Source organism: Bradyrhizobium erythrophlei, assembly GCF_900129505.1.
Taxonomy (GTDB): Bacteria; Pseudomonadota; Alphaproteobacteria; order Rhizobiales; family Xanthobacteraceae; genus Bradyrhizobium; species Bradyrhizobium erythrophlei_D.
The window spans coordinates 6,805,211-6,861,637 of sequence record NZ_LT670818.1; the positions used below are offsets into that span (position 1 = coordinate 6,805,211).

Consider the following 56,427-nt stretch of genomic DNA (forward strand, 5'->3'; position numbering starts at 1 on the left):
TTGGTGTTGATGCCGCGCACTTCATCCTCGCTGGTTTCGATCACGACCGCCTCCAATCCCAGGTCCCGCACGACGGCAACGGCGTCGGTCAGATAATACTCGCCCTTGCTGTTGCCATTGCCGATTTTTTCGATGATTTCCAGCGCCCGACGGCCGTCGAATGCCATCACCCCGGCGTTGCAGAGTTTGATGGCGCGCTCGGCGGAGCTGGCGTCGGCCTGCTCGTGGATCGCCACCAGCCGGCCGCCCTCGACCAATAGCCGGCCGTAGCCGGTGGGATCCTCCGCCTGGAAGCCGAGCACGGCCAGCGCCGCGCCGTTTTTCAGCGGCGCCCGCATACGCTCGAATGTCGCGGCCGAAATCAGCGGCGTATCGCCGAATGCGACGAGCAGATCGTCGGCGCCGCGGGCGATGGCCTCGCGGGCGGCCAGCACCGCGTGAGCGGTGCCCAGGCGCTCGCACTGAACGTAGGTCAAAGCATCCGGACGCAGACGCCGGGTTTCATCCTCGACCGCCCGGCGCTCCGGTCCGACGACCACGGCGAGAGCGGCACCGGCGCCGTTGGGGGCGGCGCCCAGCACATGCGCCAGCAGCGACTGGCCCGCCACCGGATGCAGGACTTTCGGCAGCGAGGAGCGCATGCGCGTGCCCTCGCCGGCCGCGAGCACGATGGTGAGACTGGATCGAGCGGTCATCCGAATCCTTCAAACAGCGGCGCATCTTGCGCCGCTGCCGTCATAAAGCGTTTTCAGTGGAAGTGGAAACCGGCAAGATGCCTCGGATTCCAGCGGAACCCGCATTTCCTGTTAATGTTTCCGCATGATTCGGGTGGCCGCAGGGGGGCCGAAGACGTCGCATGGCAAAGGATCGCGACAAGCTGACCGCCAACTTCGAGAGCGAAAACACCGGCGGCTTGCTGTCCGGGTTTTTGGCTGAAGAGGATGTTTTCGACCGCCGGGCGCTATGGCGGCTCGGTTCTTGGGGCGCGGCCTCGGTGGGCGCGGTCGTGCTCGCCGTCTATGCCAATCAGTCGTCGATCGCCGTGCACCGCGAGCAGGCCGCGGTGGCGGTCGATCTGTTGCGGCAGGCGCAGCAGATCGAGCTCGTGGCCAGGGAAAGCAGGAACGAGGCGCGCCAGCTCGCTTCCGCCATCGAGACGCTCAATAACGATCGCGACCGGCTGTTTTCCCGCGTCACCGGTCTGGAACAAGGTCTGGAGTCCGTAACCGGCGCGATTGCCAAGCAACAGGCGGCCTCCGCCACTTCGCCCCCCGCCGCGCCGGCATCGGCGCAGGCGTCCACGACGACCGAGCCGCTGCCGCCGGCGCAGAACCCGCCTTCTGCTCCTGCTCCGGTGCCGTCCCCCGTGGCGACGACCGCGCCGAAGGGAACGGAAAAGACCCCTGCCGCCGCCTCTCCGGTGGCGGCCGTGGCGCCCAAGGTAGCGGACAAGCCCTCTTCGGCCGCCGCAGTCCCGGATGGGCCCCCGACCACCGTCGCATCGCTTGCGCAGAAACCGTCAAATCCTCCGGCAGCGACGGCAACGCCGGCCATCACGCCCGCTGCCCCGCTGGTCGCCGAAAAATCAATGATGGCACCGCCCGATGCCTCAGCCTCCAAGCTGATCGAGCCCGACAAGCCCGAGACGTCGGAAAAGTCCGGCAAGGCGGACAGACCGGAGAAGCCCGCGAAGATATTCACCGCGGCGCCGATGCCGGAAGTCGTGGCGGCGGCTACGCCGGCGGATGACGCCGAACCGGAGGCGTCCGCGGCGACGCTGCCCAAGCTCGCCGTGCAGCGTACCGAATTCGGAGTCGATGTCGGCGGCGCCAATTCGGTGGGCGGCTTGCGCGCGCTGTGGCGCGGGCTGTTGAAATCGAGGTCCAACGCGGCATTGACGACGTTGCGCCCGATCATCGTGATCAAGGAGGGCAGCAATGGCCTGGGCATGCAGCTGCGGCTGGTCGCCGGGCCGCTTGGCGACGCGGCGGCGGCGGCGAAGATCTGCGCCGGCCTGATGGAGAACGACCGCTCCTGCGAGACGGCCGTATTCGACGGTCAGCGGCTGGCGATGACCGCCGACGAGCCGGCCGCCACCGACAAGCCCGTCGGCGCCAAGCCCGCGGTCCCGAAACCGTCCTTGCACCGGCGGGGCTCTTCGCGGCGGGTGGCGGTCGAGGAGCCCGCGAAAAAGCCCGACCCGCCGCCGCCCTCCACCCTGTCGTCTTTCTTCAGGCGTTCGAATTAGAAAAAAAGCGATTCCAACGGTTTGGTGTCAATCCTTCATTCTTTTTAGCGGCAATTTCCTGGCCCCACGCGGTCCCAGCCTTGTCCCGCCTGCCATTCCCGATCATATTCGCGCTATGAAAAAAACTCCGTTCCGGCTCACGCCCTATCAGGTGCAATGGCTGCTGGTGGTCGGCTTCCTGACCGTCGGCTACGCGCTCTATCTGCGCTATCTCGCGATCGAATTCTCGACTGTGGCGCTGGCCTGCGACGCCGGTTTGCAGACCATGCTGTGCAAGACCCGGATTCTCGCCACCTACCTGTTCAAGAATTCGGTGTTCGGCGTGGTCGCGCTCATCATCGCGGCACTTCACGTCGTCCGACCGTCGATCGTGCTGCTCACTGGCGGGCTCATCGCCGCCGGCTTCGGCATCGTGCTTTACAATATCGCGCTGTCGGGCCTTGCGATCGGCCTGCTCATTTTGGGATTTGCACGGCCCGCGCCTGCCACAGCGTGATCGCGAGCAGCAGATAGACCGCGCACGTCCATAGCGACTGCCAATTGTCCGAGCCTTCATTGAAGACCGTGTAGAGCGCCGATACCGCCAACAGGCCGGCAAACACCGCTTCCGCGATCGGGCGCACGCCGGCTTGCGGCCGGTTGAGCAGCATCAGGGTCGCGAACGGCACCACCGCCATGGTCAGCGAAGCAAACGGAAAGTCGCGGTAGCGGGGATCGAACGCAAAGCCGAGCGCGGTCTCGGCGCCGATCAAGGTGGTCACGGCGAGCACCAGGCCCAGGACCACCGTCAGCACCGATCGGGTGCGCATCTCGCGCGGGCCCAAGAGTTCCAGGAAGGTCGGCAGCGCCCGTCCCGACATCAAGGCGTTGGCGGCAAGCAACGGCGAGGCCAGGGCGGCCGCCAGCAGCGCGCCCCAACCAAGCCAGCCCCCGAAACCGTAGCTTTCGTAGAACATCTTGTCGGCGGCAACGCCGAACAGAATGCCGGACGTGGTCGCCGATAGCGCGACCGCGATCCAGGACGCCAGCCGCGGCGTCCAGGGCCGGCGGCGCAGCGTCTGCCAGGCGACGCCGAACACCAGGATCGCCAACGCCATGCCGCAGCCCATCTGCAGCTTCCAGTACGGATAATTGCTGATGGCTATTCCGGGCGGGTATTTCACCGCGCGCTGCACGGAATCGAACAGGCCCCAATTACCGCCGACCGTGCCCTCGAGCTGGCGCTTCCACGGCTGGTCGTAGGCCTCGATCAGGTTGACGCGAAAATTCTCCCGCTTCGCCAGATCCAGGATTTCCGAGACGACGCGGGCCTGGTTGGTGCGCGAGGGCAGCGCACCCTCCCGCATCCGTCCCGCGCTCGGCCAGCCGGTTTCCCCGATCAGGATCTCCTTGCCCGGAAACGCCACCGCCATCCGACGGCGGATGGAGTCCACATGGGCCGAGGCGAACTTGGCGCGGATCGGAAAGTCTTCCCAGTACGGCAGGATATGGATGGTGACGAAGTCGACGGCGTCATAGACCTCGCGGTTGCGCAGCCAGTATTCCCAGACGTCGGCATAGGTGACGGGAACGGCGACCTGCGCCTTGACCGAACGGATGGTCGCGGCGAGATCGGCCGTGGTCATTTCTCCCCGCAACAGCACTTCGTTGCCGACCACCAGGGAGGTGATGGTGCCGGGGAATTCCTTGGTCAGCCGCACGGCGACGGCGATCTGCGCGAGATTCTTCAGCCGGTTGCCGCCAAGCCATATCCCCTGGATGACTTTCAGCCCGACCTTGGCGGCGATTCCCGGAACCTGATCGAGGCCGTTTTCGATCGAATAGGTGCGCACGCAATCGCTGATCTTGGCGAGTTGCTCCAGATCCTGGGCGATCTGATCGGCTGCGACATGAGTGGTCGGCGACAGCGGGGTCTGGGCGCCGCGGAACGGCGCATAGGACACGCACATCAATTTGGCGTTGGGATCGATCGGGGCGCGCGGCAGCGAGACGGGAGTGGCCAGCCACCACCACGCCGCGGCAATCGCACCAAGAGATATCAGGAGAAGCGCCAGCGGCGTACGAAGTGAAATCGGGTCCATCCTTAAGGGCGGGGATCGTCGATTAGCCGGTCACCGCTGATCTGCCAAGAGCAGGTTGCGCGCAATCGACCGCGGCGGGGTGCTCCAGGCTTTACCACGGCACGATAAAGTTGTGACTTTACTGGACAAAATCCGAAATGTCCGTCATGGGAATCCACTGGGCATCCCCGCCGTATTGGGGACCTATTTGGACGGCATCAACGCGAGCCGCGCCCGAGCCGGGCGCGATCAGTAACTTAGTCGGGGAATCTATGCGTCGAGGTGTGCTTCAGCTTTTTCGTGCGGTTTTGCGCCACCTCGCCGTCCCCGGGATTGCACTACTGATCGGTATCGGAAGCGCCACCGCCCAGAGCGGCGATTCCAAGGCCCAGGACCAGTCCGGCAAGCCGGCGGCCAACCCGGCCCCGGCCGACGTGGCCAAGGAAAACCAGCGCAAGACCGACGAATTCGCCGAAGCCGCCCAGGCCATCAACGGCCCGGCAGGTAATCCCGAATGCGTCTGGTTCGGCCGCCGGGTGGTGCGCCTGATGTGGCTCGACGATATCGACACCGCGCTGCGGCACCTCGACCTCTACGACCGCTTCGGTTGTCCCGGCGGGCACGTCCAGGCCACCTTCCGCTGCCTGACCCGGTTTGGCGCCCAGATCGATCCCAAGGTGGCGGAGACCCTCAACAGCAGGGTCCATGCCTGCTGGATCAATCCCGCTGCGCAGCCGCAGCAGGCCGCTGCAGCAACCCCTCCTGCGGCACCGGCGACCGCCGGAAACGGCGCCGCGGCCCCCGCAGCGGCGGCGCCGCCGGCGGCAGCACCCGCCCCCGCGCCCACCAAATAATCCGAAGCTCGGGCGGAACGATCCCATATTTTCGCGGTTTGAAGTTTTCGCGCCCTCAAAACGCCACGGCGTCATAAGAGTTGTTAAATCACGTGGCAAAGATATGCTTGAAGTGCCGCTGACTCGGTCGGATCTCGGGGACGGGTCCGCTTTTTCACCCTATTGGCCCCAGATGGTTTAGTCGCGATGCGCGCCGTCGTTGGTGTTCTGCTGCTTGTGACCGCGGTCCATGCTGCGATGTGGGGCGTCTTCCGCGAGAAGCAGCAGGCCCCCGACTTCACGGGCATCCTGCCCAGCCTGTCCTACGCGCCGTTCGAGGGAACCGGTCACCCCGACGTCGACAATATTCCGAGCGTCGAGAAGATCCGCGCCGACATGAAAAGGCTGGCGCCGCTGACGCGGGCCATCCGGCTTTACTCCTCGACCGGCGGTGTCGAACTGGTGCCGCCGATCGCGGCCGAGTTCGGACTGAAGGTCACCGTCGGCGCCTGGATCGACAAGAATGCCGACCGCAACGAGCGCGAGATCGATTCCGCGATCAATCTCGCCAAACGCAACAGCAATGTCATTGGCGTCGTCGTCGGCAACGAGACCATCTATCGCGGCGAGCAGAAGGTCGACGACCTGATCGAGTTGATCAAGCGGGTCAAGAAATCGGTCAATGTCCCGGTCACGACGGGCGAGATCTGGAACATCTGGCGCGACAATCCGCAGCTCGGCTACTCCGTCGATTTCATCGCCGCCCACGTCCTGCCCTATTGGGAAAACTTCACCGCCGGCCAGGCCGTCGACCAGGCGGTTTCGATGTACCAGCTCCTGCGCGATCAGTTCCCCGGCAAGCGGATCGTGATCGCCGAGTTCGGCTGGCCGAGCGCAGGCTATAATCTGCGCAGCGCCGTTCCCGGCCCGTTCGAGCAGGCGTCAGTGCTGCGCAACTTCGTCAGCCGCGCCGAAGCCATCGGCATGGAATACAACATCGTCGAGGCGATCGATCAGCCCTGGAAGTTCTTCGAGGGCGGCGTCGGTCCCTATTGGGGCATTCTGAACGCCGCGCGCGAGCCGAAATTTTCGTGGGTAGGGCCGATCGTCAATCCGGATTACTGGAAGCTCGCGACCATCGCAGTGCTGGTCGGGATCCTGATGTCGCTGCCGATCCTCGGGATCGCGCAGCCCACGGTGCTGCAGGCGCTGACGTTGTCGGCGGCCGCGAACGGCGTCGGGGCCTGGGCCGCCACCGTCTTCGCCTATTGGGCCGGCCATTATTTTGTCTTTGGCTCGGCCTTTGCCCTCACCTTGGGATTGTTCCTTTTGGTGCCGCTGGTGCTGATCGCGATGGCGCGGATCGAGGAGATCGCCGCGATTGCCTTCGGCCACAAGCCGCGCCGGCTGATCGTGAAGGGAGCGACGGTGGCGGCCGCCACCATGGGCGAAGGCGTGACGTTTCCAAAAGTCTCGATCCACGTTCCCGCCTATTTCGAGCCGGTCGACATGCTCAAGCAGACCCTCGATGCGGTCTCGCGGCTGGATTACCCGAACTTCGAATGCGTCGTCATCATCAACAACACGCCCGACCCTGCGTTCTGGCAGCCGATCCAGGATCATTGCCGCGCACTCGGCGAGCGCTTCAAGTTCGTCAACGCCGAGAAGGTGAAGGGCTTCAAGGCCGGCGCGCTCCGCATCGCCATGGAGCGGACCGCTGTCGATGCCGAGATCATCGGCATCATCGATGCCGACTACATGGTTGAGCCGGACTGGCTGAAGGACCTGGTGCCGGTGTTCGCCGACCCCCGCGTCGGCCTCGTGCAGGCGCCGCAGGACCATCGCGACGGCAACACCTCGCTGATGCATTACATCATGAACGGCGAATATGCCGGGTTCTTCGACATCGGCATGGTCCAGCGCAACGAAGAGAATGCCATCATCGTTCACGGCACCATGTGCCTGCTCCGGCGCGCGGCGATGGACATGGCCGGCGGCTGGGCCGGCGACACCATCTGCGAGGATACCGACCTTGGGCTCGGCATCATCGAGCACGGCTGGCTGACGCATTACACCAACCACCGCTATGGCTACGGCCTGCTGCCGGACACCTACGAGGCCTTCAAGAAGCAGCGCCACCGCTGGGCCTATGGCGGCTTCCAGATCGTCAAGAAGCACTGGCGGCGGTTCCTGCCCGGCGCCAGCCGCCTGTCGCGGGAGCAGCGGCACGAATTCGCGCTGGGCTGGCTGAACTGGCTCGGCGCCGAAAGCCTCGGCGTGCTGGTCGCGATCCTCAATCTGATCTGGGTGCCGATCGTCGCCTTCGCCGACATCGCCATTCCCGACAAGATCCTGACCCTGCCGATCATCGCCTCCTTCGTGGTTTCGCTGCTGCATTTCACGGTGCTGTACCGGCTGCGCGTGCCGGTGAAATGGGGGCAGATGCTGGGCGCAATGATCGCGGCGATGTCGGTGCAGTGGACGGTGTGCCGCGCGGTCGCCAACGGGCTCATCACCGAGCACCTCGCCTTCGCCCGCACCTCCAAGGGCGGCCTGTCGCGGATGTCGATCGAGTTCCAGGCGTTCTGGGAAGCCGTGATCGGCGTGCTGCTGCTGGTCGGCTCGGCCGTGCTGGTGGTCACCAACAGTTTCAAGGAAGTGCGCGAGATCTATATCTTCGCAGCCGTGCTGGTGCTGGAAAGCCTGCCGTTCCTGTCGGCGGTCGCGATCGCGATCCTGGAGAATTCGCGGCTCAACTCGTTCGAATTCTGGCGCAATACGGGTATCCGGACCGCGGAACTGATCGGCCTGCGTCCGGTGACCCTGCCGACGGTGGTCGGCCCCTCGCAGCCGGTGGCCTCCGAGATTCGCCGCGAAGCCAGATGATGGGGGACGGTTTTCGGGCAGGTGTTCTGCCTGAAGAAGCCGGGCTAACGGGCGGAGCCGGCACGACAAATCCGACTTGTCCCTTCCCCGGTTGGTCCTCGCCGCGCTATTGACCCGCTCATTGCGGGCCCCTACACAGCGCCTCACGTGAGCGCGTAGCTCAGGCGGTAGAGCACGTGACTTTTAATCATGGGGTCGAGGGTTCGAGTCCCTCCGCGCTCACCATAGAAATCAAATACTTAGCTAAAATCTCGAATAACCGTAAATTGCCCGTGTGGGCGCTATGTTGGCAAATGCGTTACGGTTTCGGGAAGCAGATGCGATGCGCGCCTGCTTTGATGCGGCCAGAATTCTCAACCTCCATTGTGTGAATCAGGCAAAAACTGATCGCTCGGTGAAAAAAGCAGAAGGCCGGAGCGCGAACTCCGGCCTTCTTTGCTCACAGAGCTGGCGCACCCAGTGAGGTGGACCCGGGGCTTGGCTCTGGGTCCACCTCCGGGAGTGTGCATCAGCGGCTTGGATCAGGCAACGCCCTGCCCCTGCCCGCGTACATCGTCGGAAGCTCGAACCGGGGCCGCGCTGGCTGTCCTGTTCGGCCTCTGTGGCCTCGTGCTCGATCGTCGGCTGGACGGGTGAAACGATGCGCGTAGCGGCGGCCGGCCTCGGCTCGTCGCTGAGGTCGATCACATAGCCCGCCTTCACCTCGATGTTGACGTTGACGGAAGGCGAAGTGGCCGGCTGGATTCCTGAGAGCGCCAAGACGAAGCTACTGGTACGGTCGCGCACCATGGCGTTGTCGGTGTCGAGCAGTTCCTGCTTCACGGCACCGGCTCTTGCCGATGCCATTGCCAGCGAGCGGATGACCTTCTGCCGCATGAACTCGGCGATATGCGGCTTGTTCAGGGCACGGCTCAAGCTCTCACGCGCCACGCCGACCATCTCCGCGGCCGCGGTGATGTTCTTGCAGTCGCCGGACACCATGGCGTCGATCGCGGCCTTGACCTTGCCGGATATCCTTGGCGGCGCGGCCTGGGTGCTGGGCGGCGTCGGCGGCGAATTGTCCAGCACGGCGAGCGAGCGTTTGGCCGGGGTGCCGGGGGGCGTGATGTTTTCCATGATCGCACTATCGGCGCTGCCCGGGTCGTCGTAACGCACTAAACATCACGCTTTCGGATCTGGGCGGGATGGCCCCGCCATGACTCTAGGAAGGCCGCTGATGCCGGTCCGGGCTTTTGGGCTGTTGTGCCGGTCGATCGCCGCCAGCGCACGGGCGGACTCGCCCAGCCCGGTTAATCAACAATCGATCAGGGTCGAAGCGTGAAACGGCGGCGAGCCCGCGAGCCACAATTGGAAACGGGTGAAGCCCAGCGCCCAGCTGTGTCTCAGCCCTGTGGGGCTGGCGTGGTAACCGGAAAACCCTGGGGAGTTCCTCCAACCGAGATAGACCCTACAGGTTTAGGCTGCCGAGCCATCCTTTTGTGCGCCACTCCGGATAGTCGGTGACCAGTGTGCCTTCTTGGAATGGAGGAGGTTACTTCCGGGGTTATTGCGTTTTGCAGCGAGTCGACCTTCGCTATAAGCGTGGAAATCTGAGCAGACATCTTCTTCACGTCGACATGTTCATCCGTTATCTGAGCAGATATTTTCTTCACATCGACTTGTTCATCGGTGACGCTCTGTCTTAGAGAAGCAAGCGTAGTTGAATCCTGCTGAAGCAGAGCTGCGTTTTGCTGCAATGAGGAGCTATTCTCTTGCAGCGAGTTAACGTGTTGCTGCTGGGCTAACTGAATATCCTTCAATGCGGCGAGAACCGGATCCGGTATTGGATCGGGAGCTTTCTGTTGCGAAAACAGTTCGGCCAAACTGCTGACATTCGGCAGGGCGAAATCGGAAGGCGACAGAGTATAGACTGCCGCAGTAGCGTTTAGGCCAAGAGCGAACACCGACAGCGCCAAGATCGATATCCGGTTGGACCGCTTGCTCAGCGCTGCGGGTACGAGTTGTTCGGTTTGGCTCTGCGTTTCCGGTGTCTTCGTCACGTGCATTACCCTCAAATGAGTGAACAAAAAAGAGCCGGCGCTTGGATCGTCCTCGCGACGGCTCCTTCACGTGGCACCCATCTAAAACTGCCCTCGATTATGGGCTGATGAGATTAATTCCCCGTTATCGCCGCAGTCGCTTCGCATGCGAGACGCTGGCGTTCCGTTTTCTGGCCGTCCGGCGCCGGTGCTTCACAGATGCCCCTTCGCCAACAGATGCTGAATGCAACCGAGCGCAACGGCCTGCATTCGCGGGGAAAGGGCGGAAAACAGCGCCATGACTTCCTTGCGCTGCGCTTCGGGCACTTTCAGCGGTGGCGCGGCCTTGGCCTCCCGGGTCATCCTCTGCAGCCCGCGAAGGTCGCCACACGGTAGCCAATCGAAGCTTACCTTGTGCTCTTCACAGAACAGAATGACGTCGCGGGTATTGATCCGCTTGTACATCAGCTTGGCAATGTCGGCCGGCGGCAGGCTCCTTTCCTCGGCGATCCGGCGCGCACCATCAGACTTTCCGATGAATTCATTGCGAAGGTTGACGCGTGGGCCAATTCGCAGACTGACACGCCAGCCCGCTCCGAAGCCATCCGCCGCCTGGTCGAGCTGGGCCTAAAAGCTGGGCGTTAGTTAGCAAAACTCACCTTGCAAACCGTTGATGTTCGCTACCTGTCCCGCCATCCGTCTCCTATCTGACAGAAGCTACGGGACGTGAACGCGTCCGACAGCCACAATTCCCGAGGGCGGCCCAATCGACCGCCCGGAAGGCGGAGTGAAAATGACCGGACCTCGTCCAGCAGGCCGACCGTGGACGCTTGCGCAAGCTGGTAACTTCGGGAATGAAGCCGCGGATGATCGCCCAAAAGATGAAGCGCTCCATCGGAGCCATCCAATCGCGAATTTACCTTTTTAAGAAGCCCGGGAAGCGGCTTCCGCCGAAACGTTCCTGATTTGCTGATCTGACAATTCCCCATGGTGGGGAATTCGGCTTGCGTCAGCCTGTGAACTGCGGAACACTTCCGATCGCCTGGTCGAGCTCGGGCTGAGGGCGAAGAAATGAGAAACCGCCAACACTATTCCAACGACGACAAGAGCCCCCTCATCGATCTGCTGAGCTGCATCGTATGTGGTCTGACAATGAAGATCGAGAAAAGCTCTCCCGACGCTGACGGTATGGACGTCATTCAATATCGGTGCGGGCGGTGCGACCGAATTGAGCGTGTGCGACTATTCCGCCCAACCCGAGATGCACTGCGCTGAAGGCGAAGGGGAAATAATGTGCGGATTTAGTAGCTACCGCTGCACACGGAGATGAACGCTGCCATAACAATCGTCGTTTGCCTAGCCGGAGCTGTCGGAAGCGCAAAGCTTTGCTGGAAATACATCGAGCCCCGGCATCAAGCCGCACAGGCACAGGGCGGTGCCCGCTATCGGCGGGCGCGTACGGTTACACCGTTGTGCGTGGCTGCTGCCTTTCTCACCGGGCTGTTCGGTATAGCTTTCATCCTACATTGGCTCGTCTAGATGCAATAAGGCTGCGCTCGAATTCTCACTGAATTGCTTAGAAATACGACCCCCTTTCGGGGCGCTTTCGCGCGCCGCCCTTGCTCTCCACCGCAAGTTGCGCTTGCATTGATCGGAAGATGCTGAGCTAAGCCTCGACACCAATCGTAGGGATAAAGCCAAAAATGGGTGACGACGGAGCACCATATGAGAAGGCAGTCGAGGAGACCGCAAAGGCAACCAGCAACGCTGTTGATTTGATCCGTGAGGGCGGCCGTGCGATCGCGCCCGCGATAGGCAACATCTACGGTGTGTTGATCGGTGACAAGGTTGCCGCAGCACGAGAGCGCAGGCTCGACGAGATCACTCGCAAAACCAAGAAAATTCTTCAAGACCGTAAGGTCAAAGATTCGGTCGAGCTGCCAGAAGATATAGCAATTCCGCTTTTGGAAGCAGCCCAAAGCGAACCGCGCGAGGAATTGCAAGAGCTGTGGGCCCGTCTACTGGCAAACGCGATGGATCCTGCGCGGGCTGATCACGTGCGTCCAGAATTTGTTGAGGCATTGCGAAGGCTTCAGCCGGTCGACGTGAGAATTCTCGATATCGTTCAGAAAACGCTGTCTGACTCAAGCACTCTGCTACAGGTTAGTCAGATCGCGGAACGAACCAAATTGCGCCCATCAGCCGCCGAAGTTAGCGTGTCTCACCTTCAAGGGTTAGATATAGTTCGAAAAACGGGCGGCAATCACCTCGTTGCGCTAACGGACCTTGGGAAGGAACTGGTGGTAGCCGTCGCCCCATAGTGAGGGCAATCCTTCATCACGCGGGGCCTTCTTGGTACTCTATTTGATTGGCCACCAGAGAGAATGGAGTCACCTCTCTTCGCCCGGATGCACCCAGAGGTAAGGCGAGATCTCGCGCGTCTCGGTCAGCTTGATAATGTGCACCGGCGGCGCCGTGGCCCCAACCCGTAGCGGATTGTCGTAGCAACTCGGCAGCACTTCAATGGCGCATGCCCGACCTCACCCGCCGCCGATATCCCGAACGCCAGGACTGCTGGCACGTCTACTATGGCGACGTGCATGTGGGGACGATCGCGATCCGCGCCGGCGTCCCGTTTGACGTCGACCAGTGGGGTTGGGACTGCGGCTTTTATCCGCCGTCGCACCACGGCCGCCAGGTCCAGGGCACGGCCGAAACGTTCGAACAGGCGCGGGTCGATTTCGAAGCCGCCTGGAAGAAATACCTCCCGAAGTGCTCGCAGGCCGACTTCGACGAATACCGGCGATCGGTCGCCTGGACTTCTTGGAAATATGCCATGTGGGGCAAAGGCTGCAGGATGCGCGTCGGGGGGAACGATGGGCGCCGGCGCGTCGAGCGCTGCAGGCGCGCGCTTTGCGGGCATTTTGTCGGGTGAGGCGTTTTTCATGATGCACTGTCGGCGCTGCCCGGGTCATCGCAACGCACTAGACGTCACGTTTTTGGAGCGGGCAGGATAGCCCGGCCATGACTCTAGGAAGGCCGCTGGCAAGTCCGGGATTCGCGGGCGCGTGGGCTCGTCAGCATCGATTTTGCGGGCCGGTTGGAATCGCTAGTGCGTTTGGGGTGACTTCCCATTCGCATTTCCCGGCCTCGCCTTGGAGTGCTCATGCTCGGCAATCCACTTAACCGCGTCATATTCCGCAATGAAGCCCTTGATTACTCCCGTTTCGCCATCGGGCCATAGAATATCGACCTCCCAGCCAGATCCGGGATTTTTCCGCGCCCCGAAAGTTGGTCGCTGCTCGGACATGCCTCGAATATGCGCCTATGGCGCCACGGTTCAAGGCAGCTATCCTGCCGCAATCAAACTGACCCACGACCGACGCCTCATGCGCTGTGACCGCTGTCTCGGTCTAAGTCGCTGATTTTGCTACTGGCAGGTGTTGCACCAAAGCATCAACCCGGATCGAAAATGAACGTCGGAAGCGAATCCTTTTGACTGTGCGACGGGACAGTTATTCCGTTCGAGCAGGGGTGCATATAGACGGGTGTACAATGAGCGAAGAATTCGCTTCTTACAGTTTTCTCGCGGTGACCGTTGCCGGCCTCGTCCTGCTTGGCTCTGGTTTGGTCGCTCTCGTAGTTAGCTGATCTCAGCCGCGGACAGAAGCTCCCGCCGATCTAATCGGATGGCCTCTTCACGAGCCTAGGAAGGCCGCTGGTGCGGGTCCGGTTCGCGGGCTGTCCAAGTGCCGGCCGTCGCGCCAACGAGTCCGCGCGGACTGAGATCGTCCGACAGAACCCTGGAAGGCCGCGATGGTGTGATCAGATTCCAACACCGGCGGAAAATCAGCCCCCTCCTTGTTCGGGACACAGTTGTGCCCGTCGCCATTCGCACGACTGCGGGAAGGTGTTTGGCGATTGAAGGCGTCAAATCACCGCAAACCCGGAGTTGTTATGAGCATCATCCCCCTGGACGTTCAAAGACGGTGCGAACGGCGGTGGGCCGCTCGATTTTCCCGGCCGACGGAATCGGTCACACCCCAATTGCCGGAGAGGGAGAGCCAGCAGATCGCCAGGCCTGACAAGGTGCAAAAGAAAAACCCGCCGGGGTCATTGCACTGACCAAAGAGCGGTGCGTTGCTAGAATCCCGCAGTGTGCTGCCCTCCTCCTAGGCTCACGAATCGTCGTGGCCTGATCAGAAGGACGACAAACATGCACGCCCAAGACACCATTGAAGATCGCTGCGAGGCCTGCTTTGGGATTGGTCAGTTGGTGGAAATGAGACCGATGAAGTTTGGGGAAAAGATTGCCCTTCCACCAATCTGCACGGTCTGCAACGGCACGGGTAAGAAGCCGAAAGCCGACTGAGGCAGGTCCCCGGCCCGTGCCAGTGTTAGCGCGTCGGCAGGCTGATTGCCTGCCGACCCCCGCCCAGGCTTCAATAGCCCCATGCCCGCCCCGGAACAAGGAGAGCCGGATGTGGGGCGTTCTAGTCGGTCTTTATATTGTAGTGATCATCTACCCGTTCATTGAAGAGTGGCAGCAGAAGCGCGCCGACAAATCCGCCTTAGCGAACATGCGCCGACATAGCGGCCTAGGGCATCGTTGGGACGCGACCAAAGGTCAATGGATGGACAAGTAGCCGAGCGCTCGCACCTCTGGGGTAAGAGAAAGGGGCGTGCCCGGCTACCCGGCCCATACGCGACGCGGACGCCGTTAGGTAGCGACCGATTCGTGGCGAAAACCATTCTGCAAGAAGGCATAACGATGCTGATGCCGTCGACCATGGTAACCAGAGCCCATCGTGTCGCCGAGCCACTTCGCCGACCCTGACGCCGCTTCCGTCCTACCCCCAAAATTGCGCAAAGGCGGGGCCGTGCTTTCTTCCAGTCGATATCGTGCGAGCGCCGCGATCCGTACAGCCCGGGGGCCGGGCGAGCTTTGCGCAGTGGTTTCGAGGCGAACTTCTTTGCTGGTCACCTTCACGGCGCTTCCGTCTGTACGCTACCCCGGCGGATCGCGTGGGTGCGCGCCCGTGCCGATGTCGGCGACACAACTGGTTAGCACTTTACCGTTCGCCTTCCGCCTTCTTCGCGTACTGCTCTGCTTCTCTCGCCCGATCTTCCCACGCCTCGGCCATTTCAAGCAAAGTCTCTCGGTCTTTTTCATCCATCGATTGCGCTATGCGGACGCAATCGGCTGCATATTCCCGGTACATTTTCGCTTCTTTCATGCGACTGTCTCCCTCCAGCCCTCACCGGAGGAAGAACGCCTGATGGCGAGACCCTGTTCGGAGCGGTTTCAAAATCGTGACAACGGCATTTTGTGGAACAAATAGCACTTGGAACTTGGGGAACGAAAAAGTGCTTGGAACAAATTGCGCTTGAAGCAATTACGAAGGAAATCCTCGGGGCTCGCGTCGATGTCATCCGCCGACGAGTATTACGCGTACGTCGGGCAGTGCATCGCGCTCGCCTCAAAGTGCTTACACCCCGCGGATAAGGCCCGTCTATTGCAAATGGCGAAAGCATGGCGCGACTTGGCCGAAAAGTTGGAAGCTAGCCAAAACAAACCCGCCGCAAAAGACTCCGCGTAGTTCCAACCCCCATCCCGCACCAATCTCAAATCTAAGCTGTAGCTCGCGAGCAGTATCGCTACACTCATGATGTGCGGTTGGTCAAGTTCCGTACATATCATTGTGGCCCTGGGAACACAGTGGCTTCCTTAAGGTTCGCTTTTGGAAATCCCCCGGAACCCGGAGGTGGGTTCAACGTTCGTGATGCGGCTTGCTGTAACCTCGGGGGAATTTTTGCGTGCCATCAACGTGCCATCAAGGAGGAAACGATGCGGATGCCATTTGCACTCTCTCTTGCCCTATTCTCGGCCACATCGACGATTGCACACGCGCAAGATCAGACTGTGTCCGTGGGGTCCTGGACGATTGCGACTTCCTCGAAAGCTGACAAGTTTGACAGTTGCACTATGAGCCGGTCTACCAATGATCTCGATATAACGTTTCTACGGACTCATGACGGCTTGCTCCTGCTTCTTGATTCATCGAAATGGAAACTAGAGCGAGGGAAGACATACGATGTTACCTTGCTTGCGGGTTCGCGATCAGTTCAAACCAAGGCGTTGGCCGAAACCAAAAGCGTAACGCTCACCCTGGCAGACCGGGCGCTCAATGAGAGGATGCGCACCGCTAATATACTCGAAGTGAGAGGAGAAGGAGCGACGTTGAGGGTGCCGCTAGATGGAAGTACGGCCGCCCTTGGACGCCTGGAAACATGTTTCGAGAAAAATAGTCGCGCTGGAGTTGAGAGTAACCCGTTCGTTGCGGCGAACCGGAAGCCCTAAGTCGGCAACGCCCAAGGCTATTCCAGAACACGACACGATGTTCGCCCGGATCGGCGTCATTAGAGCGTTGAACCGTCACGTCGAGCGGGTGTTCAACCCATCAGGCAAAGAGCCGCATTGGGGGCGTCGCGAGCTGGCCCGCGACCGCTAACTTTCCCTAACGCGATCATCGGAATGAGTTCCTACAAACGGAACCATCGACATTTTTGCATAAGAGACGCGCGCAATCGTCGCATGGCGCGCGAAACATTTACCGACCCGGTGGCTTAGTGCTTCGTGGGGCCTAACCGAGAGGGCCCGAAATGGAACCCCACAGCAGAATCTCGGACAACATAGACATCGACCACAAGACTAGCCGGTCGATCTGCGACGAGGTGGGTGAGCGGTTGCAACAAGACCTTAGTCTCGAAGCCTCGGCTTTGCCGGCCTTCCTTGATCGTCTAATCGATGAATTGCGCAAGCGGGATGAAATGATCGCCTGAACAAGGCCGCTCTTGTTCACGAGAAGCGGCGTTCACGACAAGCGGCGACGGTTCCGCCGGGCCGCGCGGAAGCGTTGCGGTCCGTGGCTTGGCTATTCGGCGGGGGAAATCACCCGCATCGGCCAATCGCTCGGGTCGACAACTTCCCCTGGGCCCGGAGAGATATCGATTACGTATCCGGCTCTGATCTCGAGGTTGACGTTGATCGATGGGCTGTTGACTGGCTGGATCCCAGCGAGGCCGAGCACGAAGCTGCTGGCACGGTCGCGCACCATCGCGTTGTCGCTGTCGAGCAGTTCCTGCTTTACGGCGCCTGCTCTTGCCGATGCCATTGCCAGCGAGCGGATGACCTTCTGCCGCATGAACTCGGCGATGTGCGGCTTGTTCAGGGCACGGCTCAGGCTCTCCCGCGCCATTCCGACCTTCTCCGCGCCGCAACGCACTCGAAACGTCACGTTTTAGATTGGGCAGGACAGCCTCGCCATGACTCTGGGAACCCGCTGGTGCGGGTCCTGTTCGCGGGCTCCAAGTGCCGGCCGATCGGCGCCGGCGCACGGTGCGCCACCGCCGATTCGTGGAGACGCCATTTTGGATGGATCTTTAAAGGCCCGTGCGCGTTGAGGCTTTCAACCCCGGGGGGCGACAGCAAACCCGGAACCTTAGTTATGAGCAATATTCCCCTGGACCTTGAAAGAAGGTGCGAACAGCGGTGGGCTGCCAGATTTTGTCGGCCGACTTCGCTAGCGGCGCCCCAAAGCCAGCCTCAACAACAACAACAGCACCTTTCCGAACCCGCCAAAGCCAAAAGAAAAACCCGCCGGGTTAAAGCGGCGGGCTTGAGGTCTGCACCGGCGGCGTGAGCGCGGGACCGAAGCCCCGCGCCCCTGTCGTTGACCGTTCTGTCACAAGATGAAATCGATGCAATTGTGAAAGACTAGTAACGGGCAGCCCCTCAGACCCCAACCGGTAGCGGATTGTTCTAGCGGCGCGGCCGCGCTTCAATGGCGCATACCCGCTCTCACCCGCCGCCGATCGCCGGAACGTCGACGGGTGGGCTTAACAAAACTCCGGCGCGTCACAGCCCCGCGCTGGCGAGCGTGGGCGTATCTCGGATTGATGCCGCAGGTTGAATTGCTACCTAATTCCCTGACGGGCGCAGCAGTTCCCGGCGTCATCGAGGCACCCAATGAGTAACCGCCCCAAAAAAATAACCTTAGGTGAGATGCGGCCGGCCGGCGTTCGCCTGTTGCCACCGGACGCCGCCACTCTCCAGTTTACATTCCGTGGCTCTGGAATACCTTCTGGCAACTCTTGCTCAGCTTTTGGCGATTTTGCTGCAAACATTGCTGAACCGCACTGTCGTCGCCCAACTGCTTCCGGCAAAATCGCTGTGCGTCTCGCGTGCACGCCTGTTGCTCCTGCGGGGTGCCCATATGGCCCTGAGCCAATGACGATGACGCTCCGATCAGTAACGCGATAGCGGCGAGCACTAGTTGGCGCATCGATCATCTCCATGAATTTGTGTCGAGACCCAATTTCAGGATAAAGCGGCGACCGTTGCGCGGTTCCCTCCGGTTCCGGTTTGATTTCCTCGGAGCGAGGAAGATGTCAAAGCGTACAGGCTGGGGCTGTGAATTTAACGACCCAATCGAGTTGCCGGGTGGGCGCAAGCTGATCACACTGGAGGACGCCGGCAACTACATCACGAAGCTTCCCAAGGCCGAGCACGAGGCGGCCGCAATGGAGGGCCTGATCCCGGTGGCGACGTCCGGCGGACCAACGATGTGCACCGGCTGCCCTCAATTCTCAACGGGTAGCGGATTGTCCTAGCGGCGCGGCTGCGCTTTCAAACCCTGCGCTATCATTTATGTCCGCCAACTACCAACACCGGCAAGCTTCCATCTACCAGGACCTCCGATGTTTGACTCCCCAACAATAACTTCCTGAGGCCGCGACGCCCATGAGAGGCCATAACGATTAAGTCGCACCCTCTGGACTTTGCTGTTTCGATAATCGCAGTGGCTGGATGCGCATTCGGAACATGCAAGAGTTCTGCAGATATCCCGATCTGCTCCGCCATAGATCGAGCCTCATCGAGCACTTTGCCCGCACGTTCCTTGCAGGCTGCATCAAAGCTATCAAACTCTTCCCGCGAGGGCATCCATCCCGAGGCGTGTCCGCTCCCATAGTCGACCGGCAGCGGTTCCGTTACGGTGACGACCGTCACTTTAGCGCTCAAGGCCTTTGCTAAAGCAATCCCATGCTTAACGCCTTTTCTCGCGACATCCGATCCGTCCGTGCTCAAGAGAATATTGGCGTACATTCGGGGGCTCCCTTGCTCGTCGAACATTTTTCCCTAAAAAGCGATTCTTACTTATGTGGTCCGATCGTCGCCGTCGGTCTATTCGCTTTTACCGCGGACGAGTGATTTAAGGCAAACGATCCGGAAGGCGTGGCGTTCGAATACGAGGTGATCGAATACGAGGCCGCGCCGGCAAAGGAAACGGCCCCACCGCTTCTGACACGAATGGGGCCGCCAACCTGGAGGCAGGTTTTCCCCCGGTTGGGCGCGAACCCGCCGGGAGCACGGAATCGACGCTTATCCAGCCCGACTGGTTCCAATTGGACGCGGTCAGGAACGAATCGGACTTCCGCGGTTTGAATGTTTTTCGTGGAGTACCGTTCGTGTCCTGGGAGCGTCCCTTCGATCAACCGGTACCGTTGCCGAGCGGTCCTCCAGCGAGAACGCTCCGCGATGCGGCGAACTTTATAAGGCAACTCCCCAAAGCCGAGCGTGAAACGCCCGAATGGCGGCTGGCAATTCAGATGTTGATCGACGCTTCCGAAGGCTGCGGACCAATGCTTTTCGCGAAATTGGGTATTGAGCGCGCTGCCTGCCGCAACGTGGAGGGTACGTTCAACCCGACTAATGAACCGCATCGGCGTCGCCGCAAGCTGGCGCGGAATCGGTGATCGCAGGAGTCAAAAGGTATTAAACCTGGTGTTCGCGCCCGCGTATCCCAAAGCAAACCACGGTTTGCTCACCGCGACCATCGAGATTCCTCCGGTATTCGTGGATGGATTGTTGGTGACATTGTTATTCCAGATGTCGCGCGAGACCCTTTACGGTAGCTCAATCCGAGCGTCCTCACCTGGTCTACGGCTTCCTGACGACCGCGCCGAACGCGATCGTGGAGCCGATCCACCCCAACGCCATGCCCGTGATCCTGACGACCGATGAGGAGCGCGACGTCTGGATGCGCGCTATGGGGACGAGGCGAAGGCGTTGCAGCGGCCGTTACCGGACGATGCACTCAAGATCGTGATGCTGGGTGCCGACAAGGAAGACAGACAAGGCGGCAGCGGAACCGGCCGTTTCGCCTCAGCGTGGCAGTTCATCAGCGGCGATGAAGAGCCATCGTACACGATCCGTCGAAAGGAACGTGACTGGTTGCCTCAGTGTCTGCGTCGGCCTGATGTGTGCACGAAATATGGATTGATTAGGCACGTCGCGGGACGGCCGGAGGCCGTAGCTGCGCACTGGGCAAGCGAGGTGAAGATGCAATCCATCCGCTCGCCCTCCAACTCGCCATAGACGTGCATGCAGACTGGATAATTGGGATCATACATTTGAGCCTGTGCGGAGGTTGCAACAAGAGCCATTGCGAGCGGAAGGATTGCAACAATGAGCCTGACCACGCGAACCTCCAATTGGAGAAACAAGTCCGTCAGATCAATTATAGTACGCCGTCGTGGCGCGATCCACTCCAGCTATGCCAGTGAGAGGCGGCTGCTTACCGGTTAAAAAAATGGCCCCGTTTAAGGGGCCATTCTCGTTTAGTAGTCGTCCCAGTAATGGTGACGCCTAATAATTACACGGTCGCCATCGTGATACCAGCCGCGATGCCATCCGCGATCATGACCGTAGAATTCGACGTGGGGGCCGCGATAGTAGTCATCCCGGTAGTAGTCCCGGTCGGGACCGACGCGGAAACTAAAACCCTGGGCGCTTGCCACCGTTGGCGCGGCAACTGCGATGGCCGCTAACGCAGCGAGGACGCAAGAAATCTTTTTCATGTCGCTTCTCTCCTATCGTTGTTGCGCAGGAAGAAAACGGGTGGAGCAAAGCGACGTTCCCGGAACTGGTACGGAACTTTTTTGAATGAATATTCAACTAGGTTTCCTATCGGAAACCATCCGCGCTGGATGGTGTGGTACGCGCTTTAACAAGGCCGGACCAGCGAAAGTATTCGCTGCATCGCAAAATTTGAACTTACGCTTCGTTACGTCGAAAACGTTCCCGTCTTCCTCGACAATTTTGGCTTGACTGACGTCCGGGACCGAACGGAAAATATAAGTCATTGAGCTTAAATTTTTTGGACCATGGGCCAAGCTGAACGACCGACTTGCTCCCACCGCGGGGCCTACCTGACCCTCGCGCTGCCTCCCGGCGGCAAGGGCAAGCGTACGTTCCAGTGCTTCCCAGTGCTTCGATTGCGATGGTCCTGATCCGCTGAAAACGGATAAGGCTACGGGCTGGCTCAAGAGTGAGCTGCAGCCGCCTAAAGATTCTCGATCATCGCCGTCTCGATCTAGCCGGTGACGAATTGCCATCATTCGCTTTGAAGCATTCCTGGATCGGCATCTAGGACCGGAGCGTCAGCTCACGTTGCCGCTGGTTTAGTGGGAGGTGTTCCGGGTGGCTTCTTTATTCGGCCTTTGCCGAGACACTCCTCGCACTTGGCAGGATAGATTTTGCGGCCCGGCTGCATTGGCTGTTTGACCTTCTGCAACCCCGTGCCATCACAGGCCGGACAAATAGCTTCGGCCACACTCTCACGCGGTTTTTTCACAGCGACCAATCATTAAAACAAACCAAAAAGTTGAAGCGTTTGCGCGAAGATAGCGCCTAGCCGCAACAGCGCAATGGAACTCGCTTCTTAACCTAACCGATCAATGTTACCGCCGCAGAAGGAGGTCGTGCGTTGTCATCAAAAGGGCCGCGCGGGGGGGCCGGACCTGCGCAATCGCAAAGTCGGCATTGGCTCCAAGGGCTGACATGCCCGACCCGCCAACTCAGGTCCGAAGAGTGCCAGAAGCGGAAGTGGATTGTGTCACTCGATCACTAAAAAGGCACGGGCGTTGCCGCCAAACCAAACGTTATCGCTGCGGGCGTGCCACGAGCCCGGCAAACAAATTTCGCTTCAAGATCGGACAGCCGAACGTCGTCGGGCCATCTGTCCCCGCTGATCGCTGTGGAATGGCTGCAATGACAGTCGGAGCAATAGATCAGCAGCCCGCGCACACCGGCTGATCGCATCTCGCCGAAGGTAATCTTCTCGGGTCGCTTGCTCGTTGGGTGCCTCGATGACGCGGGGAACGGATGCGCTCATCCGGAGTTGATGGGTTTCTGAAAGAGGAGGCAAAAAATGCGCCGTTTTGCTCAAGTCTTCATGATCCTAGCTTCTTTCGCCGCCCTGGCATCCACCGTTCAGCCAGCGGCGGCGGCAAAGTACTGTCTGCAGGGGAGGCAATGGGGCTTTCCAGGCAACTGTCAGTTCTCCACGCGGCAGCAGTGCATGGCAACTGCTTCAGGTACCAATTCAACCTGCGGCATCAATCCGAGATACGCCCACGCTCGCCAGCGCGGGCCTGTGACGCGTTGAGGGCGCCGAAGTTTTTTAAGCCCACCCGTCGACGTTCCGGCGATTGGCGGCGGGTGAGCGCCGGCATGCGCCATTGAAGCGCTGCCAAAGCGTGCAGACAATCGTCTTGGACCGTGGAACCGCCGCGGCGCCGATCACAGTGAAACCGCGATCAGTGGACTTCACTGGGTCGGCGGCGTAATTAACTGCGGCCGTTTCCCGACTTCGAACTTCCCCGTGCGGCGTGTCGCATAAAGCGGCCAACCCAATTCACAAACTACATGCAACCTGCAATAGGCTTGGCGGCGCCCCGCAGGCGCATCGCGGTTCTCTGGCGACGGGTCGAAGGCGATTTGGAGCCAGCCCACCCAATTGCGGTCACTTCCCCTGCGAGCTCTGAAGCGATCGACGCACTCCTTGGAACAAAGCATTCAGCCGCCGAGATAGGCTCGGAGCACATCCGGGTTCTTCAGTAGCCCTGCTGCACTATCCTCGGCAACGACACGACCCGTGGTCAACACGTAGGCCCGGTTGGCGACGGAAAGCGCGTTGTGCACGTTCTGCTCGACCAGGACGATGGTGATGCCCTGGTCGCGCAGTTGTCGAATTACCGTCAACACCTCCTGCATGATGAGGGGACTGAGGCCAAGGCTCCGTTCGTCCAGCAGCAGAATACGGGGCGCCGACATCAGCGCGCGGCCGATGGCGAGCATCTGCTGTTCGCCTCCTGAAAGCGTACCTGCCATTTGCGCGCTTCGTTCACGCAGGCGCGGGAATCGCGTCAGCACCGCTTCCATCCGCCGCTTCACCTCGGCGCGGTCACCGCAGATATAGCCGCCGAGTGCAAGGTTTTCATGCACCGTCAACTCCGGCCAGATCCGCCGTTCTTCAGGGCAATGGGCGATACCCCGGCGGACGATGGTATCGGGCCGCTGCCGGGCAATCGACACGCCATCGAGCAGGATGTCGCCCGTCGTGGCGCCGATCAGGCCCGACATCACGCGCAGCGTCGTGCTCTTGCCGGCGCCGTTGGCGCCAATCAGCGCGACGACCTCGCCGGGGCTGATCTTCAGGCTGACGCCGTGCAACGCGCGCACCTTGCCATAGGATGCGCTGACCTCGCGCAATTCGAGGATGGGATCCCTGTTGCTCATGCCGCGGGCTTGCCGAGATAGGCTTCGATGACGTCGGAATTGTCTCGAATCTGGTCCGGCGTGCCCTCGGCGATCTTGCGCCCGAAGTTCAGCACAACGATGCGGTCTGATACCTCCATCACGAGCGCCATGTTGTGTTCGATCAGGAGCAAGGCTTCGACACCGTCGCCGATCAGCTTTCTGAGCACACCGCCCAACTGGTAGGCTTCCTCCGTGTTGAGGCCCGCCGCCGGTTCGTCCAGCATCAACAATCGAGGACCGGCGCCGAGCGCAACGGCCAGTTCCAGCAACCGAAGTTCGCCGCAGGAAAGCGAATCGGCTTCCGTGTTCATTCGATCGCCGAGCCCCACTTTTTCAACGATCGCCGCCGCCTCATCGCGAAGCTGCCGCTCGCGTTTGCGCTGCGCCTGGCCAGGAAAAAGGGTCCGCAGCAGCGATTTCTCACCGTGCCGGTGACGCGCCGTCAGCACGTTGCCGAACACTGTCAACCCCTTCAGCACATTGGTCTTCTGAAATGTGCGTATCAAGCCGGCCTGTGCGATTGCGTACGGCGCGTGGCCGGTGATGTCGTCGTTCCGATAAACCACCGTTCCCGCCGTCGGCTGGTAAAAACCGGTGATCATGTTGAGGCAGGTGGTCTTGCCCGCCCCGTTCGGCCCGATCAGGCTCACGATCTCGCCGGCGCCCACCTTGAAGCTGATATCGGACAGGGCAGCCAGACCGCCAAACCGCTTCGAGACGCCTGAGAGTTCAAGCATCGCGGGTCGCTCCACGAGGATAGCTTTCGTGGCGCCGGGCGATAAATCCCATGATGCCGCGCGGCAGGAACAGTACCACGGCCATCACGATCAGGCCGAAGATCGAAAAGCGCAGCTCCTTGAAGTCGCGCAAATACTCTTCGAGCAGCACGACGATGACGGCACCGACCACCGGGCCGACCAGCGTTCCCTTGCCGCCGGCAAGCACCATGATGATCATCGAGACCATGAAGGAGAAACCGAACACTTCGGGGCCGACAAAGGAGACGTAGTTGGCGTAGAAGCCGCCGGCGAGACCGGCGATGCCCGCCGCCAGCACGAACGTGACCAGTCCGAGATAGAACGGCGAAACGCCGATCGACTGCGCCACGAACCGGTTCTCGCGGACCGCGATCGCTGCACGTCCGATGTTCGAATAGACGAAGCGATAGGCGACGAACAGGGACACCGAGGCCAGCAACACGCCGACATAGTAATAGGCCATCTTCTGCTGCAGCGCATCGCCGGCCGTCGCCCATGCCGGCTTTTCGATGCCGGAAATGCCCATCGGGCCGTTGGTCAGACCGATCCAGTTATTGGCGACCAGCCGCAACACCTCCGCGAAGCACAGCGTGACGATCACGAAGAACGGTCCTCGCAGCCGCAGTGTGATGGCGCCGATGACGAGCCCGAACAGCGCCGCCACCAGTGGCGCGGCAAGAACCGCGACATGAAAGGGCATGGCGAGGCGGCTTGAGAACAGCGCCGCGGTATAGGCGCCGACGCCAAGGAACGCGGTGTGGCCGAGCGGGAACTCGCCGACATAGCCGACGATGAGGTTGAAGCTCGTCGCCAGCATCACCGAAAACAAGATGAGGACGCCGATATGCAGCGCGTACTGATTGAGGATCAGGAGCGGCGCGAGCAGTGCGGCAGCCAATAAACCCCACAGGCAATTGCGTTCGAAGATCATCAGGCGCGCTCGGCGTGTTTGCCGAAGAGGCCGTATGGCCGCACCAGCAGCATCGCGATGACCAAACCGAAGCCGATCGCATCCACGTAGCCGCTCGACATATAGCCGCCCCAGAAGGCTTCTGAAACTCCCAGGATAAGCCCGCCTACGATGGCGCCCGCAAAACTTCCCATACCGCCGAGAATGACGACCACAAATGCCTTCAGGGATACGACGTCCCCGATGGTGGCCTGCGCCACATAGATCGAACCGAGCAGCATTCCGGCAGCGCCTGCGAGCGCCGCCCCGAGCGCGAAGGTGAAGCCGTAGACGTGAGCGGTGCGAATGCCGGAAAGTTGCGCGGCCATGGAATCCTGGAAGGTAGCTCGCATCGAGCGTCCCAGCGTTGTCCTTTGAATCAAAAGATGGACGGCGAGGATCAGCGCGGCGGAGATCGCCACCAGCACGAGCCGTGACTGAGTGATGACGACCGGACCGAAAAACAGCGGCTTGTTGGCGAACGGCGAGATGACCTTCTCCGGCGCGGTGCCTACGATCAACAACGCTGTGTTGGTCAGGAAGATCGACAGCCCGATCGTCAGCAGGATGGTCGGTTCCTCGCCCTGCCCGCGCACCCGGGCCATCAACAGGCGATCGATCAGATAGCCGCCGACCGCGAGACTGAAGATCACGACCGCGAGCGTCAGGAAGAAATTGAGCCCAACGAGATCTGTCAACGACCATCCCAGGAGCCCGCCAACCACATAGAGCTCACCATGGGCAAAATTCACCACGCGCATCAGACCGAACACCAGCGTCAGGCCGAGCGCGGACAGCGCGTAAAAGGTCCCGATGACCAGGCCATTGGCAAGAAGCTGAAGGAACAGATCCATATCGCGCTCACGGTTCCGAGCGCCTCGGAGGCGCGGGCGGGAGCGTCAGCGACGCCCCCGCGTTGTTCTTAGCGTTCGATGGTGCTGGTTGCCGCCACGGTGGGAACGCCCTTCAGCAACTGCACCAGCACGACCGAGAAGCCGCTCGCCTGGCCCTTGCTGTCGAACTGGAAATGACCGTTCGGGCCTTCGTAATCGGTCTTGCCTAGCGCATCGCGCAGCTTCTCCGGATCGGTGGAACCGGCGCGGGTGATCGCCTCAGCCAGAATGTTGATGGCGTTATAGCCGGCCGCAGAATATTTGCCGGGTGCTTCGTTGTACCGGGCGGTATAGGCGGTCACGAACGCCTTGTTCTTCGGCGTCGTCATGGTCGAGGCATAGGGCACCGCGGCGTAGATGCCTTCGGACGCCTCTCCCGTCAGCTTGATGAAGTCCGGAGTAGCCCAAGACCCCACGCCAAACATCTTGGTGGTCAGCCCGAGCTCGGCCTTCTGCTTGACAAGGATCGATCCGTCCTGGGTTTCAGCCGCGACGAACACGCCATCGGCTCCGGACGATTTCAGCTTGGTCAGCAGCGTGTAAAAATCCGAGGTGCCGTGCTCGAAATATTCCTTCATGACCGTGGTCGCGCCGAGCGCCGTCATCTGCTTCTCGAACTCGGCGACACCGCCACGGCCGAAATCGTCATTGACGCCGATATAGGCCACCTTGCGCAGTTTGAGCTGGTCGTAAAGGATCTTCGAGAAGGCTTTCGCCAGCAACGCGTCGGTTTCGGTGGCCCGGAAGAACCACGGGTTGCCTTTCTCGGTCAGTTCGGCGCTCGAGGAGACGCCGGTGATCAGCGGCAGCTTGTAATTGGCGACGACCGGCATCACCGCCAGCGTCGACGAGCTGCAGAAGGCGCCGGAGATCGCCACCACCTTGTCACGCTGAACGAGCTTTTCCGCCGCACTGACCGAGTTGGCAGGACGACACTGGCCGTCCTCGATCACCAGTTCGACCTTCTTGCCGAGCACGCCGCCCTTGGCGTTGATCTCGTCGAGCGCCAGCTTCGAACCGTTGACGTCGGTGGTGCCGTTATAAGCCACCGATCCCGTCAGGGGCTGGATCACGCCGATCTTGATGGTTTCCTGAGCATGGACGCCGGCACTGGCAAGCGCCAGACCCAGAACGCCGATCGGCCAGCTTTTTACTATACTCATAACCTTCTCCTGCTTTCAGGTTGCGGTGGAACATCGATTGCGACGATCGGTGGCCTCACGACGATCGCTTCCGGAACAGCGCCAGGAAGCGTTCGCGCAAAATCGACCAGAGCAGATTTCCGGCATCGAGCGGCTGGCTTGACGCGGCGGGCTCCGGGGCCCTCGCCTCTCCGCTCGCCGGAGCGGCGGACAAGGCCTTTTCAAAATTCCTGACGAAATCCGCAGTGATGCGGTTGGCCACCTCCTGCATGACCGCGCCCTTGCCGAACTGGGCCAGCGGTCCCGCCAGATTGATGTCGGAGACGACTTCGACGCGCGTCGCGCCGGGCGAGTTGCCCTCGTTGAGCCGGTACGTCATCGCTCCAGTGGCGCGCGAACTGGAGCGCGCATCGGCGCCCTTGCCGGAAACGATCGCGGTCCACTCGCGGGGCTGGCTGTCGATGGCGACTTCGCCGTCGAAGGCAGCAGCCATCGGCCCGACCTTCACCGACATCCGGCCCTTGTAGCGATGCTCGCCGAGGTCCTCGACGATCGAAGCGCCGGGCAGGCATTTTGCGACGAAGTACACGTCGTTCATCCGGTTCCAGACGAATTCACGCGGATGCGGCAGTTCGAAACTCTTCTCGATCTTCATCGGGCCTGCTCCCGGGCCAGTTCCGCCTTGCCGGCGCATATTTCGGACGCAGACTGGATCGATCGAACGATGCCCTGGTACCCGGTGCAGCGGCACAGATTGCCGCTGATCGCGACGCGGATTTCCTCGGCACTGAGGCGGGGCTTGCGCCGCAACAGGTCCCAGGCGCTGATCAGCATTCCCGGCGTGCAGAAGCCGCATTGCAGTCCATGCTTGTCGTGAAAAGCCGCTTTCAGGGTCAGCATCAGCGGGTCCTGGTCGAGGCCTTCGAGGGTGCGGATATCCGCACCGTCGAGGCCGACCGCAAGCGCGATGCAAGCGCGGGCCGGCTGGCCGTCGATCAAGATGGTGCAGGCGCCGCAGACGCCCTGCTCGCAACCGAGATGCGTCGCCGTCAGCCGCAGTTCCTCGCGCAACAGGTCGGCAAGACTGGTGCGGGGCTCGACCGATGCATGAACCGGTTTGCCGTTGATGGTGGCTGATATCGAAATCTTCATCGTTTTTCCGAGTTCGCGACGGCGCGCACCGCCGTGGTGCAATGAAGGAGCAGTTTCTCGGGCGAAAAGTCGCGGCCGCTGTCGGCGAGTTCCCGCCGGATCGTGGCCGCAAGCGCTTCGCCGCCGCTGCCGGCGGCGATATCGCGCGACGATTTCTCCAGCACGAGCGGGGCACCGTCGGTGGCGCCGACCACCAGCCGCGCCGTACCGCGCGTCTTGTCGATCAGCGCGATTGCCATCGATTCAGCGTACTCGCCGGTCTTGCGCGCGACCTTGTAATGTCCCCAGCGCTCGCTGGGCGAGCGCCGCGGCACGGCGATGGCTTCGATCAGCTCCGCATCTTCGATGACCGTCATGTACGGACCGAGAGCAAAATCCGTGCCTGCTGTTACGCGCCGTCCGTTCGGACCGACCAACGCGATCTCGGCTTCGAGCGCGACGATCGTGGTGAGCCAGTCCGCGGCTGGATCGGCCAGCGCGAGCGCACCGCCGATGGTGCCGCGGGTCCGGATGGCGCGATAGGCGATCTGCGATCCGACGAACGGCATCAGCCCGTTGCTGGCATCCGGGACGAGCCGGTCCTCGAACGCCGCGTGGGTGACCAAGGCGCCGTAGCGGATGCAATCCGGCCGCTCTTCGGATCGTCGCAACGCGTCGATGCGGGTCAGGTCGACCAGCTTGTCAGCCGGCGCCAGCCTCAGGTTCAGCATCGGAACCAGCGATTGTCCGCCGGCCAGCGGCCTCACGATCGCGTCACCGCCTTTCAAGTGAGCGATGGCGTCGTCGATCGAACTTGCGCGGTGATAGGTGAATGGCGCCGGCTTCATGGCCGCGTTTCCCGGGCGGCGATGATGGCCCGCAGGATGCGATCCGGGGTCGCCGGAGTTTGGCCGATTTCCGCGCCAAGCGGTCTTAGCGCATCGTTGATCGCGTTGACGATCGCCGCGGGCGGCGCAATGGCGCCGCCCTCGCCCATGCCCTTGATGCCAAATCGCGTGTGCGGCGACGGCGTTTCCATGTGCAGCACGCGGACGTCGGGCACCTCGGTCGCGCCCGGTATCATGTAGTCGAGAAAGGTCGACGCCAGCGGCTGGCCGTTCTCGTCGTAAGGGATTTCCTCGTAAAGCGCGGTGCCGAGCCCTTGCGCGACGCCGCCGACCACCTGCCCTTCCACGATCATCGGGTTCACCATGGTCCCGCAGTCATGGCAGACGACGTAGTCGAGCACTTCGACATGACCGGTGCCGGGGTCGACGGCGAGTACGCAGGTATGCGTCGCATAGGAGAAGGCACCGGTACTGCGCCCGGGCTGATAAACCGCGCTCGCCTCCAGCGCCGGCTCTTCGCCGACGGGCAGGCGCTCCGGATGCAGATAGGCGGCCTGGCCGATATCGGCGAACGACACGCTCTGCTCGCCGAAATAGACCCTGCCGTCGGCGAGCCGGACGGATTCCTTCGGGGCCTGCAGCAAATGGGCGCCGATCCGCGCGATCTTCTCGGCCAGGATCACGCAAGCCGCCGACACCGCGCCGCCCGACATGGTCATGCTGCGCGACGCAAAGGTGCCCATTCCGTAGGGCGACACCGAACTGTCGCCGTGCCTGACGATGACGTCCCTGACGGGGATACCGAGTTCCTGGTTGGCGACCTGGGCGAGCGTCGTCTCGAGCCCCTGCCCGTGATTCTGGATCCCGACGAACAGAATGAGCTTGCCGTCGGGTGTGAAGCGGGCGAGCGCGGGCTCGTAACCGAACACCACCGGCAGGCCGCGCGCCACCCATTCCGCCGTGCCATGCGCGGATTGTTCGGTGTAGCTCGCCATGCCGAAGCCGATCAGGCGGCCGTCCGGCTCCGGCCGGCTTTGCCGCGCGCGAACCGCCGGCAATCCGACCGCGTCGCATGCGCGCCTGGCGCATTCCGGATAATTGCCGCTGTCGTAGAGCTTGTGCGTGACGGATTTGTAAGGCATCGCTTCGGGCGGCACCATGTTCAGGATCCGCACCTCGGCCGGCTCGCGGCCGACCGCGCGCGCCACGGCGTCGACCAGGGTCTCGATCGCAAAGCAGGCGCCGCTGCGGCCCACCCCACGATACGGTCCAAGCGGAGATTTGTTGGTCGCCACCGATACCGCACGGGCATGGTAGACCGGGATATCATAGGGACCGGTCATGATGCCGGCCGACATGCCCGCCTCCATCGAAGCGGTCCATGGCCAGACCGAATAAGCGCCGGCATCGACGACGACTTCCGCCTCGAGACCGAGAATGCGGCCGGATCTGTCGGCGTAAGCCGTCACTTCGTAACGATGTTCGCGCGCGTGCGGCGAGGCGGTCAGATGCTCGCGGCGGTCCTCGATCCAGCGCAGCGGCCGATTGAGCTTCATCGATAGCGCCGCGATCGCCAGTTCCTCGGGATTGAAGTTGTTCTTCGGCCCGAAGCCGCCGCCGACATCCGGAGCGATCACCCGCAGCCGGCTTTCCGAGATCCCGAGACTATCCGCCAGGATGGTGCGGATGACATGCGGAAACTGCGTCGACGAATAGACCACCAGTTCGTCGAGCCGCCGGTCATAATGCGCGAGTACGCCGCGGCCTTCCATCGACACGCCGGCATGGCGGCCCATCCGCAGACTCTTGCGGACCGTTACGTCGGCACGAGCGCGCACGGCATCGAGATCGCCGCTGGCGATCCGGGTTTCGATGTAGACGTTGTCCGACCAGCTGTCGTGAACGCGCGGCGCGTCCGGCTTGAGGGCTACCTCGATATCCCATACCGCAGGCAGTTCCTCGAAATCGATGACACAGGCTTGCGCAATGTCCTCGGCCTCCGCGCGCGTCGGCGCGATGCAGATTGCCAGCAGATCGCCGACGAATCGCGCCTTGTCGGAAGTCAGTGCCGGATAGTTCGACGGCTTGAACCCCTTGGCGGCACTGACGGCGAGAATCGGTTTGGTGAATGCGATGTCGGAGGCGAAGAAGACATGGTCCCGCGCGGCCTCTGGAACGGTGATCGAGCGGATTTTGCCATGCGCGACGGGACTGCGCAGGAAGAACACCTCCGCCATTCCCGGCACCTGAAGGTCGGCGAGGTATTCGCCCTTGCCATCCAGGAAGCGCGCATCCTCGTTACGACGCAGCGAAGCCCCGACGCCCTGCGGGCTCGATTTCGAGGAATTTTGTAAACTCACGCTTGACTCATCACCGGTTCCACCCAATCGTATATCGTATACGATCACGCCGGGACCGCACATGTCAATCGGGTCTGGGGATAGGGAGTTTGATCTCGGGATGGCTGGAGCAAAGAAGGATCGTTCGGACGCGGCGGCATCGGCGGCCGTGGTGCGTTTCGCGCCGATGCACGATCAGATCCTGCCGCATCTTCGGCGCGACATCGTGGAAAACCGCTGGAAGTCCGGCGAACGGCTGTCGGAACCGCTGCTCTGCAAGCAGTTTGGGGTCTCGCGCACGCCGCTTCGCGTGGCGCTGAAGACGCTGGAAGCCGAGGGGCTGATCCGGCTGGTACCGCATGTCGGCGCCGTCGTGACCGATCCCGGCGCCAGCGAAATCGCTGAAACCATGGAGATTCTGATCGGGCTGGAGCAGCTCGCCGCCATCCGGGTCGCGCAATCGAAGCGGCAGGAGGTGCTGCACGACATCAAGCGGATCTACGAAGCCATGCGACTGGCGGCCCGGCGCGGCGATGCCTCGCGCTATTACGACCTGAACAATGACTTCCACCTCTGCATCGTGCGCGGCACCGGAAACCGGTCGCTGGTCGATCTGCATGAGAAGGTCATGTGGCACGTCCATCGCGAGCGGCACCGCGCCAACGAAGTCGAATCCGTCACCGTCGAGAGCGCCGAGAGTCACCACGAGATCGTCGACGCAATCCTGGCGCATCGGGCCGAGGATGCCGGCCGCGCCATGCGCAAGCATCTCGAGAACGTAAGCAAGCTGGTGCTGGCAAACCGCATGGCCGAGCAGACCAAGGCCTCGGTCAAGCCGGCTGGAATAAAGCTGAAAAAGAAAACCGCGGACGGCCGACGTGGCAGAGGTTAACGGAATTGCGGCACCCGAATCTCGCCCCCGCGCATTCGTGCAGTTTTCATCGGCTGGGGCGCGCCATCAAGATGCCGCTTCATAACTGCTTTTTGTCGGAGTAGCGGTAACACGGCGGAAACACCCTGAAATAGGGTCTTTGAACACGCGCGAGACAGGCCAACGAGACGGAAGGAGACTGCGATGCGGACTACGGTAATTGGCGGGGCGATGCTGCCTCATGCGCCCCAGTTCTTCACGATGCCGGACACTGAGGACAAGAAGACCGTCGAGCAGGTGCGCGCGGTCGCGGCGGATATCGGCAACAAGCTCAAGGCGTTGAAGCCCGATCTCTGGATCATCTTTTCCAACGATCACGCCGAACAGTTTTTTCTCAACTCCACGCCGCCGTTCACCATCCACGTCGGCGGCGAAGCAAGCGGCGAATTCGCCGGGCGTAAATTCCACTGGAAGATCCCGAGCGAAATCGGCTTCGAAATCGTCCGGCAGCTCTATCGCCAGCAGTTCGATCCCGCCTTCACCAGCACCGCGCGCATCGACTACGCCATCGGCATTCCGCTGACGCATCTCGGCGTCACCGACCCGGTGCTGCCGATCTATGTCAACGCCTATCTCCCGCCGCAGCCGACCATGGAACGCTGCTACGCGTTCGGCCAGGCGATCGCCCGCACCGTCACCTCGCTCGGCTTGCGAACCGTCATCCTGTCGAGCGGCGGCATGTCGCATTTCCCGGGAACAGACCGCTATTCCAATCCGGAGCTCGCCTGGGATAACAAGCTTCTGGAGAAGCTCGCCGCCGGCAATCTGAAATCGCTGATCGGCTTCGACGAGACCGAGCTCGACGACACCGGCAATATCGAGTTGCGGTGCTGGGCCTGCGCAGCCGGCGCGCTGGGCGAGCGCAAGCCTGACGTCGTTTCGATGGATCCGAGCTGGCATCACAATTATGCATCGCTTGCATGGTTCGGCGAACAGGGAGACGGGCGTGACGCGCACTATCCCTCGATCAAACCGGAGCTGGTTCAGCTGACCTCGGCGCTCCACGGCCTCGCCCACAACGAGACCGATCGTGCCCAATACATGGCGGATGCATCGGCCTATGCCGACAAGTTCAAACTTTCGGATGAACACCGTGCGGCACTGGCCAAGCTCGAGGTCCCCTCGATCGTCAAAATGGGGGTTCACCCGCTGGTGCCGTTCCTCGCCAACATGCAGATCCAGCGGCTGCGGAATCCTCGCTGACATAAACCGCTCCTCACTTCCGCAATTAACGGATTTTGTCGGCGGCAAGCCAACCGTGACTGAGACAACACTTCATGAAAAAAACTGCAACCGTAGCCTTTATCGGTTGGGGCGCGATCAATGCCCACGTCGGTGCGCTGCTGGCGCGGCGCCGGAGCGCCATCGATGTCGTCGCCATCGCCACCCTCGACACGCCGGAAGCGCGCGCCTCGATACCGAAGGGGGTTCGCTTTCTGGACTCTCCCGAGAAACTGATCGAACTGGCGCCTGACATCGTGGTCGAAGCGGCCGGCCGGGCCGCTATCGACAGATGGGCCGAAGCCGCGCTCGCCGCCTCGCCCGCGATGATCATCGCCTCCACCAGCGCGTTCTGCGACGACGCATTGCTGCCCCGGCTCGTGGCGGTCGCCGAAACCCACGGCAGCCGGATTCTGATTCCGTCAGGGGCAATCGGCGCGGTCGACGCGCTGGCCGGCGCCGCGGTGCTGGGGCTTGACGAGGTGACGCATCAGATCGTCAAGCCGCCGGTGGCGTGGAAGGGAACGCCGGCTGACCAACTGCTCGATCTTGCCACCCTGACCGAGCGCACGGTATTTTTTACGGGCACCGCGCGTGAAGCCGCCGGTCTTTATCCGCAAAATGCCAATGCCACGGTGGTCACCGCCTTGGCCGGTGTCGGCCTCGACAAGACCCGGGTGGAACTGGTGGCGGACCCGTCATTCCGCAGTAACGGCCACCGCATCATCGCGCGAGGCGGGTTCGGTCGCATGGACATCACACTCGAAAACAACCCGCTTCCGACCAATCCGAAATCATCGGAGCTGACGGCGCTGAGCCTGGTGCGACTGATCGAGCATCAGGTCAACGTGGTCGTCATCTAACCGCGCGCCAGGTAATGTGTATTGTCGCCCGAGTGCGGTCCATAAGACGATGCGAATGAAGAGCGTGAACCCATGACGAACTTCCCCGAGATCCCCACCGAACTTCGCGAACTAATGGCTGAGATCGGACCGAAATGGGCCACCGATACCAAAGGCCATGTTCGGTTGATGATCGACAAATTCAGCGAGGTGCTCAGGCATTCGCCAACGGAAGGGGTCCAGGTGGAGACAGGCAACTCCTATGGACCGCATGAGCGGCAGGCCTTCGAAGTGTTCCATCCCGCCTCATCTGACCGGGTACCCCGACCCGGGCTGATCTTCGTTCACGGCGGCGCTTTCACCGAGGGCAGCCGCCACCGAACCGAGGCGATCTACGCCAACGTTCTCTATTATTTCGCCAGACACGGCATCGTCGGCATCAACGCCGGTTACCGGCTTGCACCCGAAGCGCGCTATCCCGAAGCCACCCGCGATATTGCTTCCGTCGTGCAATGGATGCGCACCAATGCTGTCAGGCTCAATATCGACCCCAACCGCATATTCCTGATGGGCCACTCGGCAGGCGGCGCCCATGTCGGCAGCTACGCTTACGACAAGCGGCACCAGCCGGCCGGCGGGCACGGGCTGGCCGGAGTCCTCATCATCAGCGGCCGCGTTCGCGCCGACGGCCGCGCCGACAATCCTAACGCCCGTCGGGTTGCAGAGTATTACGGCAGCGACCTTTCGACGTATGACGACCTTTCACCGGTTTCACATGTCGACAAGAACAGCCCACCGACGTTCATCGCGTGCTCCGAATTCGAAAATCCGCTGATCGACGTCTACTGTTACGAGCTCGCCCATCGCCTTGCGTCGGCCAAGGGACGCGCGCCGCCCCTTGTCTGGCTGAAAGGCCACAATCATACCTCGATCATCGGACACTTCAACACTGCCGAGGATACTTTGGGGCGAGCTTGCCTGCAGTTCATCTCCGAAACACGCCGCGCCTGACTCCCTGTCGAGTTCCGGGCGCGCCTTACGGAAGGCGTATTCCGGTGAATTTCGGCTGCGTGTATTCTTCGAACGCATACGGCAGTCCTTCGCGGCCGACGCCGGATCGGCCAACGCCGCCGAACGGATAGTTGTCGAGCCGGAAGCGGCTTGCCTCGTTGATCCAGAGCGAGCCGACCCGAACCTCTTCCGACATCCGAAACGCCGTCGCGAGGCTCGAGGTGAAACACGATCCCTGCAAGCCGAACTCGCAGTCATTTGCGATCCGTATCGCATCATCGATGTCCTTGGCGCGCATCATGACGACCACGGGCCCAAACACTTCCTCGCGAACAAGGCGCGTTCCATCTGGCGGATCGACGACGATGGTCGGCGGTATCACGCAGCCTTGGAAAGCCCCGGACGTCACCACGCGGCATCCGCGGCTCCTCGCGTCCTCGATCATCGCCGTGATACGCTCGGCGGCGCGAGCTGACGCGACCGGACCAAGATCGGTCTCCGGCAACGATGGATCCCCTACCTTGAGCCGCTTCGTCGCTTCGATGAAACGCTCCAGAAAGGTATCGAAAACCGGGGCTTCGACAATAATGCGCTGGGTCGAAATACATTGTTGTCCGCTCGCCTCGAAGGAGGACGGAACGATGCGCTGCACGGCATCGTCAATATTGGCGTCCGCAGCGACAATGTTTGGCGAGTTGCCACCCAGTTCGCCAATGAATCGTTTTGCCCCTGCGGCCCGCGCCAACGCGTCGCCTGCGGCGGTTCCGCCGGTCAGCGTGACGAGGTCGACGCCAGGATGGGCGGCAAGGCCAAGGGCTTCTTCCCGGTCGCCGGCTACGACGTGAACGAGCCCGTCAGGCACTCCGCCGGCGATAAAGGCCTCGGCGATCAGCTGTGCGATTTGCGTACCCTCCAGGCACGGCTTGATCACAACCGCGTTTCCGGTGACCAGGGCCGGAGCAAGTTTTTGAATCAGCAGATTGGAGGGTGCATTAAACGGAGTGACAGCCGCAACCACCCCATAGGGCACGCGGCGCGTGAACCCGAACAAGCCGGTCCCGGCCGGGACCATATCCAGCGGCACGACCTCTCCACCCTGGCCATGAAGATGCTGGGCACACGCCCTGACGAACGCAATGCTGCGCTTGACCTCCATTTCGGCCGCCCGACGGGGCTTGCCAATATGCGCGATCGTGGCTTCGATGATGCTTTTGGACGCCTGTTCCATCGCAGACGCCGCGCCGTTGATCCAGCTGGCGCGCTGATGCGCCGGCGTCTTAACGAATTGCCGGAAGGCCGCCTTGGCGGCCTCGACTACGCGGTCCAGCTCGACTGCACCGGCCGGTGAGACCGTGAATGCAATATCGCCGCTCCACGGATTTCGAACCGGAAATGTGCCTTTTTCCGACGCATCTAGAGCTGAGCCGCTATCCTTTGTCATTCCGTCCTGTCCCAAGGCTTGCGTGAAGGCCGATTTCACATTGAACATCCGGACCACCACCGAAAAGTCGAATGCGACAAAAAACTTTTCCACATTGTTGACTATCCAGTCAACACCCGGCTCCCGGCCGGCCGCCGGCATCGATGCAAGCTAGGGACGCGGATATCCAAGGATGACATCCTCGGTATGCAGAAGCCTCGACTTCAGCGCCTCATCGGATCGTCGGCGAACGCCTCGATGGTCTTCACAGCCTGGCCCTTCAAGAGCCGCGGCAAACGTAAACCGCCTACGGTTTCCCAGGCGGCCCATCTAGTGCAGCTTGGAGAGGTCCTCCTTTTTTGCCTCCGTGACCACAGCGGCACGATCATAGGTATTGATCTGGTCGATGAACTGATTCGTGAAGACCTTGTCGGCCGCAGGGGCTACCGGCACGACAGCCTGGTCCTTGAGGAACTGCAAAAGATGCTGCCAGTCGGCCTCAACAAAGAAGCCATGCTTGCCCCCGATCTTCTCACTGGTCCAGATCGCCAACCTGCCCTGATTGACGGCGATCCCTTCCTTCAGTGCCTCGGCTGCGTCCGGGTTCTTGGAACGGGATTCCGGATAATTCTTCCAGGTAATCAGCACCGCGGCTTCAGGATTGGCCATGCTGTAATCATATCCCTTGGCGACCGCTCGAGCGATGCCGACCAACATTTTCGGATTCTTTTCGATCGTATCATTTCGCGCGAGCAGGCCGACATCCGGCAGTGTGCGCAGAAGGTCCGAGGCCGGAATTTCCCGGAGCTTCAGCCCCGAGAAGGCCAGTTTGGCCAGTGCCGCGTCCCAGAAGATCACGCCGTCGACGAATTTCTGGCGAACCGACGTGATCGCCTGAGCGCCCAGTCCGATTGGAAGAAAGGAGATATCCTTTGCCGGATCCAGTCCGGCTTCTTTCACGAAAGCCTTCGCAAATGTCGTTCCGGCGCTTCCCATCGACTGGACGCCAAGCTTCTTGTCCTTCAGATCGGCCAGAGTTTTGATCGGACTGTCGGGCAGCACGGCAACCGACCAGATATTGGCGTAATACAGGTCATAATAGTATCGGATATTCAGCTTACCGGACTGGATGCCAACGATGGCCTCACCGGGGGAAGCCGCTCCCACTTCGGCGTTGCCTGCCGAAACCTGTAACGCGGACTCGTTCGATCCGCCCACCGCCAGCAGGCTTACATCGTAGCCTTCGGCGTCGAAATAACCCTTCTCCTTTGCTACCACGAACGGCGAGAACGCCTCGTCAATGGCCCTGACCGGAATCAGGATGCGCACCTTCTCCAGCGCGTAGGCAGCCGCCGAAAAGTTCAGCATTAGTGCCGCGACAAGAGCCGCCTGCGGTATCTTGCATCCGATACCAACGTACGACATTCGCATTCTCGCTACCCTAAAACGTGACTACACCAACACCGGCGCCTCATTACGCCGGATCCAGAAAATATAACGACGGGCCGCCACTCGCGTGACGCCGTGCATCACCAGTCCGATTGCCGAGAGAACGATCAGCACCGCAAACACGCCGGCGATGTCGAGATTGAAATTGAGCGCGATGATCAGGTAGCCCAAACCGACCTGGGCGCCGACAAATTCGCCGACGATGGCGCCGATTACGGCCAGCACGGCCGCGATCTCGAGCCCCGCGAAAATCAGAACCAATGTTGACGGAATCCGCAATCGCACAAGTGTTTGCCAGCTGGTGGCTCCAAACGCCTTCATCATGTCGAGCTGGTCTCGGTCGGTGGCGTGAAATCCGGCCACCACGCTGACCAGAATAGGAAAGAAGCATACCAGCGCCGTGATGACGACCTTCGACGTCAGCCCGTATCCGAACCAAATGATGAACAGCGGCGCGATAGCTACCTTGGGCAGGGTCTGCAGCGCCACCAGATACGGGTAGACCAGACGCTCGACCACCGGAATTAGCGAGATCATGGCGCCGATCACAAGCCCAGCCAACACGCCGAACACGAATCCGGAGAGAATCTCGACCAGGGTCGCCCATAGATGCGGCCATATGGTTCCTGACGCCACCAGCGTGTAGAGCCTTCCAGCTATCTCGTCGGGCGACGGCAGCACCAGCGGCGATATGTCAAACAGCCGGCAAGCGCCTTGCCAGACGGCAAGAACCGCAAGCGCGAGCAGGACCGACTGCAGCCGGTGCGAAGCGAGCAATTTCCTGATTGCGATCATAGCGCCGACACCATCGATGTCTCGGCTCCGAAAAGCCTGCGAATGTGGTCGCACAATTCACCAAAGCGCGGCGTCCCCATGGTCCGAAGGTTGCGCGGGCGCGCGATGTCGATATCGACGATTTCCGAAATCCTGCCGGGCCTGGGCGACATCACAACCACCCGATCGCCCAGCAGCACGGCTTCCGGAATGCTGTGGGTGATGAAGAACACCGTCATGCGCTGCTCGGACCAAACCCGCATCAGTTCCACGTTCATGGATTCCCGGGTCATGGCGTCCAGCGCGCCGAACGGCTCATCCATCAGCAGGATCTTCGGATCGCGCATCAATGCACGGCAGATTGACACCCGCTGCTGCATGCCCCCTGACAGTTCGAACGGGTATTTCGCGGCGAAGTCCTTCAAGCCCATGAATTCCAGCAAGCGCTCGGCGCGGGTAACGGTTTCCGCCGAGGTGTCATGCTTCAGCTGCGCCGGCAGCAGAACGTTGGCGAGCACGGTATTCCAGGGAAGCAGCACGGCCTGCTGAAACACCACGCCGGCGTCGGCGCGCGGTTTGATGATGCGCTCTCCGCCAGAATAGACTTCTCCAGCGGAAGCCTGTTCGAGTCCGGCCAGAATCCGCAACAGCGTGGTCTTGCCACATCCGCTCGGACCGACAACCGAGATGAACTCGTGTTTCTGGATTTCAAGATTGACGTTGGATAGAGCGGTGACAATTCCGCCCGACCGGGCGGAAAAGCGCTTCTCGAGGCCCACGATTCGTATCAGCGCCTCATGCGACTGACCTGGTGCAGCTTCGACAACATCGATGCCGCTCTTGTCCGATCGCGCTGTCTGCTTTCCCATTGTTCCGATCTGCGTGGACGCCAGAACCTCTTATCGACAGGGCTAACGATAGGTCACAGTTGACTATCCAGTCAACTGAAGGATTAGCGCCGGCTTGAAATGCAATGTGGATCCGGCCGTCCGACAAGTCCTTGCTGCCGCCACGGCAAACAGCTGCGGATCTGACTCTGCATCGCAGCCGCTGCCTGCGCGCAGGTTCAACAGGCCGCAGCGTGGTCGCCAATCGAAAAGCCGCAGAAGGCGGCGCGCCTGTCTATTTTTGTTGCAAGGATACGTGACGGGAACTTGAGGCCAATTGCTTGAAAATCGTGCGTCGTGGTTTCTTGCAAGGCATGGCGGCCGGCGGCGACAGGCAGTAGCGCAGCACCAGGGTAGTGACATGATCGAGCCAAAGCTTCTGCGCCTCTTCGGACCCCAGATCCCGGTTGAGTGCGATTTCGAGTGTGAATTGGTTAGAGAGATAATGATAGCAGAGCGAGGACAGGGTCAGATAAACGATAGTCGGATCGAGGTCTGGCCGGAACGTGCCGTCCTCGAGGCCACGATCGAGAACGAAGCGGATGGTTTCAACCAGAGGGTTGTACAGATCCCTCATCCGACCCGATTTGCGGATGTATTTTCCCCGGTGCTTGTTCTCCTCGTTCATCAGCCGGATCGCGCTGGGATTGTTCTTGAAGGCGTAGAAGGTGTGATGAACGAGCTGGCCCATCGCCGCCACGGGATCGCTGGCGCGCACCGACAGATCCTTCTGCTGCTCGCGCAGGTCCTGATACATCTGCTCCAGAGCGGCGACGAACAGGCCCTCCTTCGACTTGAAATAATAGTAAAGCATGTTTTTGCTGACGCGGCAGCGCGCGGCGATACGATCGACACGAGCACCCTCGAACCCGATCCGGGCAAATTCCTCGGTTGCCTGTTTCAGGATCTTTTCGCGAACGCGAACCGGATCATTGCTGCGGCGTGCCACGACTCAATTCTCCCTGCCATGCGGCAACGATGACGGCGCGGGCGTCCGATTCGCAATCCCATAAGGACGTCAGCGGCCGGATCCGTGTTCTAGTGCTTCGCGCCAGCGTCCTCGACCAACTGCCAGATGCGCGCCGGCGACAGCGGCAATTCCATAGGCTGCACATTGAAATGCGACAAGGCATCGGCAACTGCGTTGGCCATGATGCCTCCGACCGGGATAAGGCCCCCCTCGCCGGCGCCCTTGGCGCCGAGCGGATTGTTGGGACAGGGTTTCAGCTCGAGCGCTATCGAACGAATATGAGGAAAATCCGAAGCCGTCGGCAGCAAATAGTCGGCGAACGACCCGGTCAGCAACTGACCGTTCTCGTCATAGACGAGATGCTCGAGAAAGGCGCCACCAAGACCCTGGACGATCGAACCGATCGCCTGTCCATGCAGCGTCAGCGGATTGATGATGCGGCCGACGTCTTCGACCGACAGATAGTCGAGCACCTTGACGTGGCCCGTACCGGGATCGACCGCAACATGCGCCGCCTGGGTGCCGTAGGCCCAAGTGTACTTCTTGTTGAAAAATGAGGCTTCCACCTCGAGCGGCGCATCCGCAAGCCCGGCCAGTGGCAGGTTTTTGCCGGAGAAACCGACCTCTTCGCCATCGATGGCAATCTCGGCCGGCGCGCAGCCGAACCGCGCCGCGGCGATTTCCCGGACGAGGTCCTTGAGCTTTTCCGCCGCCAGCAGGATTGCCGATCCACCCATCACCGTCGAGCGCGAGTGATAGGCGCCATAACCGTCCTTGACGTGACTGGTAGAGCCATGATGGACGGTGATCTTCCCGTACGGCAGTTCGGTGGCGTCGGCGGCGATCTGAGCCATGATGGTCTCCAGCCCCTGCCCGACCGAAGATGATCCGAGATAAACCGACAGCGAACCATCGGTCTCCAGCACCAGCCGCGCGTCCTCCTTCGGGCCCGCGGCGCCACCCTCGATGAAGCTTCCGACCGCAATGCCGTGATAGTAGCCGTCGATCAGCTTGCCGCTGAGCTGGCTCTTTTCGGCCCAGCCGAACTCCTTCATGCACAGATCGAACACCGCGTGATAATCACCGCTGTCCAGCTCGGTCGAGCTGTCGAACGGCGTGATACTGGCTAGCGGATACGGCATCTGGCTATCCGCGACCAGATTCTTGCGACGCAGTTCGACCCTATCGATGTTGAGGTCCTTGGCAACCAGATCGATCAGACGCTCCCGAATGAAATCGGTCTCGAACCTGCCGGGTCCCCGATAGGTTCCGCTCGGCGTCTTGTTGGTGGTCAGCATCGTGGCTTTGAGATCTATATTCTCGAAGCAGTACGGGCCGGACATATATTGGGCGACGTTGCGCGGGCCTACCGACCCGTTGGTTCTGATATAAGCACCAATGTCCGCCCAGATCTGGCCTCGCAACCCCAGAAACCGTCCGTCACGGCTGACGGCGATCTCGACGTCGCACTCGATATCGCGCGCGTGGTTGGCGGTCATCATGTGCTCGCGCCGATCCTCGGTCCACTTCACCGGACGGCCAATTATCCTGGCGACGGCGGGGATCAGGAAGTCTTCGGGATAAAATTCCCCTCGCGAGCCGAAACCGCCTCCGACATCGACCTCGATCAAGTCGATGGCCTCGACCTCGAGCTCCAGCGCTGCGGCCAACACCCGGCGGTTATACCAAGCCGTCTTGGCGGCCCCCCATACGGTCAACTTTCCTTCGCCAGCGTTCCATTCGGCGACAAAGCCGCGAGGCTCCATGAACATTGCGGCGTGGCGTTGAACGGCGAACTTCTCTCTGCGGACATAGTCCGCGGCCTTGAACGCGGCATCGGCGTCGCCCTTGAACGCAGACCAGGTGATGGCGGCGTTGGATCCATGGTCCTCGAACAACACGGAAGCCCTCGCCTCCGCCTGCTCGCGGCTGGTGATTGCGGGCAGCGTCTCAATCTCCAGATCGATATGGTCCAGCGCATCCTCAGCAATACCTTGCGTGTCCGCCAGGACGATGGCGATCGGTTCGCCGACGTAACGAACCTTGCCGTCGGCCAGCACGGGCTGATGGAACGGCTCGAGCTGCGGCAGCGGCTGCAGGCGCAGCGGAATCCTGGGAACGACCGCGCCGAAGTCGGCGGCAGCAAGGACATGGCGAACCCCGGGCATCGCCCGGGCGCGCGCGGTGTCGAGCGACTTGATTATCCCGTGCGCCACGGAGCTGCGCAAAATCACGGCGTGCAGCTGACCGCGGCGGTTAACGTCGGCGACATAGGTACCGCGCCCGCGCAGGAACCGCATATCCTCGACGCGCTCCATCGGCCGGCCAACGTATGAATTTGAAACCTTCATGAGTTTTCCTTCGCGCTCGCATACGACTTGCGAGCATCGAGAACCGCCTCGACAATCGGAACATATCCGGTGCAGCGGCAAAGGTTGCCTGACAGCACGTCACGGACCCGCTCTTCGTCGGCATCGGGCTCGCTGGTCAGCAGCGCGTGCGCCGTCGTGATGAAGCCCGGGGTACAGAAGCCGCATTGCAGCGCGTGATGTTTGCGAAACGACGCCTGCAGCGGCGACAAATCATCGCCCGATAGCCCCTCGACGGTCACGACCTTTTCTCCGTCGACCTGAGCCGCAAGCATCAGACAGGACCGTACCGCCTCCCCATTGACGAGGACGGTACAGACACCGCAGACCCCGTGCTCGCAACCCAGATGCGTGCCTGTCTTTCCCAGATTGTCGCGCAGGCAATCCGCCAGGCTGATGCGGGCTTCCACCTGCACTGCCACGGCTTCACCGTTGAGCTCGAATTCAACTTTCATCCGGTTTCCTGGCGGTTGCTATCCGATGGATTGGTTGAGCCCGCGCTCCAGCAGCGTACCGAGAAGGCTGCGGCGATAGGCGGCCGGCGCGTGGATGTCGGAAGCCGGGTCGATTTCGGCGCGCGCAGCGGCAACCGCTGCGGCAATGCTGTTCTCGTTGACCGGCGTTCCGTTCAGCGCGGCTTCGGCCGAAGCAAGCCTGACCGGCCGATCGGCGACACCGATCGCGCCGATATGAACGTTCGCGGCGCAGCGTCCTTCATCCAGATCGTAGAACAACGCGATGCCGGCCACGGCAAAATCGCCCTTGCGGCGAGCAAATTCCCTGAACGCCCATCGCCGCGCGGCTGGCCACGCCGGCAGATGAACACTGGTAAGTATCTCATCCGGTGCGAGGCTGGTTTGCAGGAGCCCCTGGAAGAAGCTCGCGGCCTCTTCGACCCGCCTGCCGCCGGCGCCGATAATTTCCAGCCGCGCATCACAGGTCAAGGCAATTCCCGGCATCTCGGCCGATGGATCGGCATGCGCCATCGAGCCTCCCACCGTGCCGCGATTGCGGATTTGATAGTGCGCAACATGCCGGATGGCTTCCGCCAACAAGGGATGCGCCGTCGCCAACCGCTGATCGCCGCCGATGTCGCACCACCGCACTTTCGCTCCCAGAGCGATCCCGTCCTCTGTAATCGTGATGGCATCAAGATCGCGGATGCGTTTCAGATCGACCAGCAGTTCGGGCGCGGCCAGCCTGAATGCCAGCATCGGCATCAGGCTTTGGCCGCCAGCGATCAGCTTCGCATTGCCATTGCCGGCCGTGAGCAGGCTGACCGCCTCGCTCAACGTAGCAGGCGATTTGTATTCAAAGGCGGACGGCTTCATCAGGCCTCCAGAATGGATCAACGTCTTTGACGCGACGGCCAGATGAGCGCGTCCCGGTTATCATCTGCCGGCCGTGGCTCAGAGCACGGTCAGCGTGAGGCATTGGCTGGAACATGACGTATGTTGACCGGCTAGTCAACATGGAGAGATCCGCGGGAAGCTTGCGGTGTGGAAGGTTTATGGAAAACCGAACCCGCCGACCGACACCATCTCTGAACAAACGGCTCCAAATTCAGTTGACTATGTGGTCAACAAAAAATATTTTTGGAAGCAGATCGCCAAACGGTAGATCCAAACGTTGTTCGCAGGAGATGGACATGGCAACGGCGAGACACGCGCGACCGAGGGAACTCGAAGGCGTATCGATCGACCAGATCATTGAGCGTTACGTCGCGCGCTTTTCGGACCGAAGGGCCGACTGGGCCGCATTTGAGGACGCCAAGATCGAGGGCTTCAAACGGGCGCAGCATCGCTTCATCGGCGCGGGCGGCTCCGGCAAGCATGGTGATACATCGGCTATTCCGGCCGGCAATTTCACGCTCTCGATCATGTTCGTTCCGCCCGGTCAGGGCAATGCCGCGCATACGCACGAAGCCGAGGAAGTATTCTTCGTGCTGCAGGGTTATCTGGATGTTTTCGTTCAGGACGAAGACGGCCACAAGATTACCCGTCGACTCGGGCCATGGGAATGCATCTCCTGCCCGGCAGGGGTAATCCACGGTTACCAGAACGACAGCCTGGAGCCCGTATACTTTCAGGTTATGATCGGACGCGGCAAGCCTGAAACCATGGGGTATGCCGACGATGAACTATTCAAGCGCCGGGATGGACATTTGAAGGTCTGAGGCCCCGCGTCCCGCATCGGCGCGCCTGCCGCCTCAAGGTCCCTGCGCTTCAAGGTCCCTGTCGAGGCATTCCTGGAAGTGGCCTGATTCAAAGTGGTCCGATTCCCGGAAGTCCCGGCCACGCGTTTGCGGCGACATTCCTATCTGCGCTTCTGCGCGCCGAAGCGCAGATAGCCCAGCGTCAGATCCTCAATGTGTCGAATCCGCACGTTCATCTCGTCTTCCGTCGAAAATTTGCGGTCAAGAAGATACGACAGCGTGTAGCGGTTCGACAGGTAGTGATAGGCCAACGCCGAAATTGATATATAAAATTCCACCGGATCGACACCGCTGCGGAAATCACCGGCTTCCTCACCTTCCTTCAGGAGGCTGGCGATATTTCCCAACAGACCCGAATAGCCCGCCTTGGTTAGTTTCGACTTGCGCAGGTGCTTGCCCTTGTGAAAATTCTCGGAATTCAGCAGCCCAATGAATTCCGGATTGTCGCGCCAGTATTTGAAAGTCGAGCGCACCAATTTTCGAATTCCATCGATCGGAGACGATACGTCCAGGGGCCAACTCATCTGGTACGTGTGCATGCCCTGATAGGCCGACTCGAGGACCGCAATGAACAGTTTTTCCTTGCTGCCGAAGTAGTGATAGATCAGATTCTTGCTGACCTTGGCGAGGCGCATGATGTCGTCGACCCGCGCGCCGTCATATCCCTTGGCGGAAAATTCCTGGATCGCGACGTCAAGGATACGCTGCCGAGTACGGTTGAGACCCGCCTCGGCGCCGTCGACAGCCTTCTTCTTCGACACCGATGCGGTGGATGCCTCTCCAGCGATCTTGCTTTTTGCCAGCGAAGATTTCTTCCTGGTCCTGCTGGTTCGGATCGACGCTCCGTTGCGCATGAAGGTACTTTCGGCAGGCATGGCGCGATCCGCAGAGATTCAGACGTAAACGATCTGATGACAGAAGACAATCGGCTGACGGCCCCGAACTTACATCGTGCCTGATCCGATGTTGCCGCTGGCGCGGTCGCGATGCGGCATCGCCAGGCGCTCCAGAAATTCCACCACCCCAAACAGTACCAGTCCGAGGATCGTCAAAGCCATCACGCCGGCAAACAGCAACGGCGTGTTAAGGTTGCCGTTGGCGATCATCAACTGGTAGCCGAGACCGGCGTCACCCCCGACAAATTCCCCGACCACCGCTCCAACCACCGCCAACGTGATGGAAATCTTGAGACCGGCGAAGATCGAAGGTAGTGCGTTGGGAAGCCGGATCAGCCGGAACGTACGATAGCTCGACAGTCCCATCGAACGCGCAAGGAAGATCTTCTCCTGCTCGATCCCGCCCAGCCCCATCACCGTATTGATCACAATCGGAAAGAACGCGATCAGAAACGCGATCAGCACTTTCGGTAGCAGGCCAAAGCCGAACCATACGACGAACAGCGGCGCTATCGCGACCTTCGGCATCGCCTGCGTTGAAATCAGCAGAGGGTAGATCGACCTCGCGAACACCGGCCAGTGAAAGATGCCCAGCGCCAGCGGAATACCGATCGCGATGCTCAACAGGTACCCCAGCAGGATCTCCACGGTCGTGACCCAGGATTCTCGGATCAGCAGCGAGGCATTGTCGCGGCAAGCCGCGAGAATCTGGCTCGGCGCCGGAAACAGATAGGTCGGGATCTTGAACAAGTCCGTGGCAACCTCCCAGCCTATCAGCAGCCCGGCGGTCACCAGGATCGGGAACAGCACCTCCGATCGCCGCTCGCGCTTTCGCTTCCTGTTGCTCTCGTTCTGGACGTGGCGCTCGACCTGTTCGATCGAAAGAGCGGAGGCTTGCTCGACCGCTGCGGTCGCTGACATCACGGGGTCCTCCATCAGTGCTCGCGCAGAATGCCGCGGGCAAGAAATATCTCGAGGATTTCGCGGCTATAGGCAGCGAATTCAGGAGATTCACGCATCGCCAGCGTTCGCGGGCGCGGCAGATCGATGTGAATGATCTTGTCAACCTTGCCCGGCCGGGGCGTCATGACGATGACGCGATTGGATAGAAACACCGCCTCGACGATGCTGTGGGTCACGAACAGAATCGAGACGCTTTGCTTGCCACAGATGTCCTGCAGATCCAGTACCAGCTGGTCGCGTGTCAGCGCATCGAGCGCGCCGAACGGCTCGTCCATGAGAAGGTGCGACGGATTATGGATCAGCGCGCGGCAGATCGAAACGCGCTGTCGCATGCCGCCGGAGAGCGACTTTGGATATTTGTCCTCGAACCCGCCAAGCCCGACGGCGGCGAGCAGTTCGCGAGCCCGCAGTTCGGCCTTCCCCATGTCCATGTCGCGCGCTTCAGCCTGCAGCAGAACGTTTTGCAGTGTTGTGCGCCAATCCAGCAGGACGTGGTTCTGGAACACGATCCCGATATCGGTGCGCGCCTTTCTCACCGGCTCTCCGTCGACTAGGATTCGGCCGTCCGAGGCTGAAATTAGTCCGGCCGCGATCATCATCAGTGTGCTCTTGCCGCAGCCGCTGGGCCCCACCAGCGAAACGAATTCGCCTTTGTGCTGGCTGATCGAAACGCGATCGAGCGCCCGCACTGGCCCGTCGTCGGTAGGATAGACCTTGCTGAGCGACTGTACCTGCAAGTACGCGGGATCGCTGTCTGGCCGCTGTGCGGTGCTTAGACCGGCTTGCATGAAGTCTTCCCCATCTCACCGGCTCCCGTCACAAGGTGGCGCGTTGTCGCCTGTTGTGACTCCAGTCCGGTCAGACATTTTGCGGCGGAATGAACTCGGCCTCGGTGGGAACGAATTCGTTGGTGTACAGCTCAGCCGCCTCCAATGGGGTCGTGACCCCGCCATAGGTCTTCAGCACGGCAACGGTTGCCGTCCAGTCTTCCGGCGCCATCCAGCCGAGGGGCTTGTTGGCCGTGGTCGGCGTTACCCAGGTGCTCCAGGATAGCTGCGCCTCGCGCAACGTGATCGCGGGATCGGTGGTCTCCTGATACTTCTTGACGATTTGCGTCATTTCTTCAGCGTTGGCTCGCCCATAAAGGAAGCCTTTCATGGTCGCGCGAACCATGCCGCGGATAAGATCAGGATCGGCGAGCAGGTCCTGATGAACGATGATGCCGTTGCTCATCGCTGTCACGCCCTCGTCGGCATACCAAAAAGCGCGCACCTTCTTCTTTCCGCGAATTTCGATCGAGGGGATGTAACCCTGGGCGAACCCGGCGATGGCGGCCACCTGTCCGGAAATCAATGCCGGACCGGCCCCCGCGCCATCGACATTGATGACTCTCACCTTGCTGGCGTCCAGCCCTGCACCCTTTATGAATGCCGGCCATTGCTGGAACTGCGCGGATCCTGTTGCAATGCCGACGGTCTTGCCTTCGAGATCCTTCGGACTCCTGATGTCTGACTCTTCGAGGACCAGCGCCGCGCAGGGGTTACGGCGGTAAACGCCGGCCACCATCTTCAGCTTCATACCCTTGGAAACGCTGTTTCCGACCACGAATCCATCAGCGAATCCAAATTGAACCGCTTTCGAGGCAACAATCTGGGCCGTGCTGCCGGACCCCTTGCCCTGGTTGATCGTGACATCGAGCCCGGCGTCCGCGAAGAATCCTTTTTCCTTCGCAACGACGAGGCCGGCGTTGGGGCCCCCGTACACCCAGTCGGCCAGCAGGTTGACTGGCTTGAGCGATTTCAGGGACTGCGCGCGGACGATCGCAGGAAACGACAGGGCGGCAAGCGAGACAACTCCCGCTCCCAGGACATTGCGACGCGTGATCGAGCCTGCAGACATAAGTCACCCCAGTATGTTGCCGCGAACAGCCCGATTATTGCCGAGAGGCCGCGGATGTCAATGTTAACTAACTAGTCTGTCACGCCAATTGCGCTGCCCAATCCTTGGCGCTCACTGATTAAGACAAAGGCATCAGCAGGCGCTTTAATGCGATCCGGTACTGGCCAGACAATATCGACGGTGACGGTACCGGCCGTCCCGCCTCGCATTCGCGTTCAAAGTCGAAGCAGACGTTTGGCGTTTCCCGAGAAAATCTTCGCCTTGTCGACGTCATTCAACCGCGTCTTCTTCATCCACTGCACTCCGGCCGCGTTGGACGCGTAAGGCCAGTCGATCGAAAACATGATGCGATCGATGCCGATTTCCTGAATGCAGCACTGCAGCGCAGGATCCGAGAAGAAGCCGCTCGTAGTCACGTGGAAATGCGAGCTGAACACCTCGCGGAAGTTCTTCATTGGCGTGTCGCGCGAAAGTGCTTCATCTATGCGCGCCAGCGTATAGGGAATCGTCTCGCCAAGATGACCGAGGATGATCTTCACTTCAGGATAAGCGTCGAATAATCCACTAAGCACGAGGCGCATGGCCTGCGTGCCCGCCTCAAAGGTGAACCCCCATGCGGCGCGGATGAACATGGGATGGGTCTTGGCATAGTCTCCGTAGTAGGCTTTGATGACAGCCGGATTCGGATCCGCCGGATGAATGTATAGCGGAACGTCCAGCGCTGCCGCCCGTTCGAAGATCGGCCAGTAGCGCTTGTCGTCCAGGAATGGACCTTCGGTCAGGCTATGTAACATGCCGCCCTTGAAACCCAATTCGGTGACCGCACGCTCCAGTTCGTCCGCCGCCGCGCCGGGGTGAGCGGTCGGCAACGACGCGAAGCCGGCGAATCGCTTGGGATGATTCCGGATCGCCGCGTGCAGACGGTCATTGGCGGCGGCGGTCCAGGTTACCGCGATGTCCTCGCGAAGGCCTTGCGAGCCCGGCGGACCATGAGAGATGACCTGCAGATCAATGCCGGCGGCGTCCATCTCCTCGATGCGCAGCGCTCCGAGATCTTCCATCCGCTTCAGCAGGGGCGATGGCGGCCGTGCCGTATGATTGAGTGTGTCGAGCGCGTCGTTCCATTTGGGATCGAAGTAATGTTCTTCCAACGCGATAATCATCAGATCTCCTGGTCGTCGTTGCGGCGGGTATTGAACTTTCATGAGCGGAAGGTTAGGCCCGCGCCGGTTCCCGTAGCTGCATGCTCCGAGGCATGGAACCAGCTTTTGTCGGCCGCTTGCTCGAACATCGCCAGAAGCGCCAGGTTGATATCGCGAGCAACCGTCCAGCCCTGGTAGACGAAGGCGGAATACAGATCGACGCAGACGGCGCCAGCGCGACGCATCGCCAGCACATCCGCAGCGCTGCTTACGCCGCCATTGCCTTTGATGGGTATGCGTCCGCGCGCGAATCCAGCGGCGCGCTCCACATTGGCCAGCGCGGCGTCGAAAATCGCGCGGCCGTGCAGCGTGCCCGTCGCGGTCCCGAGTTTCGGCTCGCGAATCCGGCTGCCGCCGCCGACCTTCAATCCGCCGACGTTTGCATCAACGCAGCGTTCGACAAGCTCGGCGAAACGGTCATGCATTTGCGTGGTATCGTTCGGCACCCTGACGATGATCGAGCCGGTCCGGCCACCGATGCGATCGAGAATGCCGCGCAGCATACCGACTTCGTCGAAGGTCTCGCCGGGCTGGAGGACGTTCGGGCACATCAGGCTCACCTCAACAGCATCGACGTGAGGCTGCACCTCGAGGATGCTCTCTGCAATCGATTGTGATGAAAATCCGCCGACATTGGCGATGACCGGAACGCGGCCTGATCTTGGCCGGCGCAGCCGTGCAACGGCATACGCCCGCCCCTTGCTGGGGACCCCCATGGAATCCGCAATCGATTCGGTTTCTGGCAAGCGAACCAGCCGTGGAAATGGATTGCCATACCGCGCTTCCGGCATGATCGACCCAACGCAAATAGAGCCGAATCCGAGCGTCGACAACGCTCCCACCAATTCGGCGTTCTTGTCAAAGCCGGCCGCCAGCCCAACGGGATTGGACATCTCGAGGCCCGCGAAGCGAGTCTCAAGTCTGGCATCCACAACGTCCAGATGGCTGATGGCGGCAAGCCGCTGCCAAGGCAACGCCCATCGCATGGCCGCATGCGCCAGGCTGTGGCTGCGGTCGGCCGAGAGGCCAAACAGTGCGGATCTAAGGAGGTCTCGGTACGGATTCATGAAAGCTCAACTACGGTGTTGCCGACCCTCAGAGCGAGGCAGAAGCCTGCCGGGGCGACGAACCCGACCTCGCATCCATCTTCCAGATGTCGATGACATCCCGGGAAACGACGACCTGCCCATAATCGCGATTGAACCGCTTCAGCGCTCCGCGATGGTCCTCCTCGCTGGCTGCACCGCAGCAATCGGCAACGATGGTGACGTAATAATCGATGAAGTAGGCATCGCGGCCCGACGACTCCACGCAGGTATCGGTCGCGATGCCGGTGAGCAGCAAGCTGCGAATGCTGCGCTCCCTGAGAAGACCGGGCAGTTCAGTATTGATCATGGCGCTGTAACGATGCTTGATCACCACGGGCTCGCCGGGTTGCGGTTTCACCCGGTAAAAGTCTGCCCCCCAAGAACCGGTCAGGCAGCGCGGAAGCTCCATTTTCAATCGGGCGTTTCGTTCGCGCATCGGACCCGACAGGTCCTTCGGATCGTAAATCGCCTGGACGAAGATTACCAGAACGCCAGCCTCACGCGCCGAAGCGATCAGTTCGAGCAGCGCGGGTACTCGCTCCTGTTGCAGAGGCTTTAAATCGCCCCCGACCTTGTCGAAGAATCCACCGTCCGCCGCAAAATCGTTCTGCACGTCGATGACCAACAACGCGCAGTTACGTGGATCGACCTTTTCGGCCAGCGCGAGCAGCAATCCAGAATAGTCGCTGGACAAGGTCTTCTCCACAAAGAAAAACGATCAGGACGTATATGCCGGCCGCAACCACGATCATGCGCGGCATCATTCAAGCCTCCGAGGAACTGACCAGTTAGTCAAGCCGGTTTTTTCCTCGACGGTTGCTGTTTTTTGATGTGCCAAGCGGTTTGTGTACCGGCGTAGAAACCAACAATGCAGCACCCAAAGGGCGAAATCGACGCCGCGCAGGCGGCGCTGAAGTTGGCCGACCTCGACCGCGCCGCGTCATGCGCGCGTCTCCAATGCAACGTGCTGTGTGGCAGCCGGCGAAATAACGCGGCAGTGCGAAATCCCCGGCAGCCGTTCACCAACGATCATTCGCGCTACTGCATTTGGTACCGCAAAGCTTTCCGGCTTCACCCTAAGTGCTGATCACGCTTCGCTTTTCGGCCTAGTCGGTCCAGTCCATCAATGGGAAGTTTGGGCTAGGTACAGGCAAGCGGAGCTAGCGAGCTCCAACGTACACATCTCAACGGCCGCCTTGCGCCAGAAGTGGTCGGTCAATAGACAACAATTCGGCTGAAGTCGACACGGGTTTTGCGGCGACGCGGAGGGTGCGTTGCGCGCCACACCGCTATGTTCGATTTTATTTTCGCGCATCAACAAATGCCATCCGAACGTCCTATCTGCCGGCACGCCGTCAGGATAGGCTGATGCATTCGCGGAATTGGGGTAACATGCACACGATGATCAGGCCGCCAAAATCCGACGCCCGTCCTGCTGCGAAAGACAGATCGGCGGAGGAGCTTGCCCGAACGCTGAAGCTCGACAAGGGCCTCGGCTTCCTGGTGCGGCTGCTCGATACCCGCGTGCACCTGCTCTACGAACAATTGACCGGGCAGAACGAGATCACGCCGCGCCAGTTCGGCGTGCTGCTGACGCTCTATCAGCAGGGCACGCTGACGCTGACTGAACTGGCTGGACATATCCGGGTCGATCGCAGCACGCTGGGCGAGATGATCAATCGCATGGCGGAGCGGTCCCTGATCACCAAGCGCAACAATGGCAGCGATCGGCGTTCCGCCGAAGTGTTGCTGGCGCCCGCAGGCAAGGCCGTGCTGTTCGAGGTCGTGAACGGCGCAGCCCAGCTGCAGAGCGCGCTGCTGGCGCCACTGCCGGCCGAGGATCGGGCGCATTTCATGCGGTGCGTGAAGCTGATCGCGGAACCCCCGGCGAAGAGCGGTGGCTAGCCGCCGGCTCAAATCTTCCATCGAATGCCCCCGCCGTGCTGGCCAAAAACGCTCTTGCGGCTTGCGAATATAGTACGTATACGTAGCAAATAACGCGGAGCAAAGGGCTTGCGGCTGAGCGAATACCTGAGCGTGCCGTATCTGCTGGAGGCGCAAACCGTCGAGATCGCGCCGGATTCGTGGGTCAGGCGCGTCGCCTATCCGGAACTGCCGGACTGCCACACCGAGGCGGTGGTCCTCGAAGAGGCGTTGCTGGCGCTCGAACGGCGCAGAATCGAAACGATCGTCCGTATGGTCGGCCAGGGCAGCCCGCCGCCGGTACCGCGACCGCCCTTACGGGATTGCGATCCGGCCTGGGTCGCCCGACAGGCCGGCGTCGCCAGCGAGATCATCGCCCTGATCGATCGCGATCGAACCGGGATGGTCGATGGGCGACGGAATAATTACTGACGCGATCGAAGGTAAAAAGAGCCGAGGGAAGGAACGCCAATGCTTTCGCACCAAGACAATGAAACGCTGGTTCGGGTCGGCCCCGGCACCGCCATGGGATCGCTGTTCCGCTTGTACTGGATTCCGTTTCTGTTTTCGAAGGATCTCGTCGCCGACGGCCAGCCGAAGCGGATCATGCTGCTCGGCGAGGATCTGGTCGCGTTCCGCGATACCGAGCAGCGCGTTGGTCTCGTCGCCAACGCCTGCGCGCATCGCGGCGCCCCGCTGATGTTCGGCCGCAACGAGGATTGCGGCCTGCGCTGCGTCTATCACGGCTGGAAGTTCGACGTGACCGGCGCGGTCACGGACACGCCGGCCGAGCCGGCCAAGAGCCGGCTCAAGGAAAAGGTCAGGATCACCGCCTATCCGTGCCGGGAGCGCAATGGCGTGCTCTGGACATATATGGGCCCGCAGACCGCGGACCTGCCGCCATTGCCGAACCTGGAGTGGAATCTGGTACCGGCCGAGAACGTCCACCTGTCGATGCGGATCCAGGAATGCAACTGGCTGCAGGCGCTGGAAGGCGAAATCGACTCCGCACACGCACCGATCCTGCACAGCCGCATCGATTCCAAGGGCGCGATCAACAAGTGGCTGGCGACGCGCGACCTGCGTCCGACTTTCGAATGCATGCGGCAGGATTTCGGAATGAGCATCGCAGCGAAGCGGCGGCTGGACGAGCAAACCAATTACTGGCGGGTCAACCAGTTCATGCTGCCGTTTTATTCGCTGGTGCCGCCGCAGTCGAAGCATCCCGAACTGAGCGGCCATGCCTGGGTGCCGATGGACGACAATCACACGATCTGCCTGATGTTTTCCTACCACCCCTCCGAGCCGCTGCCGCCGCGTATGCGCGAAGTGTTCGAACACGGCCATAACGGCCGGGAATCCGCCCATGCGAGCCAGGAGTCCTTCGTCAAGCGCGATCCCTCCACGCCGTATGCCGACTACTGGACCAAGTACACGCGCGAGAACGGCTTTCAGTTCGATTATCAGAGCCAGGTCGATACCTGGTTCTCCGGCCTGCCGGGATTGTGGGTGCAGGACGGTGCCTGCCAGAGCGGCACCAAGCCGATCTTCGACCGCACCAAGGAGCACCTCGGGTCCAGCGACACCGGAATTGCGATGACACGACGGCTGCTACTGGAAGCCGTCAATGCCTATCGCGACCGCGACATCAAGCCGAGCGGGGTAACCGACCCCGACACCTTCATGGTGCGCGCGGTCTCGCTCACGCTGCCGGAGACCACGTCATGGGTCGATTTCGGTCGTTCGCATATGCAGGCGAAGCTCGGCGCCGGTTTTGGTTATCAGCTGTAGTCCGCGTTCGGTAAAGGCAACTGCACAATGACTGAGACGACCAACCCGGATGGCGGCTTCGACGTGTGCCTACATCGCAGCGGCCGGACCATCGCCGTGCCGCCCGGGGAAACCATCCTGGACATCCTTCTCGACAACGGCGTCAACGTTTCCTTCTCCTGTTCCGACGGGATTTGCGGCACCTGCGAAACAAAAGTGATCGAGGGAATTCCCGATCATCGCGACTCCTTCCTCAGCGACGAGGAAAAGGCCGAGAACAGCAAGATGATGGTCTGCTGCTCGCGGTCGAAATCGCCGGTGTTGACGCTCGATCTCTGATAGCCGCGCGTACCAATTGTCACCGTCATGGCCGGCCATCCACGTCTTGCTCGCTGCATGACTGCCAAGATGTGGCTGCCCGGGACAAGCCCGGGCATGACGACTTCCTTGTTGCGGCCGTGCCCCCTATAAAGGCCGCGCCGCGAACAGCAGTCCGTCGCGGTAATTGAGGACCACGATCTCGACCGCGATATCGAGCTTCGGTTCGACATCGGCCAGCATCCGGGTTGCGATCCGCAGGCCTTCGTCGAGATCGACGATGCCGACCCGGTATGGGACCTCGTCCTGAAATACCGCCGGCGCCGCATGAACGACGGTTTGTGAATAGAGCTTTCCGCGGCCGGAAAGCGGCACCCACGCAATTTTATGCGACCAGCAATGGGGGCAGAACGGTTTTGGTGGAAACGTCAGGCGCCCGCAATCGTCGCATCGCGTCGTCTCGAAATGCCCGGTGGCAAGACCCCGCCAGAATCGTTGGGTGAATTCGGTC

56 protein-coding genes, 1 tRNA gene and 1 pseudogene (2 of these 58 only partly in view) are annotated in these 56,427 nt (G+C 61.2%); 22 read left to right on the forward strand and 36 right to left on the reverse strand.

The features are described from left to right. A protein-coding gene (gene glmU, locus B5525_RS31690) for a bifunctional UDP-N-acetylglucosamine diphosphorylase/glucosamine-1-phosphate N-acetyltransferase GlmU (protein ID WP_079569595.1) crosses the window boundary here: on the reverse strand, window positions 1–695 show its 5' portion. 661 nt of this gene lie to the left of the window's left edge; 695 of the gene's 1,356 nt are visible here — the first part of the coding sequence; the start codon lies at window positions 693–695; the stop codon falls past the left edge of the window. A 161-nt stretch (window positions 696–856) separates the two neighbouring features. Here glmU and B5525_RS31695 point away from each other — a divergent pair, with 161 nt between their 5' ends. After that, complete coding sequence (locus tag B5525_RS31695; protein WP_079569597.1) at window positions 857–2,248, forward strand: hypothetical protein; 1,392 nt, start codon at window positions 857–859, stop codon at window positions 2,246–2,248. A 115-nt stretch (window positions 2,249–2,363) separates the two neighbouring features. Further along, window positions 2,364–2,744 (forward strand): hypothetical protein, encoded by a 381-nt coding sequence (locus tag B5525_RS31700; RefSeq protein ID WP_079569599.1) that lies wholly within the window; start codon window positions 2,364–2,366, stop codon window positions 2,742–2,744. Here B5525_RS31700 and B5525_RS31705 read toward each other — a convergent pair. Beyond that, window positions 2,704–4,329 (reverse strand): beta-(1-6) glucans synthase, encoded by a 1,626-nt coding sequence (locus B5525_RS31705; RefSeq protein WP_079569600.1) that lies wholly within the window; start codon window positions 4,327–4,329, stop codon window positions 2,704–2,706. The genes B5525_RS31700 and B5525_RS31705 overlap by 41 nt on opposite strands. 251 nt (window positions 4,330–4,580) lie before the next feature. Between B5525_RS31705 and B5525_RS31710 the strand changes: the two genes are divergently transcribed. The 3 genes from B5525_RS31710 to B5525_RS31720 all read left to right on the forward strand — a co-directional run bounded on the left by B5525_RS31710 (window position 4,581) and on the right by B5525_RS31720 (window position 8,252). Continuing rightward, on the forward strand, window positions 4,581–5,162 hold the full coding sequence (locus B5525_RS31710; RefSeq protein WP_079569601.1) for a beta-1-3, beta-1-6-glucan biosynthesis protein: 582 nt from the start codon (window positions 4,581–4,583) through the stop codon (window positions 5,160–5,162). 186 nt (window positions 5,163–5,348) lie between these two features. Beyond that, window positions 5,349–8,027: a glycosyltransferase gene (locus B5525_RS31715; protein WP_079569603.1), complete on the forward strand. Its 2,679-nt coding sequence runs from the start codon at window positions 5,349–5,351 to the stop codon at window positions 8,025–8,027. A 149-nt stretch (window positions 8,028–8,176) separates the two neighbouring features. After that, window positions 8,177–8,252 (forward strand) — tRNA-Lys (locus B5525_RS31720). 147 nt (window positions 8,253–8,399) lie between these two features. On the opposite strand, the gene B5525_RS31725 is transcribed toward B5525_RS31720, so the two are convergent. From B5525_RS31725 to B5525_RS44725, 3 genes are all read right to left on the reverse strand, one after another. Continuing rightward, window positions 8,400–9,143: a hypothetical protein gene (locus B5525_RS31725; RefSeq protein WP_154073563.1), complete on the reverse strand. Its 744-nt coding sequence runs from the start codon at window positions 9,141–9,143 to the stop codon at window positions 8,400–8,402. Window positions 9,144–9,409: 266 nt separating this feature from the next. Beyond that, window positions 9,410–10,072, reverse strand: coding sequence for a hypothetical protein (locus tag B5525_RS31735; protein ID WP_079569607.1), 663 nt, complete (start codon window positions 10,070–10,072; stop codon window positions 9,410–9,412). A 186-nt stretch (window positions 10,073–10,258) separates the two neighbouring features. After that, window positions 10,259–10,510, reverse strand: coding sequence for a hypothetical protein (locus B5525_RS44725; RefSeq protein WP_154073564.1), 252 nt, complete (start codon window positions 10,508–10,510; stop codon window positions 10,259–10,261). A 1,238-nt stretch (window positions 10,511–11,748) separates the two neighbouring features. On the opposite strand from B5525_RS44725, the gene B5525_RS31750 reads away from it, so the two are divergent. The 4 genes from B5525_RS31750 to B5525_RS44735 all read left to right on the forward strand — a co-directional run bounded on the left by B5525_RS31750 (window position 11,749) and on the right by B5525_RS44735 (window position 14,691). Then, window positions 11,749–12,366, forward strand: a complete 618-nt coding sequence (locus B5525_RS31750) for an Abi-alpha family protein (protein WP_079569612.1) — start codon at window positions 11,749–11,751, stop codon at window positions 12,364–12,366. Between the two features lie 209 nt (window positions 12,367–12,575). Beyond that, window positions 12,576–12,980: a hypothetical protein gene (locus B5525_RS31755; protein ID WP_079569614.1), complete on the forward strand. Its 405-nt coding sequence runs from the start codon at window positions 12,576–12,578 to the stop codon at window positions 12,978–12,980. A gap of 1,281 nt (window positions 12,981–14,261) precedes the next feature. Continuing rightward, window positions 14,262–14,417: a hypothetical protein gene (locus tag B5525_RS44730; protein WP_154073565.1), complete on the forward strand. Its 156-nt coding sequence runs from the start codon at window positions 14,262–14,264 to the stop codon at window positions 14,415–14,417. 109 nt (window positions 14,418–14,526) lie between these two features. Beyond that, the gene (locus tag B5525_RS44735) at window positions 14,527–14,691 is read left to right on the forward strand and encodes a hypothetical protein (RefSeq protein WP_154073566.1); all 165 of its coding nucleotides are present in this window, start codon (window positions 14,527–14,529) and stop codon (window positions 14,689–14,691) included. A gap of 426 nt (window positions 14,692–15,117) precedes the next feature. On the opposite strand, the gene B5525_RS44740 is transcribed toward B5525_RS44735, so the two are convergent. Beyond that, the gene (locus tag B5525_RS44740; RefSeq protein WP_154073567.1) at window positions 15,118–15,282 is read right to left on the reverse strand and encodes a hypothetical protein; all 165 of its coding nucleotides are present in this window, start codon (window positions 15,280–15,282) and stop codon (window positions 15,118–15,120) included. A gap of 1,426 nt (window positions 15,283–16,708) precedes the next feature. On the opposite strand from B5525_RS44740, the gene B5525_RS31765 reads away from it, so the two are divergent. Beyond that, a complete protein-coding gene (locus tag B5525_RS31765; RefSeq protein WP_079569617.1) occupies window positions 16,709–16,888 on the forward strand; it encodes a hypothetical protein in 180 nt (59 codons plus the stop codon). Window positions 16,889–16,980: 92 nt separating this feature from the next. On the opposite strand, the gene B5525_RS31770 is transcribed toward B5525_RS31765, so the two are convergent. Further along, window positions 16,981–17,304, reverse strand: coding sequence for a hypothetical protein (locus B5525_RS31770; protein WP_079569618.1), 324 nt, complete (start codon window positions 17,302–17,304; stop codon window positions 16,981–16,983). Between the two features lie 858 nt (window positions 17,305–18,162). Then, on the reverse strand, window positions 18,163–18,390 hold the full coding sequence (locus B5525_RS46740; RefSeq protein ID WP_079569620.1) for a hypothetical protein: 228 nt from the start codon (window positions 18,388–18,390) through the stop codon (window positions 18,163–18,165). A gap of 103 nt (window positions 18,391–18,493) precedes the next feature. Here B5525_RS46740 and B5525_RS31780 point away from each other — a divergent pair, with 103 nt between their 5' ends. Further along, on the forward strand, window positions 18,494–18,718 hold the full coding sequence (locus B5525_RS31780) for a hypothetical protein (protein ID WP_154073568.1): 225 nt from the start codon (window positions 18,494–18,496) through the stop codon (window positions 18,716–18,718). A gap of 31 nt (window positions 18,719–18,749) precedes the next feature. Here B5525_RS31780 and B5525_RS31785 read toward each other — a convergent pair whose 3' ends face one another. Beyond that, window positions 18,750–19,211 (reverse strand): universal stress protein, encoded by a 462-nt coding sequence (locus B5525_RS31785; protein ID WP_079574049.1) that lies wholly within the window; start codon window positions 19,209–19,211, stop codon window positions 18,750–18,752. A gap of 823 nt (window positions 19,212–20,034) precedes the next feature. On the opposite strand from B5525_RS31785, the pseudogene B5525_RS46745 reads away from it, so the two are divergent. Further along, window positions 20,035–20,237 (forward strand): annotated as a pseudogene (locus tag B5525_RS46745) (SOS response-associated peptidase); the annotation flags it as partial. A 107-nt stretch (window positions 20,238–20,344) separates the two neighbouring features. On the opposite strand, the gene B5525_RS31795 reads toward B5525_RS46745, so the two are convergent. Continuing rightward, window positions 20,345–20,551, reverse strand: coding sequence for a DUF3551 domain-containing protein (locus B5525_RS31795; protein ID WP_079574051.1), 207 nt, complete (start codon window positions 20,549–20,551; stop codon window positions 20,345–20,347). Window positions 20,552–20,725: 174 nt separating this feature from the next. Further along, a complete protein-coding gene (locus B5525_RS31800) occupies window positions 20,726–20,965 on the reverse strand; it encodes a hypothetical protein (RefSeq protein ID WP_079569623.1) in 240 nt (79 codons plus the stop codon). Window positions 20,966–22,317: 1,352 nt separating this feature from the next. Between B5525_RS31800 and B5525_RS31805 the strand changes: the two genes are divergently transcribed. Further along, the gene (locus B5525_RS31805; RefSeq protein ID WP_079569624.1) at window positions 22,318–22,554 is read left to right on the forward strand and encodes a DUF3551 domain-containing protein; all 237 of its coding nucleotides are present in this window, start codon (window positions 22,318–22,320) and stop codon (window positions 22,552–22,554) included. A gap of 410 nt (window positions 22,555–22,964) precedes the next feature. Here the strand turns inward: B5525_RS31805 and B5525_RS31810 are convergent, their stop codons facing one another. The 9 genes from B5525_RS31810 to B5525_RS31850 form a co-directional block, all read right to left on the reverse strand. Further along, on the reverse strand, window positions 22,965–23,660 hold the full coding sequence (locus tag B5525_RS31810) for an ABC transporter ATP-binding protein (protein WP_338075235.1): 696 nt from the start codon (window positions 23,658–23,660) through the stop codon (window positions 22,965–22,967). 23 nt (window positions 23,661–23,683) lie between these two features. Continuing rightward, window positions 23,684–24,376: an ABC transporter ATP-binding protein gene (locus tag B5525_RS31815; protein ID WP_244567657.1), complete on the reverse strand. Its 693-nt coding sequence runs from the start codon at window positions 24,374–24,376 to the stop codon at window positions 23,684–23,686. A 61-nt stretch (window positions 24,377–24,437) separates the two neighbouring features. Next, window positions 24,438–25,397, reverse strand: a complete 960-nt coding sequence (locus B5525_RS31820) for a branched-chain amino acid ABC transporter permease (protein WP_079569629.1) — start codon at window positions 25,395–25,397, stop codon at window positions 24,438–24,440. Next, the gene (locus B5525_RS31825; protein ID WP_079569630.1) at window positions 25,397–26,269 is read right to left on the reverse strand and encodes a branched-chain amino acid ABC transporter permease; all 873 of its coding nucleotides are present in this window, start codon (window positions 26,267–26,269) and stop codon (window positions 25,397–25,399) included. The genes B5525_RS31820 and B5525_RS31825 overlap by 1 nt, the downstream gene beginning before the upstream one ends. Window positions 26,270–26,337: 68 nt before the next feature. Further along, entirely contained in the window at window positions 26,338–27,471 is a 1,134-nt protein-coding gene (locus B5525_RS31830) for an ABC transporter substrate-binding protein (protein WP_079569632.1), read from the reverse strand. A 55-nt stretch (window positions 27,472–27,526) separates the two neighbouring features. Further along, the gene (locus tag B5525_RS31835) at window positions 27,527–28,105 is read right to left on the reverse strand and encodes an SRPBCC family protein (RefSeq protein ID WP_172900016.1); all 579 of its coding nucleotides are present in this window, start codon (window positions 28,103–28,105) and stop codon (window positions 27,527–27,529) included. Then, the gene (locus tag B5525_RS31840; RefSeq protein WP_079569635.1) at window positions 28,102–28,602 is read right to left on the reverse strand and encodes a (2Fe-2S)-binding protein; all 501 of its coding nucleotides are present in this window, start codon (window positions 28,600–28,602) and stop codon (window positions 28,102–28,104) included. The genes B5525_RS31835 and B5525_RS31840 overlap by 4 nt, the downstream gene beginning before the upstream one ends. Continuing rightward, window positions 28,599–29,429: an FAD binding domain-containing protein gene (locus B5525_RS31845; RefSeq protein ID WP_079569636.1), complete on the reverse strand. Its 831-nt coding sequence runs from the start codon at window positions 29,427–29,429 to the stop codon at window positions 28,599–28,601. The genes B5525_RS31840 and B5525_RS31845 overlap by 4 nt, the downstream gene beginning before the upstream one ends. Next, window positions 29,426–31,789 (reverse strand): xanthine dehydrogenase family protein molybdopterin-binding subunit, encoded by a 2,364-nt coding sequence (locus B5525_RS31850; protein WP_244567658.1) that lies wholly within the window; start codon window positions 31,787–31,789, stop codon window positions 29,426–29,428. Before B5525_RS31850 ends, B5525_RS31845 begins: the two co-directional genes overlap by 4 nt. Before the next feature lie 100 nt (window positions 31,790–31,889). On the opposite strand from B5525_RS31850, the gene B5525_RS31855 reads away from it, so the two are divergent. The 4 genes from B5525_RS31855 (at window position 31,890) to B5525_RS31870 (ending at window position 35,773) form a co-directional block, all read left to right on the forward strand. Continuing rightward, the gene (locus B5525_RS31855; RefSeq protein WP_079569639.1) at window positions 31,890–32,660 is read left to right on the forward strand and encodes a GntR family transcriptional regulator; all 771 of its coding nucleotides are present in this window, start codon (window positions 31,890–31,892) and stop codon (window positions 32,658–32,660) included. Between the two features lie 183 nt (window positions 32,661–32,843). Then, a complete protein-coding gene (locus B5525_RS31860) occupies window positions 32,844–33,902 on the forward strand; it encodes a hypothetical protein (protein WP_079569641.1) in 1,059 nt (352 codons plus the stop codon). A gap of 74 nt (window positions 33,903–33,976) precedes the next feature. Next, window positions 33,977–34,783, forward strand: coding sequence for an aspartate dehydrogenase (locus tag B5525_RS31865; RefSeq protein WP_079569642.1), 807 nt, complete (start codon window positions 33,977–33,979; stop codon window positions 34,781–34,783). Between the two features lie 72 nt (window positions 34,784–34,855). After that, window positions 34,856–35,773 (forward strand): alpha/beta hydrolase, encoded by a 918-nt coding sequence (locus B5525_RS31870; RefSeq protein ID WP_079569644.1) that lies wholly within the window; start codon window positions 34,856–34,858, stop codon window positions 35,771–35,773. 25 nt (window positions 35,774–35,798) lie between these two features. Here B5525_RS31870 and B5525_RS31875 read toward each other — a convergent pair whose 3' ends face one another. From B5525_RS31875 to B5525_RS31910, 8 genes are all read right to left on the reverse strand, one after another. Beyond that, the gene (locus B5525_RS31875) at window positions 35,799–37,307 is read right to left on the reverse strand and encodes an aldehyde dehydrogenase family protein (RefSeq protein WP_172900017.1); all 1,509 of its coding nucleotides are present in this window, start codon (window positions 37,305–37,307) and stop codon (window positions 35,799–35,801) included. A gap of 216 nt (window positions 37,308–37,523) precedes the next feature. Continuing rightward, on the reverse strand, window positions 37,524–38,618 hold the full coding sequence (locus B5525_RS31880; protein WP_172900018.1) for an ABC transporter substrate-binding protein: 1,095 nt from the start codon (window positions 38,616–38,618) through the stop codon (window positions 37,524–37,526). Window positions 38,619–38,645: 27 nt separating this feature from the next. Continuing rightward, window positions 38,646–39,437 (reverse strand): ABC transporter permease, encoded by a 792-nt coding sequence (locus tag B5525_RS31885; RefSeq protein ID WP_079569648.1) that lies wholly within the window; start codon window positions 39,435–39,437, stop codon window positions 38,646–38,648. Next, window positions 39,434–40,285: an ABC transporter ATP-binding protein gene (locus B5525_RS31890; protein ID WP_079569650.1), complete on the reverse strand. Its 852-nt coding sequence runs from the start codon at window positions 40,283–40,285 to the stop codon at window positions 39,434–39,436. Before B5525_RS31890 ends, B5525_RS31885 begins: the two co-directional genes overlap by 4 nt. Before the next feature lie 253 nt (window positions 40,286–40,538). Continuing rightward, a complete protein-coding gene (locus B5525_RS31895; protein WP_079569651.1) occupies window positions 40,539–41,252 on the reverse strand; it encodes a TetR/AcrR family transcriptional regulator in 714 nt (237 codons plus the stop codon). Between the two features lie 89 nt (window positions 41,253–41,341). Beyond that, complete coding sequence (locus B5525_RS31900; RefSeq protein ID WP_079569653.1) at window positions 41,342–43,624, reverse strand: xanthine dehydrogenase family protein molybdopterin-binding subunit; 2,283 nt, start codon at window positions 43,622–43,624, stop codon at window positions 41,342–41,344. After that, window positions 43,621–44,097: a (2Fe-2S)-binding protein gene (locus tag B5525_RS31905; RefSeq protein WP_079569654.1), complete on the reverse strand. Its 477-nt coding sequence runs from the start codon at window positions 44,095–44,097 to the stop codon at window positions 43,621–43,623. Before B5525_RS31905 ends, B5525_RS31900 begins: the two co-directional genes overlap by 4 nt. An 18-nt stretch (window positions 44,098–44,115) precedes the next feature. Beyond that, complete coding sequence (locus B5525_RS31910; protein WP_079569656.1) at window positions 44,116–44,973, reverse strand: FAD binding domain-containing protein; 858 nt, start codon at window positions 44,971–44,973, stop codon at window positions 44,116–44,118. Between the two features lie 311 nt (window positions 44,974–45,284). Here B5525_RS31910 and B5525_RS31915 point away from each other — a divergent pair, with 311 nt between their 5' ends. Then, window positions 45,285–45,818 carry a cupin domain-containing protein gene (locus B5525_RS31915; protein WP_244567659.1) on the forward strand — a complete coding sequence of 178 codons (534 nt, stop codon included), beginning with the start codon at window positions 45,285–45,287 and terminating at the stop codon, window positions 45,816–45,818. Window positions 45,819–45,958: 140 nt separating this feature from the next. Here B5525_RS31915 and B5525_RS31920 read toward each other — a convergent pair whose 3' ends face one another. The 7 genes from B5525_RS31920 to B5525_RS31950 form a co-directional block, all read right to left on the reverse strand. Then, window positions 45,959–46,732, reverse strand: coding sequence for a TetR/AcrR family transcriptional regulator (locus B5525_RS31920; RefSeq protein WP_079569657.1), 774 nt, complete (start codon window positions 46,730–46,732; stop codon window positions 45,959–45,961). Window positions 46,733–46,801: 69 nt separating this feature from the next. Continuing rightward, on the reverse strand, window positions 46,802–47,674 hold the full coding sequence (locus tag B5525_RS31925; RefSeq protein WP_079574055.1) for an ABC transporter permease: 873 nt from the start codon (window positions 47,672–47,674) through the stop codon (window positions 46,802–46,804). A gap of 14 nt (window positions 47,675–47,688) precedes the next feature. Continuing rightward, window positions 47,689–48,504, reverse strand: a complete 816-nt coding sequence (locus B5525_RS31930) for an ABC transporter ATP-binding protein (protein ID WP_079569659.1) — start codon at window positions 48,502–48,504, stop codon at window positions 47,689–47,691. A gap of 70 nt (window positions 48,505–48,574) precedes the next feature. Beyond that, window positions 48,575–49,615: an ABC transporter substrate-binding protein gene (locus B5525_RS31935; protein WP_079569661.1), complete on the reverse strand. Its 1,041-nt coding sequence runs from the start codon at window positions 49,613–49,615 to the stop codon at window positions 48,575–48,577. Window positions 49,616–49,830: 215 nt separating this feature from the next. Next, window positions 49,831–50,643, reverse strand: a complete 813-nt coding sequence (locus tag B5525_RS31940; protein ID WP_172900019.1) for an amidohydrolase family protein — start codon at window positions 50,641–50,643, stop codon at window positions 49,831–49,833. 173 nt (window positions 50,644–50,816) lie between these two features. After that, window positions 50,817–51,884 carry a hypothetical protein gene (locus tag B5525_RS31945; protein ID WP_079569664.1) on the reverse strand — a complete coding sequence of 356 codons (1,068 nt, stop codon included), beginning with the start codon at window positions 51,882–51,884 and terminating at the stop codon, window positions 50,817–50,819. A 28-nt stretch (window positions 51,885–51,912) separates the two neighbouring features. Continuing rightward, on the reverse strand, window positions 51,913–52,599 hold the full coding sequence (locus B5525_RS31950; protein WP_172900020.1) for a cysteine hydrolase family protein: 687 nt from the start codon (window positions 52,597–52,599) through the stop codon (window positions 51,913–51,915). 674 nt (window positions 52,600–53,273) lie between these two features. Between B5525_RS31950 and B5525_RS31955 the strand changes: the two genes are divergently transcribed. The 4 genes from B5525_RS31955 to B5525_RS31970 all read left to right on the forward strand — a co-directional run bounded on the left by B5525_RS31955 (window position 53,274) and on the right by B5525_RS31970 (window position 55,937). After that, a complete protein-coding gene (locus B5525_RS31955; RefSeq protein ID WP_244567660.1) occupies window positions 53,274–53,810 on the forward strand; it encodes a MarR family winged helix-turn-helix transcriptional regulator in 537 nt (178 codons plus the stop codon). Between the two features lie 108 nt (window positions 53,811–53,918). Next, window positions 53,919–54,260 (forward strand): hypothetical protein, encoded by a 342-nt coding sequence (locus B5525_RS31960; protein WP_079569667.1) that lies wholly within the window; start codon window positions 53,919–53,921, stop codon window positions 54,258–54,260. Between the two features lie 39 nt (window positions 54,261–54,299). Next, window positions 54,300–55,619 carry a Rieske 2Fe-2S domain-containing protein gene (locus B5525_RS31965; RefSeq protein WP_079569668.1) on the forward strand — a complete coding sequence of 440 codons (1,320 nt, stop codon included), beginning with the start codon at window positions 54,300–54,302 and terminating at the stop codon, window positions 55,617–55,619. Between the two features lie 27 nt (window positions 55,620–55,646). Next, complete coding sequence (locus B5525_RS31970; RefSeq protein ID WP_079569670.1) at window positions 55,647–55,937, forward strand: 2Fe-2S iron-sulfur cluster-binding protein; 291 nt, start codon at window positions 55,647–55,649, stop codon at window positions 55,935–55,937. A 126-nt stretch (window positions 55,938–56,063) separates the two neighbouring features. On the opposite strand, the gene B5525_RS31975 is transcribed toward B5525_RS31970, so the two are convergent. Next, window positions 56,064–56,427, reverse strand: partial view of a Zn-ribbon domain-containing OB-fold protein gene (locus B5525_RS31975; RefSeq protein WP_079569671.1) — the 3' portion only. It continues 53 nt past the right edge of the window; 364 of the gene's 417 nt are visible here — the last part of the coding sequence; its start codon lies off the right edge, out of view; it ends in the stop codon at window positions 56,064–56,066.

Coding starts and splice junctions, on each gene's coding strand:
- B5525_RS31695 (WP_079569597.1), top strand. CDS start 857: ATGGCAAAGGATCGCGACAAGCTGACCGCCAACTTCGAGAGCGAAAAC.
- B5525_RS31700 (WP_079569599.1), top strand. CDS start 2,364: ATGAAAAAAACTCCGTTCCGGCTCACGCCCTATCAGGTGCAATGGCTG.
- B5525_RS31705 (WP_079569600.1), bottom strand. CDS start 4,329: ATGGACCCGATTTCACTTCGTACGCCGCTGGCGCTTCTCCTGATATCT.
- B5525_RS31710 (WP_079569601.1), top strand. CDS start 4,581: ATGCGTCGAGGTGTGCTTCAGCTTTTTCGTGCGGTTTTGCGCCACCTC.
- B5525_RS31715 (WP_079569603.1), top strand. CDS start 5,349: ATGCGCGCCGTCGTTGGTGTTCTGCTGCTTGTGACCGCGGTCCATGCT.
- B5525_RS31725 (WP_154073563.1), bottom strand. CDS start 9,143: ATGGAAAACATCACGCCCCCCGGCACCCCGGCCAAACGCTCGCTCGCC.
- B5525_RS31735 (WP_079569607.1), bottom strand. CDS start 10,072: ATGCACGTGACGAAGACACCGGAAACGCAGAGCCAAACCGAACAACTC.
- B5525_RS44725 (WP_154073564.1), bottom strand. CDS start 10,510: ATGTACAAGCGGATCAATACCCGCGACGTCATTCTGTTCTGTGAAGAG.
- B5525_RS31750 (WP_079569612.1), top strand. CDS start 11,749: ATGGGTGACGACGGAGCACCATATGAGAAGGCAGTCGAGGAGACCGCA.
- B5525_RS31755 (WP_079569614.1), top strand. CDS start 12,576: ATGCCCGACCTCACCCGCCGCCGATATCCCGAACGCCAGGACTGCTGG.
- B5525_RS44730 (WP_154073565.1), top strand. CDS start 14,262: ATGCACGCCCAAGACACCATTGAAGATCGCTGCGAGGCCTGCTTTGGG.
- B5525_RS44735 (WP_154073566.1), top strand. CDS start 14,527: ATGTGGGGCGTTCTAGTCGGTCTTTATATTGTAGTGATCATCTACCCG.
- B5525_RS44740 (WP_154073567.1), bottom strand. CDS start 15,282: ATGAAAGAAGCGAAAATGTACCGGGAATATGCAGCCGATTGCGTCCGC.
- B5525_RS31765 (WP_079569617.1), top strand. CDS start 16,709: ATGGAACCCCACAGCAGAATCTCGGACAACATAGACATCGACCACAAG.
- B5525_RS31770 (WP_079569618.1), bottom strand. CDS start 17,304: ATGGCGCGGGAGAGCCTGAGCCGTGCCCTGAACAAGCCGCACATCGCC.
- B5525_RS46740 (WP_079569620.1), bottom strand. CDS start 18,390: ATGCGCCAACTAGTGCTCGCCGCTATCGCGTTACTGATCGGAGCGTCA.
- B5525_RS31780 (WP_154073568.1), top strand. CDS start 18,494: ATGTCAAAGCGTACAGGCTGGGGCTGTGAATTTAACGACCCAATCGAG.
- B5525_RS31785 (WP_079574049.1), bottom strand. CDS start 19,211: ATGTACGCCAATATTCTCTTGAGCACGGACGGATCGGATGTCGCGAGA.
- B5525_RS31795 (WP_079574051.1), bottom strand. CDS start 20,551: ATGGCTCTTGTTGCAACCTCCGCACAGGCTCAAATGTATGATCCCAAT.
- B5525_RS31800 (WP_079569623.1), bottom strand. CDS start 20,965: ATGAAAAAGATTTCTTGCGTCCTCGCTGCGTTAGCGGCCATCGCAGTT.
- B5525_RS31805 (WP_079569624.1), top strand. CDS start 22,318: ATGCGCCGTTTTGCTCAAGTCTTCATGATCCTAGCTTCTTTCGCCGCC.
- B5525_RS31820 (WP_079569629.1), bottom strand. CDS start 25,397: ATGATCTTCGAACGCAATTGCCTGTGGGGTTTATTGGCTGCCGCACTG.
- B5525_RS31825 (WP_079569630.1), bottom strand. CDS start 26,269: ATGGATCTGTTCCTTCAGCTTCTTGCCAATGGCCTGGTCATCGGGACC.
- B5525_RS31830 (WP_079569632.1), bottom strand. CDS start 27,471: ATGAGTATAGTAAAAAGCTGGCCGATCGGCGTTCTGGGTCTGGCGCTT.
- B5525_RS31835 (WP_172900016.1), bottom strand. CDS start 28,105: ATGAAGATCGAGAAGAGTTTCGAACTGCCGCATCCGCGTGAATTCGTC.
- B5525_RS31840 (WP_079569635.1), bottom strand. CDS start 28,602: ATGAAGATTTCGATATCAGCCACCATCAACGGCAAACCGGTTCATGCA.
- B5525_RS31845 (WP_079569636.1), bottom strand. CDS start 29,429: ATGAAGCCGGCGCCATTCACCTATCACCGCGCAAGTTCGATCGACGAC.
- B5525_RS31855 (WP_079569639.1), top strand. CDS start 31,890: ATGGCTGGAGCAAAGAAGGATCGTTCGGACGCGGCGGCATCGGCGGCC.
- B5525_RS31860 (WP_079569641.1), top strand. CDS start 32,844: ATGCGGACTACGGTAATTGGCGGGGCGATGCTGCCTCATGCGCCCCAG.
- B5525_RS31865 (WP_079569642.1), top strand. CDS start 33,977: ATGAAAAAAACTGCAACCGTAGCCTTTATCGGTTGGGGCGCGATCAAT.
- B5525_RS31870 (WP_079569644.1), top strand. CDS start 34,856: ATGACGAACTTCCCCGAGATCCCCACCGAACTTCGCGAACTAATGGCT.
- B5525_RS31880 (WP_172900018.1), bottom strand. CDS start 38,618: ATGTCGTACGTTGGTATCGGATGCAAGATACCGCAGGCGGCTCTTGTC.
- B5525_RS31885 (WP_079569648.1), bottom strand. CDS start 39,437: ATGATCGCAATCAGGAAATTGCTCGCTTCGCACCGGCTGCAGTCGGTC.
- B5525_RS31890 (WP_079569650.1), bottom strand. CDS start 40,285: ATGGGAAAGCAGACAGCGCGATCGGACAAGAGCGGCATCGATGTTGTC.
- B5525_RS31900 (WP_079569653.1), bottom strand. CDS start 43,624: ATGAAGGTTTCAAATTCATACGTTGGCCGGCCGATGGAGCGCGTCGAG.
- B5525_RS31905 (WP_079569654.1), bottom strand. CDS start 44,097: ATGAAAGTTGAATTCGAGCTCAACGGTGAAGCCGTGGCAGTGCAGGTG.
- B5525_RS31910 (WP_079569656.1), bottom strand. CDS start 44,973: ATGAAGCCGTCCGCCTTTGAATACAAATCGCCTGCTACGTTGAGCGAG.
- B5525_RS31915 (WP_244567659.1), top strand. CDS start 45,285: ATGGACATGGCAACGGCGAGACACGCGCGACCGAGGGAACTCGAAGGC.
- B5525_RS31920 (WP_079569657.1), bottom strand. CDS start 46,732: ATGCCTGCCGAAAGTACCTTCATGCGCAACGGAGCGTCGATCCGAACC.
- B5525_RS31925 (WP_079574055.1), bottom strand. CDS start 47,674: ATGTCAGCGACCGCAGCGGTCGAGCAAGCCTCCGCTCTTTCGATCGAA.
- B5525_RS31930 (WP_079569659.1), bottom strand. CDS start 48,504: ATGCAAGCCGGTCTAAGCACCGCACAGCGGCCAGACAGCGATCCCGCG.
- B5525_RS31935 (WP_079569661.1), bottom strand. CDS start 49,615: ATGTCTGCAGGCTCGATCACGCGTCGCAATGTCCTGGGAGCGGGAGTT.
- B5525_RS31940 (WP_172900019.1), bottom strand. CDS start 50,643: ATGGACGCCGCCGGCATTGATCTGCAGGTCATCTCTCATGGTCCGCCG.
- B5525_RS31945 (WP_079569664.1), bottom strand. CDS start 51,884: ATGAATCCGTACCGAGACCTCCTTAGATCCGCACTGTTTGGCCTCTCG.
- B5525_RS31955 (WP_244567660.1), top strand. CDS start 53,274: ATGCATTCGCGGAATTGGGGTAACATGCACACGATGATCAGGCCGCCA.
- B5525_RS31965 (WP_079569668.1), top strand. CDS start 54,300: ATGCTTTCGCACCAAGACAATGAAACGCTGGTTCGGGTCGGCCCCGGC.
- B5525_RS31970 (WP_079569670.1), top strand. CDS start 55,647: ATGACTGAGACGACCAACCCGGATGGCGGCTTCGACGTGTGCCTACAT.